The 57,671-nt window shown below is 50.2% G+C and carries 45 protein-coding genes (1 of these 45 running past the window's edge); 19 read left to right on the top strand and 26 right to left on the bottom strand.

Annotation, left to right across the window (positions count from 1 at the left end; all coding sequences use genetic code 11):
• The 3 genes from IQ256_RS09260 to IQ256_RS09250 form a co-directional block, all read right to left on the bottom strand.
• On the bottom strand, window positions 1–382 hold the 5' portion of the coding sequence (locus tag IQ256_RS09260) for a DUF2726 domain-containing protein (RefSeq protein WP_193855253.1). It extends 140 nt beyond the left edge of the window; the window shows 382 of its 522 coding nt (coding positions 1–382); the start codon lies at window positions 380–382; its stop codon lies off the left edge, out of view.
• 91 nt (window positions 383–473) lie between these two features.
• A complete protein-coding gene (locus tag IQ256_RS09255; RefSeq protein ID WP_193855252.1) occupies window positions 474–896 on the bottom strand; it encodes a DUF3465 domain-containing protein in 423 nt (140 codons plus the stop codon).
• Window positions 897–1,095: 199 nt separating this feature from the next.
• Entirely contained in the window at window positions 1,096–2,154 is a 1,059-nt protein-coding gene (locus IQ256_RS09250) for a fatty acid desaturase (protein ID WP_193855251.1), read from the bottom strand.
• Window positions 2,155–2,695: 541 nt separating this feature from the next.
• Here IQ256_RS09250 and IQ256_RS09245 point away from each other — a divergent pair.
• Both IQ256_RS09245 and IQ256_RS09240 read left to right on the top strand, forming a co-directional pair.
• Window positions 2,696–3,547 carry a substrate-binding domain-containing protein gene (locus tag IQ256_RS09245; protein ID WP_193855250.1) on the top strand — a complete coding sequence of 284 codons (852 nt, stop codon included), beginning with the start codon at window positions 2,696–2,698 and terminating at the stop codon, window positions 3,545–3,547.
• A 76-nt stretch (window positions 3,548–3,623) separates the two neighbouring features.
• Window positions 3,624–5,564 carry an ATP-binding protein gene (locus IQ256_RS09240; RefSeq protein WP_228024712.1) on the top strand — a complete coding sequence of 647 codons (1,941 nt, stop codon included), beginning with the start codon at window positions 3,624–3,626 and terminating at the stop codon, window positions 5,562–5,564.
• Between the two features lie 17 nt (window positions 5,565–5,581).
• Here the strand turns inward: IQ256_RS09240 and IQ256_RS09235 are convergent, their stop codons facing one another.
• The 7 genes from IQ256_RS09235 to IQ256_RS09205 all read right to left on the bottom strand — a co-directional run bounded on the left by IQ256_RS09235 (window position 5,582) and on the right by IQ256_RS09205 (window position 12,345).
• On the bottom strand, window positions 5,582–6,385 hold the full coding sequence (locus tag IQ256_RS09235; RefSeq protein WP_193855249.1) for an SDR family oxidoreductase: 804 nt from the start codon (window positions 6,383–6,385) through the stop codon (window positions 5,582–5,584).
• 85 nt (window positions 6,386–6,470) lie between these two features.
• Window positions 6,471–7,955, bottom strand: a complete 1,485-nt coding sequence (locus IQ256_RS09230; protein WP_193855248.1) for a sodium:solute symporter — start codon at window positions 7,953–7,955, stop codon at window positions 6,471–6,473.
• Window positions 7,956–8,105: 150 nt separating this feature from the next.
• Window positions 8,106–9,308, bottom strand: coding sequence for a virulence factor (locus IQ256_RS09225; RefSeq protein ID WP_193855247.1), 1,203 nt, complete (start codon window positions 9,306–9,308; stop codon window positions 8,106–8,108).
• Window positions 9,277–9,753 (bottom strand): hypothetical protein, encoded by a 477-nt coding sequence (locus IQ256_RS09220; RefSeq protein WP_193855246.1) that lies wholly within the window; start codon window positions 9,751–9,753, stop codon window positions 9,277–9,279. The genes IQ256_RS09225 and IQ256_RS09220 overlap by 32 nt, the downstream gene beginning before the upstream one ends.
• 84 nt (window positions 9,754–9,837) lie before the next feature.
• A complete protein-coding gene (locus IQ256_RS09215; RefSeq protein ID WP_193855245.1) occupies window positions 9,838–10,665 on the bottom strand; it encodes a sensor histidine kinase KdpD in 828 nt (275 codons plus the stop codon).
• Window positions 10,666–10,765: 100 nt separating this feature from the next.
• Window positions 10,766–11,434: an L-threonylcarbamoyladenylate synthase gene (locus IQ256_RS09210; protein ID WP_193855244.1), complete on the bottom strand. Its 669-nt coding sequence runs from the start codon at window positions 11,432–11,434 to the stop codon at window positions 10,766–10,768.
• Between the two features lie 110 nt (window positions 11,435–11,544).
• Window positions 11,545–12,345: a chitin deacetylase family protein gene (locus IQ256_RS09205; protein WP_370623392.1), complete on the bottom strand. Its 801-nt coding sequence runs from the start codon at window positions 12,343–12,345 to the stop codon at window positions 11,545–11,547.
• Window positions 12,346–12,516: 171 nt separating this feature from the next.
• Here IQ256_RS09205 and IQ256_RS09200 point away from each other — a divergent pair, with 171 nt between their 5' ends.
• The 11 genes from IQ256_RS09200 to IQ256_RS09150 all read left to right on the top strand — a co-directional run bounded on the left by IQ256_RS09200 (window position 12,517) and on the right by IQ256_RS09150 (window position 31,471).
• The gene (locus tag IQ256_RS09200; RefSeq protein ID WP_193855243.1) at window positions 12,517–13,452 is read left to right on the top strand and encodes a VOC family protein; all 936 of its coding nucleotides are present in this window, start codon (window positions 12,517–12,519) and stop codon (window positions 13,450–13,452) included.
• Window positions 13,453–13,548: 96 nt separating this feature from the next.
• Window positions 13,549–14,028 (top strand): DoxX family protein, encoded by a 480-nt coding sequence (locus tag IQ256_RS09195; RefSeq protein WP_193855242.1) that lies wholly within the window; start codon window positions 13,549–13,551, stop codon window positions 14,026–14,028.
• A gap of 150 nt (window positions 14,029–14,178) precedes the next feature.
• A complete protein-coding gene (gene treZ, locus IQ256_RS09190; protein WP_193855241.1) occupies window positions 14,179–16,110 on the top strand; it encodes a malto-oligosyltrehalose trehalohydrolase in 1,932 nt (643 codons plus the stop codon).
• A gap of 129 nt (window positions 16,111–16,239) precedes the next feature.
• A complete protein-coding gene (gene treY / locus IQ256_RS09185; protein ID WP_193855240.1) occupies window positions 16,240–19,059 on the top strand; it encodes a malto-oligosyltrehalose synthase in 2,820 nt (939 codons plus the stop codon).
• 244 nt (window positions 19,060–19,303) lie between these two features.
• The gene (locus IQ256_RS09180) at window positions 19,304–20,929 is read left to right on the top strand and encodes a trehalase family glycosidase (protein ID WP_193855239.1); all 1,626 of its coding nucleotides are present in this window, start codon (window positions 19,304–19,306) and stop codon (window positions 20,927–20,929) included.
• Between the two features lie 36 nt (window positions 20,930–20,965).
• Window positions 20,966–24,385 (top strand): PAS domain S-box protein, encoded by a 3,420-nt coding sequence (locus tag IQ256_RS09175; RefSeq protein ID WP_193855238.1) that lies wholly within the window; start codon window positions 20,966–20,968, stop codon window positions 24,383–24,385.
• A gap of 278 nt (window positions 24,386–24,663) precedes the next feature.
• Window positions 24,664–25,746 (top strand): AI-2E family transporter, encoded by a 1,083-nt coding sequence (locus tag IQ256_RS09170; protein ID WP_193855237.1) that lies wholly within the window; start codon window positions 24,664–24,666, stop codon window positions 25,744–25,746.
• 117 nt (window positions 25,747–25,863) lie between these two features.
• The gene (locus IQ256_RS09165) at window positions 25,864–26,316 is read left to right on the top strand and encodes a VOC family protein (RefSeq protein WP_228024711.1); all 453 of its coding nucleotides are present in this window, start codon (window positions 25,864–25,866) and stop codon (window positions 26,314–26,316) included.
• Between the two features lie 43 nt (window positions 26,317–26,359).
• A complete protein-coding gene (locus tag IQ256_RS09160) occupies window positions 26,360–28,684 on the top strand; it encodes an ATP-binding protein (protein ID WP_193855236.1) in 2,325 nt (774 codons plus the stop codon).
• Window positions 28,677–29,144 (top strand): response regulator, encoded by a 468-nt coding sequence (locus tag IQ256_RS09155; RefSeq protein ID WP_193855235.1) that lies wholly within the window; start codon window positions 28,677–28,679, stop codon window positions 29,142–29,144. Before IQ256_RS09160 ends, IQ256_RS09155 begins: the two co-directional genes overlap by 8 nt.
• A 476-nt stretch (window positions 29,145–29,620) precedes the next feature.
• Window positions 29,621–31,471 (top strand): ATP-binding protein, encoded by a 1,851-nt coding sequence (locus IQ256_RS09150; protein WP_193855234.1) that lies wholly within the window; start codon window positions 29,621–29,623, stop codon window positions 31,469–31,471.
• On the opposite strand, the gene IQ256_RS09145 is transcribed toward IQ256_RS09150, so the two are convergent.
• Together IQ256_RS09145 and IQ256_RS09140 are read right to left on the bottom strand one after the other, a co-directional pair.
• Window positions 31,455–31,769: a DUF3593 domain-containing protein gene (locus IQ256_RS09145; protein ID WP_193855233.1), complete on the bottom strand. Its 315-nt coding sequence runs from the start codon at window positions 31,767–31,769 to the stop codon at window positions 31,455–31,457. The genes IQ256_RS09150 and IQ256_RS09145 overlap by 17 nt on opposite strands.
• Window positions 31,766–32,140, bottom strand: coding sequence for a DUF2499 domain-containing protein (locus IQ256_RS09140; RefSeq protein WP_193855232.1), 375 nt, complete (start codon window positions 32,138–32,140; stop codon window positions 31,766–31,768). The genes IQ256_RS09145 and IQ256_RS09140 overlap by 4 nt, the downstream gene beginning before the upstream one ends.
• 132 nt (window positions 32,141–32,272) lie before the next feature.
• Between IQ256_RS09140 and csaB the strand changes: the two genes are divergently transcribed.
• On the top strand, window positions 32,273–33,355 hold the full coding sequence (gene csaB, locus IQ256_RS09135; RefSeq protein WP_193855231.1) for a polysaccharide pyruvyl transferase CsaB: 1,083 nt from the start codon (window positions 32,273–32,275) through the stop codon (window positions 33,353–33,355).
• 416 nt (window positions 33,356–33,771) lie between these two features.
• Window positions 33,772–35,388 (top strand): hypothetical protein, encoded by a 1,617-nt coding sequence (locus IQ256_RS09130; RefSeq protein WP_193855230.1) that lies wholly within the window; start codon window positions 33,772–33,774, stop codon window positions 35,386–35,388.
• A 90-nt stretch (window positions 35,389–35,478) separates the two neighbouring features.
• On the opposite strand, the gene hetR is transcribed toward IQ256_RS09130, so the two are convergent.
• The 6 genes from hetR to ftsH all read right to left on the bottom strand — a co-directional run bounded on the left by hetR (window position 35,479) and on the right by ftsH (window position 42,795).
• Complete coding sequence (gene hetR / locus IQ256_RS09125) at window positions 35,479–36,402, bottom strand: heterocyst differentiation control protein (protein ID WP_193855229.1); 924 nt, start codon at window positions 36,400–36,402, stop codon at window positions 35,479–35,481.
• A gap of 401 nt (window positions 36,403–36,803) precedes the next feature.
• Entirely contained in the window at window positions 36,804–37,043 is a 240-nt protein-coding gene (locus IQ256_RS09120) for a hypothetical protein (protein WP_193855228.1), read from the bottom strand.
• A gap of 85 nt (window positions 37,044–37,128) precedes the next feature.
• Window positions 37,129–39,021 (bottom strand): FAD-dependent oxidoreductase, encoded by a 1,893-nt coding sequence (locus IQ256_RS09115; protein WP_193855227.1) that lies wholly within the window; start codon window positions 39,019–39,021, stop codon window positions 37,129–37,131.
• 33 nt (window positions 39,022–39,054) lie between these two features.
• The gene (locus tag IQ256_RS09110) at window positions 39,055–39,780 is read right to left on the bottom strand and encodes a Mo-dependent nitrogenase C-terminal domain-containing protein (protein ID WP_193855226.1); all 726 of its coding nucleotides are present in this window, start codon (window positions 39,778–39,780) and stop codon (window positions 39,055–39,057) included.
• 131 nt (window positions 39,781–39,911) lie between these two features.
• On the bottom strand, window positions 39,912–40,637 hold the full coding sequence (locus IQ256_RS09105) for a YdcF family protein (protein WP_193855225.1): 726 nt from the start codon (window positions 40,635–40,637) through the stop codon (window positions 39,912–39,914).
• 277 nt (window positions 40,638–40,914) lie between these two features.
• Entirely contained in the window at window positions 40,915–42,795 is a 1,881-nt protein-coding gene (gene ftsH / locus IQ256_RS09100; protein WP_193855224.1) for an ATP-dependent zinc metalloprotease FtsH, read from the bottom strand.
• Between the two features lie 317 nt (window positions 42,796–43,112).
• Between ftsH and IQ256_RS09095 the strand changes: the two genes are divergently transcribed.
• The gene (locus tag IQ256_RS09095) at window positions 43,113–43,604 is read left to right on the top strand and encodes a hypothetical protein (RefSeq protein ID WP_193855223.1); all 492 of its coding nucleotides are present in this window, start codon (window positions 43,113–43,115) and stop codon (window positions 43,602–43,604) included.
• An 86-nt stretch (window positions 43,605–43,690) separates the two neighbouring features.
• Here IQ256_RS09095 and acnB read toward each other — a convergent pair whose 3' ends face one another.
• Entirely contained in the window at window positions 43,691–46,288 is a 2,598-nt protein-coding gene (acnB, locus tag IQ256_RS09090) for a bifunctional aconitate hydratase 2/2-methylisocitrate dehydratase (RefSeq protein ID WP_193855222.1), read from the bottom strand.
• Between the two features lie 182 nt (window positions 46,289–46,470).
• Window positions 46,471–46,935, bottom strand: coding sequence for a hypothetical protein (locus tag IQ256_RS09085; RefSeq protein WP_193855221.1), 465 nt, complete (start codon window positions 46,933–46,935; stop codon window positions 46,471–46,473).
• Between the two features lie 508 nt (window positions 46,936–47,443).
• On the opposite strand from IQ256_RS09085, the gene IQ256_RS09080 reads away from it, so the two are divergent.
• Complete coding sequence (locus IQ256_RS09080; protein WP_193855220.1) at window positions 47,444–48,100, top strand: class I SAM-dependent methyltransferase; 657 nt, start codon at window positions 47,444–47,446, stop codon at window positions 48,098–48,100.
• 46 nt (window positions 48,101–48,146) lie between these two features.
• On the opposite strand, the gene IQ256_RS09075 is transcribed toward IQ256_RS09080, so the two are convergent.
• The 3 genes from IQ256_RS09075 to dprA form a co-directional block, all read right to left on the bottom strand.
• Window positions 48,147–49,517 carry a 1-acyl-sn-glycerol-3-phosphate acyltransferase gene (locus IQ256_RS09075; RefSeq protein WP_193855219.1) on the bottom strand — a complete coding sequence of 457 codons (1,371 nt, stop codon included), beginning with the start codon at window positions 49,515–49,517 and terminating at the stop codon, window positions 48,147–48,149.
• Window positions 49,518–49,688: 171 nt separating this feature from the next.
• A complete protein-coding gene (locus tag IQ256_RS09070) occupies window positions 49,689–50,108 on the bottom strand; it encodes a hypothetical protein (RefSeq protein ID WP_193855218.1) in 420 nt (139 codons plus the stop codon).
• A gap of 58 nt (window positions 50,109–50,166) precedes the next feature.
• Window positions 50,167–51,411: a DNA-processing protein DprA gene (gene dprA / locus IQ256_RS09065; protein WP_193855217.1), complete on the bottom strand. Its 1,245-nt coding sequence runs from the start codon at window positions 51,409–51,411 to the stop codon at window positions 50,167–50,169.
• A 240-nt stretch (window positions 51,412–51,651) separates the two neighbouring features.
• Here dprA and bchH point away from each other — a divergent pair, with 240 nt between their 5' ends.
• Entirely contained in the window at window positions 51,652–55,632 is a 3,981-nt protein-coding gene (gene bchH / locus IQ256_RS09060) for a magnesium chelatase subunit H (RefSeq protein ID WP_193855216.1), read from the top strand.
• A 96-nt stretch (window positions 55,633–55,728) separates the two neighbouring features.
• A complete protein-coding gene (locus IQ256_RS09055) occupies window positions 55,729–56,100 on the top strand; it encodes a VOC family protein (protein ID WP_193855215.1) in 372 nt (123 codons plus the stop codon).
• A gap of 321 nt (window positions 56,101–56,421) precedes the next feature.
• Here the strand turns inward: IQ256_RS09055 and IQ256_RS09050 are convergent, their stop codons facing one another.
• From IQ256_RS09050 to IQ256_RS09040, 3 genes are all read right to left on the bottom strand, one after another.
• Entirely contained in the window at window positions 56,422–56,793 is a 372-nt protein-coding gene (locus IQ256_RS09050) for a clan AA aspartic protease (protein ID WP_193855214.1), read from the bottom strand.
• Entirely contained in the window at window positions 56,790–57,065 is a 276-nt protein-coding gene (locus IQ256_RS09045) for a hypothetical protein (RefSeq protein WP_193855213.1), read from the bottom strand. Before IQ256_RS09045 ends, IQ256_RS09050 begins: the two co-directional genes overlap by 4 nt.
• A gap of 86 nt (window positions 57,066–57,151) precedes the next feature.
• A partial coding sequence (locus IQ256_RS09040) for an energy-coupling factor ABC transporter ATP-binding protein (RefSeq protein WP_193855212.1) occupies window positions 57,152–57,671 on the bottom strand: 520 nt, incomplete at its 5' end.

Here is a 57,671-nt window from a genome sequence, read left to right as displayed (position 1 = left end):
TTGATTTTTTGTGACTGGCGTCTTGTAGCTCTATGACTGCGCTGACTGTTAGCGTCGTGCGATCGCACAATACAAAGTCAAAATGCTTGGCCTGAATACGGTTAAATGCGGACTGCCATTGAGATTTAGAAATTCCCGCTGCCGGTGTTATGACATCTGCTACGCGAACTTTACCGAACACAATATTTTCAGTAGGTACTGCCTCACACAAGGTCTGGTAGAAAGCTTGCTCGGTAGGCGTAAACAGGGCACCTTTCATCCGATATGGAATCTCTAGCACTTGAGATTTTGACTTCTTCTGTGCAGTTTTTTGAGAAGAAGTAGCATTTAGAACAGCGGCGGCGACGATAACAACGGCAGCGAACAAGATAATCCAGTTCATTGACAGTGCGCTTCCACAGAGAGTCTTTACAGACTCATTCTGCCCGTACGCTGCTTTAGAATTGGTAGATTCTGTGGCTACTGCTTTGTCACTATTCGTAGCGAACGTTTCTGTAGTCAATCCAGCCGTCTGCATGGCTACTACGAGGATCTTTGTGAGTCCAGTGGATTAGACCGCCGCGATCATTCCATTCGTATTCGCCTTTTACGGAGACGCGATCGCCTTTTCGTAAGTCATCTAGCCGCTGGGACAGATCGATGTTGTGAACAACGAGTACCGTTTGGTTGCGAGCGATGCGAATCACAAATCGCTGATGCCGCGAGCCTTCAATATCGTCAGGCAGTAGAGTTTCGACCGTACCTGCTACATTTTCTACGATGATATCTGACTGTTTGTTCTTGAAAGCATCGAGTACCGACTTACTTCCCATTACTTCTGCCGTACTATTGCGGTAGAGATAGCTGGGTGCTGCTAGCACTGGCACCATGCCACTCAAAAATACTCGTCTATGCATTTCGTGTTCACTCAGTAGAGTTGTCGCCAGCGCTAGGCTGCTTTCATGTGTGTCATTCTACCAAGCTGTAGGATCTATCAATGTGCAAGATAGAGCGCGTGGCTGCTTGTTGTTAGAGGCTGATAGCTGTTGGATAGCAGCGAAGCGACCTGCGTGCTGCACGCAAGCCGCTCTGCTTAGCCTTCTGACTATTGATGAGCTATCGGCGAGCCTGGTAATAGATCTTTTGACCTTCGTTAGGAACATAGATGCACTCGCGCGCGGAACGCCAGAAGCTAGTCCAAACAGAATCTTTTGACTCCCTAAAATACTCACCCATGACTGGCTTAATAGCTGCGGTGGCATCTTTGAGATAGTAGTGCGGCATACTCAAGAAAACATGGTGCGCTACATGGGTGCCAATATTGTGGTGGATATTGTTGATAAACCCGTAGTCGCGGTCGATAGTTGAAACTGCGCCCTTGAGAAAGTTCCAGCTATCGTTGCGGTACCAGGGAATGTCTGGCTCTGTGTGATGTAAATAGGTGACCAAATCCAACCAGACGACAAATACCAGATAGGGCATGACGTAATAGTTGATCAAGAAGAGCGGACCGAAAGTAAAGCCGACCCACGCCAAGAAGCCGACAAACAAAATGATGCAGGCTGTGCTCGTAATCACATCCCACTTTTCGGACGGGCGGAAGAGTGGACTGTTGGGTAAAAAGTGAGAGCCTTGCCGACCGGGAGAGCGAAAGAAAAGATAGAACGGATAGGCAAATAGAAAGAGCGTAAACCGTAAAAAGCGAGCACCGCCTTCCATTTCGTCGTAGGTGGCTTTGGAGATGGGATACCAGCTTTCGTCAGTGTCGATATTGCCAGTGTTGGCGTGATGCGTACGATGGCTGATTCTCCAGCCATGGTAGGGCACCAAGATAGGGGTGTGGCTGAGATGTCCGATCAGGTTGTTGAGCCATTTGTGTTTGGAAAATGAGCCGTGGCCGCAGTCGTGACCGACTACGAATAAAGCCCAAAACATCGTGCCTTGTGCTAACCAAAATAGAGGGAAAAATAGCCAAGAGTTGATGGTGTGGGCGATCGCATACAAGCTAGCAATGACCCCAATATCAAAGAAGAAGTATGAGAGTGAGCGGAATGTTGATGGTTCAAAGCAATAGTCAGGAATGGCTGCTTTGAGATCTCTTAGGGTGAAAGGCAGATCTTCGGGTTGTAGTTCTTCGGATGGAATCGATTCGACTGGGATAGTACTTAGCGGCACGTATTACCTGATTAGTGAATATAACAAGGGCAAAGAGTACCCTCCCACACGCATCGCGCGCAAACGCAGCTCGCTCTTATGACACTGGTCAATGGCAATGTATAGAGCGTTTAAGGGCTGCATTTGAATGGAGAGAGACGACTTTACAAAGCTTTACATTACTACAGTTTTGCCGCAAAAAGTCACTGCAATCTTGCTCTGCTCGCGTTGATCCTGGCGATTTACTAGCTGAACTAGGTATTTGTACTGTTAATGTGCGACGGCGCTATTGGCTGGGGTCGCCATAGTGCAGATCTAGTTTATCCTCACAGTTTGCAACAAAGGCGCTGCGTGGAGAAGAGTTTGTGGAGAAGAGTCTAGCTGGTTGTAGTAGAGAGACGGTGATTGTAATCACGAGCGAGAAACCGATTGAGTACGAACACGGCCTTCTGAAATAGAAAGCTAAAGAATTACTGGGAAGAATAAGCAAAGATGGTTATTTTCTGTTTATAAAGCGATTTATGGTAACCGTCTGTTACTTTAGCTCACTAATATTGAGACCATGCTAAGGAAATCGTTGACGACTGTTTTGATAGGGGGAGCTTTGCTTGGTACAGTGAGCTGTTCTCCCCCTAGCGCTGATTCTGCCTCTCAAGCCGTAACTGAAGTTCTTGACATAGGGGGATCTGCGGAAACTTATGAGGTTTTAGAGGCGCTGACTGAAGGCTACAGTAAGGCTGTGGGCAACGCTGAAGCCAAATTTGCGCCCCCGAGCCAGACCAGCGCCGGGATACAGGGTGTGAAGGCTGATACGCTAGATATTGGTGCGCTAAGCCGAGAACTCACTGAGGCCGAAGTAAGCGCTGGACTGAGGTATGTGCCCTTGATGGAAGTGCCGCTGGTTATCGTCGTACATGATAGCGTGGCGGGCATCTCTGATCTGACTGCCGATGAACTTAAAGCTATCTACTCAGGCCAAATCAGAAATTGGCAAGAGGTTGGCGGCCCAGATGCAGGCATCGTTTTGTTTGACTTTACAGAAGACGAAAATGAGAAGCAGGTTCTACGACAGGCTTATCTGGGCGAAACATTAGAGATTACGTCAGACGCTATTTTCTTCGCCGACGATGATGATTTGGTTGAAGGCGCAGCGACGACTGATTTCTCGATAGCGGCCGTGCCGCTTAGCCAAGAGCTATCCGAATTGCCGCTCACTATACTTAGCCTTGATAGCATTGGCCCATCGGTAGCGAATATTCGCGCTGGCGACTATCTAATGACCGTGCCATTGGGCATTGCTTTATCTCCAAGCCCTTCTTCCATGGCTGAAGACTTCGCTACTTTTGTCGCTAGTGAAGAAGGGCAGCAGATTTTGAGTGAATATGAAAACGATTTTGAAGCCGAAGAGGGCTAGTCTTTATAGCGCTCTTGATTGAGCGTTCGCTGTCAGATGCTGAAGATAAAATGTACGCCTGTTATACATTGTAAAAATGTCAATCATGCATAGCGAATCTAGCTACAGCCGAGCTTCGCTACCTATTAAGATCTCCTTGCCATTTATCTTTGCCTTCTTGATCTTTTGGGTATTAGGCGTTCTGCTAATAGGCAAACATTTTTCCAGACAGTTAGATATCGATCAAAGAGAACGGGCGACAGAACTTGCAAGCTTAGTAGAGCGAGAGCTGAATAGAGAGCTGACTAACCTCAGACGCAGTGCTCGGCTGTTAGCGAATGAAGATCCGATTATTAAAGGAACGTCGCAATCAGACCGGATTTTACTGAAACAGCGAATTTTACCGAGTACGGCTGTTTTAGAGACTAATGTGATCATGGTGTTTAATCGCGATCGCGAGGTTTTAGTAGATACTAGATCGCTACCTTTTCGTGATTTAGATATCCGCACCGAAGCTGTGCTTGATTCGTTGATGGTGGGTGCAAGCCTATCTACAGTAGTGGGTTCGACTGGCGATCGCCCGCCGATTTTACTAGGTACTGCACCGATTAAAGACAATGCTGGTGTGGTTGGCGGCGCACTTTTAGGAACAGTGCTCAGCGATGAGCTATTGCTGCAGATCAACAGCTCTATTGATGAGCAGATAGTAGCGCTGTCTGGTCAACAGGTGCTGGCTTCTACGTTTTCTTCAGAGATAGATAGTTTTCCTTGGGAAGAAGAGAACCATGTCGAAAGTTCGGTAATGATGAGCTTCAAAGGTGAGTCGTATCTAGCGCAGGTTGTCTCTTTGGACGGACTTGATAAAGAACATTTTGAAGTTATTTTGTTAGTGTCTCAAGCCCCTCTTCATAGGGCTAAGGCAAGACTCTGGACGCTGGTCTTGATTCCAGGCACTATTGGAGCAGCTTTACTCTCTATTATCGGATACTACCTAGCAAAGTGGATTGCGTCTCCTATTCAAGAGATTACAGAAGTTGCCTTAAACGTTGTTAAAGATAACAACTATAGTTTGCAGGTGCCGGTTAGAGGCCAAGATGAAATTGGTATGCTTGCTGTCTCGCTTAATCAGCTGATTGAGTGGGTGGGACAATACACTCAGGAACTTGAATTGTCAGCTCATACTTTAGAAGCAAGGGTGGACGCACGAACTAAAGAGCTATCAGAGGCGATCGCGCAGCTAAAAGAGACCCAAGCGCAGCTGATTCAGACAGAGAAAATGTCGAGCCTCGGCCAAATGGTCGCAGGCATTGCTCATGAGATTAATAATCCAATTAATTTTATCCAGGGTAATGTAGCTCCGCTCAGTGGGTACTTCAGTGATTTGGTTGATCTGTTAGAAACTTATCAAGCAGAATATCCGAACCCTAGTGACTCCATTTTAGAGAAGAAAGAAGAGATTGAAATTGACTTTTTGTTAGAAGATTCGGCTAAAATCTTGTCTTCAGTAAAAATAGGAACACAGCGGGTTCGAGATATTGTTGTCTCGCTGCGGAATTTTTCTCGTTTGGACGAAGCGACTATCAAAGATGTGGACCTTTGTGAAGGGCTAGACAGTACGCTGCTAATTTTGAATCACCGAGTGAAAGAAGGGATAGACATCGTGAAGGCGTATGAGCCTTTGCCGCTAGTGAGGTGTTCACCGGCTCAGCTCAATCAGGTTTTTACTAACATTATTGCCAATGCTTTGGATGCGATGCTAGAGACTGATTCTCAGCCAAAGCAGCTAGAGATTACGACCCGTACGCTGTCTGAAAACCGCGTTCAAATCTGCATCCGCGACACTGGTCCTGGCATGCCGCCTGAAGTAAAGGCAAAGATATTCGATCCGTTTTTTACAACCAAGCCAATAGGTAAGGGGACAGGTCTTGGACTAGGCATTTGTTTTAAGATTATTCAGCAGCATCAGGGCACGATTGAAGTCAATTCTGAAATAGGAAAAGGAACAGAATTTGTGATTACGCTACCGATATCGGCTTGACTGATAGCAAGCTGCTGTTAGCTAGCGCCCTGGCTCAGTGCCCACTGCGTCAGAGCAGGAAAGAGGCGGTTGAGACCCGTGGCGATCGCACTCACGCCGACGACAGCTTCATTCTGTTCTTTTTGCACTGCTTTCCAGATAGCCTCGGCAATATCTTCTGGCTGACTAGCGATACCGGACTGTAGCGCCTGATCCATCTGACTTTGACGGCTTTGCACTGCTTGATCGTCACTCCCTCGAAACATTGCCCTTTCTAAAAAGTCGCTGTCGATAATGCCTGGATGCACAATGCCTACGTGGATACCCTTGGAGACTAGTTCTAGGCGCAGCGTTTCGGTCATGCCAGTCAGCGCATATTTGCTAGCGCAGTAAGCTGTCATGTTGGGCATCGGCATTTTGCCGCCAATTGAGCCGACGTTGATGATTGAACCTGTGCCCGCAGACAGCATGGCTGGCAAGGCGGCTTGGATCGTGTGGATATAGCCCCAAAAATTAGTGTCGAAGATACGATGCCAGTCTTCTAGGCTAGTGTTGACCATCGGCCCGGTTAGACAAATGCCTGCATTATTAATTAGCGCGTCTATTTTGCCGAAGGTAGCTAGGGATTTTTCGACTAGGGCCGTCACTTGCTCCGGGTTGCTAACGTCTGTAGGTAGTGCGATCGCCTTTTGACCCATTTGCTCTATCTGCTCGGCGACAGCCTGCAATCTATCTGCCTGCCGAGCGGCTAAGGTCACATCCCAGCCTTCTGTGGCAAACTTTAGCGCTGTGGCTTTCCCCGTGCCCTGAGAAGCGCCTGTAATCAAAACATGCTGAGCCATCGTAGTTTTTAAGAGGATAGTCGGCGAAAGAGTGGTGGAAGCAGTAGCTGAATTTGAGCGAATCGAAGTCACCTTAAGACTAAGCCTACTCTACCGATTTGCTCCAAAACGTAAGTCCTTTTGTAGATCTTTGGGATGGAACCTTCCCCAATAGGGAGATCGCTAGACCTAGCAGTACCGCAACTGGTGCAATTACTGCAGACTGCCAGATTCCGGGGAAGGCAAACAGCCCTGAAGTCGTGCCGATTGCCAGTAAAATCACTGCGCCAATCGTTCCATAGAAGGCACCATTAGCATTCACCCGAGGCAGCAGAACGCCCATTAGAAATAGTCCTAACAGTGGCCCTAAGAACATCGCGGTGTACTTGATCAAAAACGGCAATAGCGCTTCTCCGGTGGAGGCGACATAGAAAGCAGAAGCAATGCCGATGATGCCCCAAACGGCGATTAGACCCTGGGCAACTTTGAGCGATCGCGCCTCGCTCACCTCACTAGTTGAATAGCGCTGATAAAAATCCACCGTCATACAGGTGGCAAGAGAATGCAGCGCCGAATCGATCGACGACATCGCCGCTGCCAGAATTGCGGCTACCAACAGCCCAGACGTACCGGGCAGACCGTTATTCACGATGAAATAAGGCAGAATTCCATCAGCCGGAATATCCTCTGGTAGTCCAGGATTGGCCGTATAAAACCCAAACAACAGCACGCCTAAAATTAACGTTGCCACGACGCCGATAAAGCCAGAAAACCATCCCAGCAAAATGGCTTTGCGTCCGTCTTCAACCGTGGCACAAGAGACATAGCGCTGCACTGACTGTTGATTGGTGCCTGCCACGGCAAAAGCCAGCGTGCCATAGGCAAACAAAGCCGTCGGCAGTGAGCGAATTGAGTCGGGCTCCCAGCGGGCGTTGATGACTGTCAGCTTGCCAGCTTCTCCGGCTGTGGTCCATAGCTCGCCTAGGCCACCAGCTACGCCTTGTGACGCCGCCCAAATGCCAGCACCCAAGCCAACAAAAATCATGGCGAACTGGAGAACATCTGTCCAGACGACTGCGGCGATACCGCCCGTTATTGTATAGACAATCGAAACCGCTCCGACCAGCAGAATAGCGAGTGGTAAGGAAATGCCGATCACCGTTGAGACCGCCAGAGAGGCCGCGTATAGCAGACCGCCCAAACGAGCGATCACAAATAGTAAAAAGCAGAGGGAGCCGAGCGATCGCGTCTTGCCATCAAATCGCCGCTCTAGATATTCATAAGCTGTCGTTAGGTTTAGCCCGACAAAGAAGGGGAGAAACAGAAAGATAACCAGCAGATATCCCAACAGATCGCCAAACTGGAGCTGTAGGTATAGAAGGCCATTGTTGTATCCTTCTCCTGGCCCACCGAGCAGAGAGGCCGCTGAAAACGACGTGGCAATAATTGAAAAGCCGATCGCCCACCAGGGTAGCTGCCGAGCGCCTCTGAAATACTCATCCGTACTGCCCTGCTGTCGGCTAACTGCGATGCTGATGGCTAGCAAGATCAGCCCGTACACTCCCACAATTGCCCAATCAATGGCCTGCATGTTCTGCTCCTTTATCTGTGCCTAGCAGTTTTGATGACTAGGCCAATATGCTGCCGCCATCATGCCACAGCAGCGGTGAAGAACGATGCTGGTGTTCAATCTGGCACGTGATCTAGACCTGCTTGATTCCATCTAGACTAGCTAGTGAGTCTAGTTAGCATTGCTAATTCGCATCCACATCGGTAGCTGGGAGGCTGCGCCCATTTGAATACGCTCAAGCGCTGCGGTCATTTCTACGCGGACGTCAAATTCGCTTTCAGACGCTATAGCCTGAGTCAGTGGCTCTATTGCACTTTTATCGCCCATTTCGTTTAGGTATCTAGCCGCTCGCCAGCGCACCAGGGCTGATGTATCACCCAGCGCATTAACCATGGCTGCACTGGCCTGGGTGTTACCTAGATCGCTCAGCGCGTCTCCAGCGGTACGCCGAACGATAGGGGATGAATCAGTCAGTAACATTTGGCAAAGGGGGCGGACTGATTCGTCACGTTCGCTGGCACCGAGTAGCGCCGCTGCCCAACGCCGAATGGCTGCTCGGTTGTCTGTCAGCGCAGCAACAATTGCGGAAAAAGTCTCTTTGTTGATTTCAATTTGTTGGATCGCCCTTAGTCGTTGTTTCCAGTCAGACTGTTGAAGGTGGGCTAGGAGTTCTGCTGAAGTTTGTTCGGCAGAAAATACTGTTTGCTTGGGTGCGATCGCCTGTTGCTCTAGCCTAGTCAGCTCTGGGTCATCTATGAGGGTTTCTATCTCTTCAGCCACCTGCTGGGCGATCGCATCTACCTTCCCAAACTGTGGCTGATACGGTGCCCAGATTCGCTCAGCGACATAGTTCGCGTCTGTAGCAGCGATGGCTCTTTGCAGTGCCTGATTAAAGCGATCGCTTAAGGCTACCCGAGCTTGCTCTGCGTTGTTGGTCGCCCGCACCTGAACCGGAATGCCTCGAAACCTTTGAATGGCGACTTCGACCTGAGAGAATTTTTGCGTAGAAGATGTCTTGGTCTCAGTCGTCTTGGTTTTAGTCGTGCTGACCTCAACAGTTTTAGCCTGTAAGCTATCGTTCACGCTAGGCTCTGCGTCTGCTGCAATACCTAGCAGATGGCTCGCTGCCGTTAGAACTTTCTGCCAGTCAGCGCTGCTTTTGCGCGTTAGGGTGACAAAGTCGTTCATGGCAAAGACAGACTGAACGCCTTCTATTGCCAGCAGATTTTGAAAGACATCAGCGACTTCGGCTGTAGGATCTCTGTCTGTAGGATCTCCGGCCTTGAGCGTGACTGGCTTGTGGCTGGCCAGCCCGTCTAGATTCAGCTTCATGCAGTTTGGACTAGGGGTGGTCTCTATCGAACGAAGTTTCATCGGATGTCCTGATTTCTAAAGCGATATCAATTGTTTCTTGCAGCCTTTTCCAGTCTTTGGACTTGACGAGCCACTTCTTGAGCTTTGTGGGTTCTGGTCGATCGCCTTCTAGAAAACTGCTCTTCACGTACAAGGTGCCATTTTCTACGCTTAGTTTGTTGAAAGTCTCGAACGGATAGCGCTTGACGACTTTGCCAAGGAGATTGTAGATAGTCAGTCTATTGGGGGCGAGGGTGAAATATGGACGAGTAAAGTAAAGGTAGCCAGCAATCGCGAGGCCGCTCCCTAGAATAATGGCGCTATTGAACGAGCCAGATTGCAGCATAGACCCTATAGAGAGGACGCAGATAGCTAAGCCCACACCGAGAAGCAGAATGCCGATCCAGGGCTGATAGTAGGCTTTGAAGTGGTTGCTCTCAGTGGGTAGAGCAGAGGATGGAGTCATCTTGGGGCGTCATTTTGGACTGCTTTAGCCGACTGGTAGCTGGCGCTTGAGAGGGTTATCTAGTTGATCTTAGCTAGCTGAATCTTAACTAGCTGGTCTTGGAAAGATGCATTTTAGATGGGCGCGATCGCTCGCAGTCGGATGAGAGGTGATTTCAAATCTGCCATTGATCAAAGGCAGCGTGGTCGTCGCAGTTGCTAAGATCAGCGCGGTTGAAAGCTGGATATTTTGGACCTGATCGTTTTGAGATCGGATGCTTTTAAGGTCGGCATCTAGAGATTGACTGTCTGTAGATTGCTCGCTTTCGGGCTGATTCTCTTCGGGGTTACCTTTAGGGCGATCTCCGGGGCTATCTGAAATGAATTCGGCTAGGCTGTCACGCTCGGCTTGCAGCTCGGTAGCGGCGCGATCGCACTCTATAACGATGGCAGTTTCAGCTTCACCCTCGTCTACGAAGAGGCTCAACAGCTTGGTGTGAGCAATGGCGTCTTGAACGAGGCTAACTAGCGTGTTTTTTAACCATTTTCTATCGGTGCAGATTTCGACTGTTTCAACGGGGGCGGTGACGGTATAGCGAATGTTTTGATTGGCTGCTTGCAGGGCTGTCAGCATTTCTACTTCTGGCAGTAGAAAGCTGAGATCGGTTTGGTCTAGCGCTGCGGGTTCTCTACCGATGTCTAGCTTTGAAACGGCTGCAATCTGGTCGAAAAGCGCTAGCGTTCTAAGGGCGGCAGCTTTGGACTGAGCGATGAATTCTCTTTCTTCTTCAGGGTCTTCGCACAGATCTTCTAGGATCAATTGGCTGAGACTGATGATGACGTTGATGGGCGATCGCAGCTCGTGAGAAGTGCGGGCTAAAAATCCACTTTTGAAGCGTTCAAGAGCCCATAGCTGCTGATAGGCTGGATCCATTTCAGAAGCGGGTGTCGAAGGATTGCTGCAAGTCATAGAAGATGCTAGGACGCTGGGGAACTGGTTAGCCGCCTTTCACAGTAGCTCGAATCCTGGTCGCCTACAGCCGAATGTTACCCTGGCGTAAGATTTGCCAGCCGGGTGACATCCACTTGGCGACGGTAGAAGGCATGCCGCTGACTGTTTTGCTTTGAGAGTGCTTTGGATTTGGGGCGGCATCTAGGGCGGCTGAGTCTAAGGCCGCTGGATCTAGAACGGCTGGGTCTAGAACGGCTGGCTTTAAAGTAAGGGCGTTAGGAAACGTTTTGGCGATCGCGCTGACATCGGTGAGGGCTGGCTGGCCAGAGAGATTAGCGCTAGTGGTCGCTAGCGGGCCGATCTGAGTCAGCAGCGCTAGGGCAATAGGATGATCGGGGACGCGGATGCCGATAGTGCCGGCGCTGTCGGCGGTGGGGCGCGGGTTGAGATTTTTGGGGGCAAGGTCGCTAGCGGGTAGCACTAACGTTAGCTGACCTGGCCAATGGCGCAGTGCGATCGACTGCCATTCTGCCATAGCTGTATCCGGGCCAGAGACGTATGGCAATAGATCCGATAGAGAAGCGCCCATCAAAATGAGTGGCTTTTCAGGCGATCGCTGCTTTGCCTCAAAGATTAAGCCTGCCTGACTGGGTACGGCGGCTAGGGCAGGCACCGTATCAGTCGGAAAACTCACTAGGGTAGGCTTGGCTTTTAGCGCCTGTACCATCTGATCTAGAGAAACTTGAGCCATAGATGAAGCAGCTAGATAAAAGCAGCCGAAATGAAACGGACAGGCGAGGCGCTACGCTCTCTATTTTATAAAATGATTAGAACAGAAAACCGGGATTTATGCGTGTGACCTCAGTCAACCGCTGCCTGCTTCTGTTGCTGTCTCTTCTGTGTGGTTAGATCAGACGTGGCTAGATTAGAGAGTGTTGTCACGTTGTAGCCGCGCTTTTGAAGTTCTGGCAGAATGATTTCCAGCGTCTTGGCTGTTCGGATGCCTCTATCTTCTCCGTCGTGAAGTACAACAATGTCGCCTGATTGAACAGTTCGCAAGATGAATTCGCTGGCGAAGCGAGAAGAGTGAATATGCGTATCGTAGGGAAATGTAGAGCCCAGTACTACTTGATAGCCGTGCCGCTGGGCAACTTCTATCATTTTAGTATTATAAAATCCCATGCCGGGTCGAAGCCATTTGAGCTGTGAGTCGGAGGGTAAGTAGGACAAGAGCGCCGCTTCTGAGGTGAGTAGCGCTGTCTCGAAGTCGGCGATATCTAGGCGAATGCTGGGCTCGTCGGCGGTGAGATGATTGCCTAGCTCATGACCGGATTCGACGGACTGTTGCACGATCGACTCGTAGCCGGATAGGTGGTCGCTGATGTTGAAGAAAGTGGCCTTAGCGTCGTAGCGATCGAGTATGGATAGAATATTGGCGGTAGCCGGACTAGGGCCATCGTCTATGGTGAGCGCGATCGCTTTGGGCTGGCTGTCGTCTCGCTGCACGGCGTAGAGAGCACCTGGATATAGGCGATTGGCAAGGGTGAACAGCCAATGAGGTTGACTGAGCAAGATAGTGGTGGATAAGAGTAAGAAGATTAAAAGGCAGTAGCGTCTCAAGATCGCTTGCTTACGAGAGACTTGACCAGTTAGCTTTTTCACTATCACAATCCTTCATTACTGCATTCTTTGTTATGTAACACGGTAGGTCGATGACAGAGGCCAGCTAAGGCTGATCAAAGAAGTGGAGCTGAAAGTGATTGGGCTGCGATCGCCTGACTGTGTAAAAATGCAAAAGGCAAAAGCGCGATCAATCAAGGAAGCAGCGTAGCTATGGCGTCTCCCTCTGGTATAACGGTTCAGGCCGTACAGTCTATCGGTCTAACGGTCTCTGATGCTAGTCAGTCGGCTGATTTTTTTACAGGTGCTTTTGATTACACAGTCGTCGCCGATACCGTTATTAGCGGCGACCAGGCTAGCTATCTGTACGGTGTGCCCAATGCTCAAGTTCGAGTGGTTTCTCTCACGCTAGGACAAGAGACGATTCGGCTGATGCAGTTCTTGAGCGGTACGGGCGAAGCGGTTCCTGCCGGTAGTAAGAGCAATGACCTTTGGTTTCAGCATTTCGCGATTATCGTCAGCGATATGGATAAGGCTTATGAACGGCTAAAGAAGTTTTCCTTTACGCCCATTTCCCCAGAGCCTCAGACGCTGCCGAATGACATTAAAGCGTTTAAGTTTAGAGATGCTGATGGCCATCCGCTAGAGCTATTGCAGTTTCCGCCGGGGCTTGGCCCGGACTACTGGCAGTCAAAAGAAGCGCTGTTTTTGGGGATGGATCATTCTGCGATCGCAATTTCTAGCACTGAAACTAGCCTGGCGCTATACCGAGATGTCTTGGGTCTGACGCATCAGGGCAGCTTTACCAATATTGGCATCAAGCAGGAGACGATGGACAATCTCTTTAGCGCCAAAGTGATTGTGACGTCTTTGACCCCAGCGCAAGGGCGTTTGGGCGTGGAGTTTTTGGACTATTTAACACCGCCAGGGGCAAGACCTTTTCCGATCGATCAGCAGACCAACGATTTGGTGCATATGCATTTTGAGCTGCTAGTCGAAGATATCGATGCGGCAGTAGAAGCGTTAGAAGAAGCGCACGTACAGTTCGTGTCGCCCAAGGTGATCGATCTGCCCGATGTGATGCCGTTCAAGCGCGGGGCGCTATGGCGTGGGCCGGATGGTCATAACGTGCTGCTAGTAGAAAGCTAGCTATTATGGCTCTGTTGATAGTGATCATTCGGGAGCGATCGCGAGCTGCCAAAAAACTACCCAAAAAGCTGCCAAAAAATTAAGGAGAAAATTCAGTTGGATACGATTATTACGGCTCTTTCGGCGCTATACCCAGCGTTTATTGAAGGGACTCAGGGCTATATGCTGTTGGCTTTTCGAGCTGTTGTCGGATTCTTGTTCATTTTGCACGGATTACCCAAGATTCAGAATCTGCAGACGTGGTCAAAGGCTTTAGGTGCGCCGCTACCGCTGTGCTTTTTATCAGCGGGATTTATGATTTTGGGCGGCGCTCTCCTGATTTTGGGGCTGCTGACGCCTTTTGCCAGTTTGTCTATTTTGGTTTCGATGATCTATGCGCTGGTATTAGAAGTCATTGACGGTCTGCCAATTGTGGCTCCTGACCCTTACGAGCTAGGAGAGTTTTATGCTGGGCCAAATGGTGATAAGGGTGAGCCACCTAGTATGGAAAAAGCGCTGATCTTTACGATGATGCTAACGCTGATTATTTTGTTCGGACCTGGTGCCTATTCGATAGATGCGCTGCTATTGTCGTAGTCTCTTGCTGACTGTTGGGCGTCCGGCAGCCACTCGCTGTATCTATGCCTATGGTTTATGTCTGTAGATAGCATCCCATCAAATATTCTTTTGATATTCTTAAGAGTCAATAGCGTTTTGGGGTGGAACTAGCGGTTCTGCTGTGGGTTTATGGACATTGGTGGAAGGTTTGAGGATGGCTGTCAGTTTACGGTGTGGGCTCCTCTGGTAGATCGCGCCGCTGTTGAGATTGTGGGGCATCAGCAAGACTCAACGCCAGACTCAACGCTGGTGCCGACCGGATTGCTAGAGATGGAGCGGGATGAGTACGGATACTGGCGAACTCACGCGCCCGATCTGCCTGTGGGTACGCTCTATAAGTATCAGCTAAATGGCGAAGATTCTTGGCCAGATCCTGCCTCTAGATATCAGCCTCAGGGCGTCCATGGCCCTTCTGAGGTAATTGATCATGCTCAGTATGCGTGGCGCGATCAGGGCTGGAAGGGCGTAGCACTAGCAGACTATGTGATCTACGAGCTGCACGTTGGCACGTTTACCCCCGAGGGCACGTTCGAGAGCGTGATCCCACGCTTGTCTGAGCTAGTAGAGCTAGGCATTACGGCGGTTGAGATTATGCCGGTGGCGCAGTTTCCAGGCGATCGCAACTGGGGCTATGACGGCGTCTTTCCGTTTGCTGTTCAAAATTCTTACGGTGGCCCCACCGCGCTAAAGAAGCTAGTAGACGCCTGCCATCAGCTAGGACTGGCCGTTATTCTAGACGTGGTGTACAACCACTTTGGCCCCGAAGGAAACTACACGGGCAAGTTTGGGCCGTATACGACTGAGCGCTATCGGACGCCTTGGGGCAGCGCTATTAACTTTGATGATGCTTATAGCGATGGGGTACGACGCTACTTTTTAGAGAATGCAATTAGCTGGCTGCGTGACTATCATATCGATTCACTGCGGCTAGATGCGGTTCATGCTATTTACGACTTTGGCGCTAAGCATTTCTTGCAGACGCTATCAGAATCAGTGGCGGACTTTGCTGAAGGCAGAAGCTTTCCCGCCTTTTTGATTGCCGAAAGCGATCTGAACGATCCGCGTTTGATTCGGCCTGTAGAGCAGGGTGGCTATCAGCTTGATGCCCAGTGGAGCGATGACTTCCACCACGCTTTGCACGCTCGGTTAACCGGTGAGACGATGGGTTACTATAGCGACTTTGCTAGTTTAGAATCTCTGGCGATCGCGCTCAAAAACAGGTTTGTCTACGCTGGGCAATACTCTCCTTTTAGACACAGAATCCACGGTAGTCCGGCTGACGATCTGCCCTCCTATCAGTTTGTTGTTTGCAACCAGAATCACGACCAGGTCGGCAACCGGATGATGGGCGATCGCCTCTCGAATTTAGTTTCTTTCCCAGCGTTGAAGCTTGCCGCCGGGATCACGCTACTTTCACCCTATATCCCACTGTTGTTTATGGGCGAAGAATATGGAGAGACAAACCCATTTTTATACTTTGTCGACCATGGCGATCCCAATTTAATCGAGGCTGTGAGAAAGGGTCGTACAGAAGAGTTTGCTGCCTTTCATGAACAAGGCACCCTCCCCGATCCCGTTAGCGAAGAAACCTATGAAAAATCGAAGCTCAGCTGGCTATCTAGCCAGGACAAAACAGCCGTAGAAGATAGGTCACAGCAACGAATCATGCGTAAGTTTTATCAGCGGCTGATCGAAGTCAGACGCCAATGTCGGGTGATGACGCCGACGCGATCTTCAGATATTGTCGTAGCCCACACAGGCGACACGCTGCAATACAAGCAGTCGATGGCTAGCGGCGATTTGCTTTGCCTAATGAACTTTAGCAATCAGGCGACCAAAGTAGAACTTACCTTAGGCTCACAAACCTGGTGGCAGCAGCTAAATTCGGCTGACCCCAAATGGTGTCTACAAGAAGCCACAGAACTAACAAAGGCAGAGCCTCTACCTGCAAGGCTCTGCGCCGAAGACTCTGATCAAACCTTACTGCTCAGTCCGTTTAGCATTACTTTATATCGAGCTGAACCCGTTTCGCCCTGGTCTCTTTCACGCACTTCGCTATAGCTATCAGCAGCTATTAGCTACCGCGAGCATTAGTTACAGAACGGCAGTTAGTTCGAAGCACTCATGCAGTGTGTTCTATTTCTACTATGCTTCTAAACTCTATCTCTTTTGTTGATTTCTTGAGCTGCTATGCGTCTTCCTGTTGCCACCTACCGTATTCAATTCACGCCTAGCTTCGGGTTTTTTCAGGCTAGAGAGATTGTCGATTATCTCGATCGCCTAGGCATTTCTGATATCTATGCTTCGCCTATTTTTATGGCCAGAACCGGCAGTCAGCATGGCTATGACGTGGTTGATCCTAATCGGCTAAATCCTGAACTTGGTGGAATGGCAGAGTTTGATACTTTGGTAGATACTTTGCACGAGCGAGGGATGGGTTGGCTGCAAGATATCGTACCTAACCATATGGCCTATGACCGTCAAAACCACTATCTGATGGATGTGTTGGAATATGGTCCTGATTCGGAATACATCGACTACTTCGATATTGAGTGGGAGCATTCATACGAAGATATTCAGGGCAAGGTGCTAGCGCCTATGCTGGGAGATTTTTACGATCGATGTTTAGAAAGGGGAGAGATTCAGCTTAGCTATGGTGAAGACGGCCTGCGAGTGAATTACTACGGGCTGAGCTTTCCAATTCGGGTCGATTCTTATGAGCCTTTTTTGAGCAATGAGCTGTCGTGGCTGCGGCGACAGATGGGCCCTCAAGAGCCCGACTATATCAAGCTAATTGGAATTTTGAATACGGTAAAAGAGACTCTGCCAGCGATGACAGGCCCCGCAAGAAAGGAGCAGTGTGCCTTTGTTAAGCATGTGCTGTGGGAGCTGTATAACTCAAGCAAAGAGATCAAGACTTTTGTTGATCAAAATCTCGAAGTATTTAACGGTCAAGCTGGTAAGCCAAAGAGTTTTGACTTATTAGATCGGCTTTTGCTGGCACAGTACTATCGACTTTCTTTCTGGAAGGTGGGCGCAGAAGAGCTGAACTATCGGCGATTCTTTACGGTGAATGAGCTAATTTGTCTAAAGATCGACAATCCGAAGGTATTTGATCAGACTCATGCCTTAACTAGGGAGCTGGTAAAGGCTGGAAAATTCAACGGCTTAAGAATTGATCATATCGATGGACTCTATGATCCCCTGACCTATCTAGAAAGACTTGAAGAGAAGATGGGCGGGGTTTATACCGTTATCGAGAAGATTCTAGAGCCGGGTGAGAAGCTGCCCACTCATTGGCCAGTGCAGGGAACGTCTGGATATGAATTTTTAACGTATGCGAATCGACTGTTTTGCTGTCAGAAGAATCGTAGCGATTTTACTCGATTTTATCAGCAGTTTACGGGTATACGTACTGGCTATCACAGCCTAGTTCTAGAAAAGAAAAGACTGATCGCTGAGACAAATTTGGTTGGAGATATTGACAATCTAGCTCGCTTTTTGAAGAAGGTGGCAAGCCAATATCGGTATGGGCGCGATTTGACCGCGAATGGTCTGAAGGCGGCGATTCTAGAAGTCTTGGTATGTTTTCCTATTTACTGCACATACATCAATCAGCGAGGCAGTACTGAGCGAGATCTTCAGTATATTCAAAAGGCGATCGCGCAGGCTAGAAAGCGAATTCCTCAGCTGAGTAACGAGCTAGAGCTGATTGAAAGATTTTTACTTTTGCAGTATGAGGACTCTTTGCCGTCTGAGGAGCGGGCACAGTGGCTGCATTTTGTCATGCGTTTGCAGCAGTTCACCGGGCCGCTGATGGCAAAGGGATTAGAAGATACGCTGTTCTATGTATACAACCGCTTTATCGGTCTAAATGAAGTGGGCGGCTCACCGGAGAATTTTGGCATTTCGCTAGCAGATTTCCATCAATACAATCAGTATCAGCAAGAGCACTGGCCGCAAGCGCTGAATGCGACGTCTACGCACGATACTAAGCGAAGTGAGGATGTGCGATCGCGTCTTAGCGTCTTGTCTGAGCTGCCTGAAGCGTGGGAAGAACAGGTAAAGATATGGAGTCAGCTCAACGCCGACAAAAAGCAGACTAGCAGCGACCAAACTGTTCCAGACAGCAATGACGAATATTTTTTATACCAGACTCTAGTGGGCGCGTATCCATTTGACGATGCAGAGCTGCCTGAATTTAGAGAAAGGGTGAAAGACTACGTCGTGAAGGCCGTGCGAGAAGCCAAGGTCCATACCAACTGGCTAAGACCGGATGAAGACTATGAAGCAGGCTATGTCAACTTTGTGGAGACTATCCTAACGCCCAGTAAAGAGAATACCTTTTTGACCAAGCTGCAAGCCTTCCAGGCAAAAGTCGCAGCTTACGGTATCTACAACTCTCTTTCTCAGCTTTTGATCAAGCTAACGGCACCGGGTATTCCTGACTTTTATCAAGGCAGCGAGCTATGGGACTTGAGCCTAGTCGATCCAGATAATCGCCGTCCAGTTGACTATTCAAAGCGCCTAAAGGCGCTAGAAAGCATTCAATCTAGATGGGAGAAACAGCCGGGGGCGCTGGTGAAGGATTTGCTCAAAAATAGAAAAGACGGGCGGCTCAAGCTGTTTTTTACTTTCAGAGGATTGGCAGCGCGAAACTATTTTCGCAATGTCTTTAGAAGCGGCGCGTATGTCCCTTTAAAGGTGGCCGGGAAGCACGCCGAAAGTGTGATTACCTATGCACGGCATCAGGGCGAGCATACGGTGGTGGTAGTGGTGCCACGCTTTTTGACCAGTTTAATATCGACCGATGATCTACCGCCCTGCGGGATTGAGCTGTGGGGCGATACGAAAGTTGAGATACCAAATGGGTCAGCCTCTGACTGGACGGATTGGTTAGGCAATCACACTGTAAAGATAGAGGACTCTATGCCGGTGGGTAGCCTGCTAGAGCATCTTCCCTTTGCGCTGCTAGCGAGCGAGAATCACAGCTTTACAGCCGCCGAGTAGCTCGCTTATCCCTGCCTTTGAATGGCGTTCATTACAAACAGTTAAGTTGGCGATTTTTCTGATATTGATACTACAGTGTCTATAGCTAGCTCGAACGTTTATTCCTACCTTCTAAATTAGCCCTATTTTTATAGGCTACTTCTGACTTTTGAGTAGGCAGCAAGCCAAAGTGAACTGGCCTGCTAGCTCGAGCTAGCTAGCCGACTCGAAGCTGACACTGACTGCAAAAGTTCTATCATTCTATATGCCCGTGAAACCAGACACCGCTATTAACTCCTCTGCTCAGTTGTCTAGTGCTTCTACGCCGCCTGTAAATTCCCTTCCCGACTCCGAGAGTGCTTCAAGCTGTGCTCTAGCCAGCTATCCTACTGCTGAGCAGATTGCCGCTGTTAGAGAGTACATTAGGCGAACCTGGCGAACTCTGCGGCGTGGGCATGATCACATTCTTACGGCGGCGAGAGACTCTAAGGTTGAGCATGAATCAGGGCAGTCTTGGCCCGTGTATATCTCTGCCAAAGAAGATCCTGAAGCGGTGGCTGAAACGCTTAAGCAAACTATGTCGGCTGAATTTAGCCGAATTCGCATAGAGACGCTGCCCGAGAATGGTGAGATTGAAGACCATGGTTTGTTGTATCTGCCGGGCGACTATATTGTTCCGGGCGGGCGATTCAATGAGCTTTATGGCTGGGATAGCTATTTTATCTTGCTGGGCCTTTTGCAGGACGATCAGCTAGAGATGGCCAAGAGTTTGACCGATCAGCTGCTGTATCAGGTAGTCCATTACGGCACTGTGCTCAATGCCAACCGGACTTACTTTCTAGGGCGATCGCAGCCGCCTCTGTTGGCGAATATGGTGCTCAAAATCTACGAGAGAACTCAGGACGCCCGCTGGCTAAGCTCTACGCTGCCAATATTAATTGAGTACTACGACTATTGGATGAGCGAACCTCATTTCAACCAAGAAAGTGGACTGTCCAGATTCTATGCCTCTGGTGAAGGGCCCGCCCCAGAAGTGGTGGTTTCTGAAATTGATGAAGATGGTAAGACACATTTCGATCGGATTCGAGAATTTTATAAGCACGAATCGATTGAAGATTACGATGTGTCGCTGTTTTATGATGAGCAAGCCGATCAGCTGACGGATTTGTTTTATAAGGGCGATCGCTCGATGCGAGAGTCTGGCTTTGATCCAACTAATCGATTTGGCCCTTTTAGCGTAGATATTGTTCACTATCTGCCAGTGTGTTTAAATGTGTTGCTCTATATGATGGAAAAAGACATTGCCAAGATATACCAGGCGCTTTCTGAGGTGGAGGACGCAGACTACACCGTTGAGATCGAAGGCTGGCAGCACAAAGCGCAATTGCGACAGGAAAATATCAATCAGTATCTGTGGAATGAACCGAGCGGCCTGTACTTGGACTACTATCTGACCACGGGCGAAAGTCACTACTACGAATTTGCTACGACCTTCTATCCGCTATGGGCGGGGGTCGCCTCCGAGGCGCAGGCAGCGGCTGTGGTAGAGCATCTAGCTAAGTTTGAGGCTCCTGGCGGTGTGCGGACTAGCACTCATGCGTCTGGGAACCAGTGGGACGATCCCTTTGGCTGGGCACCTTTGCAGCTGATTGCGGTCAAAGGGCTAAGGCGCTACGGCTATCACGAAGAAGCCAAACGACTGGCCGAGCGCTTTATTACTCTAGTGGCCGCTGACTTTGAGCGCAGCGGCAGCTTGCTAGAAAAGTACGATCTAGAGACTTGCTCAGGCGAAGTCTCTGATGAAATCCAGTATGGCTATAGCAGTAACGAGATTGGCTTTGGCTGGACAAATGGCGTTGTTCTAGAGCTGCTGGCAATGCTAGAGCAATGACCTTAAGATGATCTTAGCTCAGTAATTTCACGGAACATGGAGACTGCACGGGGATTAGCACCTAAGACGATGTTCGCCGATGGCAGCGAGCTGGGTGAATTAATGCGATCGCACGATTGGGCTGCTACGCCTCTAGGTCCGATTGAGACCTGGTCGGTGCCGCTGCGAACGATGGTCGGCGTGCTGCTAGGTGCTAGCGATCCCATGCTGATATTTTGGGGGCCTGAGCTGACGATGCTATACAACGATAGCTATCGGTATACGCTAGGTCAGACGCATCATCCGCAGGCGCTGGGTGCTGCTGGGATGAAGTTTTGGTACTTTCTAGAGCCGATGGTCTCGCAGGTGATGAGCGAAGGCCGTGCCACTAAGATCGATCGGCTACAGCAGTTTATTCCGCATGGGTCTTGGCAGGAAGAATGCTACTACTCTTTTGGGTGTAATCCTATTTATGACGAGTCGGCTCAGGTGGCTGGTGTGCTGTGCCTATGCAGTGAAATTACAGATCAGGTGATTAGCGATCGCAGATTACAAACGCTGCGATCGCTCCACGCTATACCCACGCCAATTAAGACAGCGAAGGCTGCCTGCTATCAGTCGCTTAGTATTCTTTCGCGCAATCCTTATGACATTCCTTTTGCGCTGCTGTATCTAGTTGAGAACGATACCTTGCGACTAGTCAACACAACGGGCGTTGATGTGGATACAGCAGTGAGTCCGCTGGTAGTGGATTTGATAGAGAGCGGTACTAGTGAGTTTCAAAGCGGCGAACCCCGCAGTCGTCAGTCACTCAGTCGCGGATCGTCAGTTAGTGAACAGAGTAGTCGTGAACAGAGTAATTCGGAAACCAGTTGGTCGCTAGAGCAGGCATTTTCTCGGATTTGCCAAAAGAATCAGAAAGTTGTCATTGATAATCTATCTGAACGTTTTGAGGCCCTACGGCCAAAAGCGCCGACAGATACTTGGGATAATCCAATTTCTAGGATTCTATTAAAGCCGCTATTTCTACCTGATACTTCGCGACCGATGGGCCTGTTGGTAGTGGGTATCAGCCCCACAAAGGCGTTTGACCAAGACTATCAGGGCTTTCTTGATCTGGTCGTCGATCATGTCAGTCAAACTATCTCGCAAGCGGCAATGCACGCAGACAAGCGGTCTCAGATAGCCAATCTGATTCGACAGAAGCGAGCGGCTAAAGAAGCTCGCCGACAGCTAAAGCTGGCGCTAGCGACCGGTAAGATTGGCACTTGGGAAATCGATTTAAAGACGCAAACGCTAACCGCTTCCGATCAGCACAAATATAATTATGGTTTGTCAGCAGAGGCTGAGCTGACGGATGAGAGGGTGCGATCGCGCATCCATCCTAGCGATCGCGATCGGGTGATCGCGGCCTACCGGACAACGGTAGAGCAAGGCGTTTGTTTTGATCAGGCGTATCGGCTGATCTGGGACGATGGCAGCATTCATTGGCTAATTTCTAGAGCCGAGCGAGTCTGTGAAGAGACAGGTGAGCCGATTCGTTTGATTGGCGTTTCGATTGACATCACCGAGCGTAAGCAGGCGGAACAGGCAGTAGAGGAAGGTGAGCAGCGCTTTAGAGATATTGTTGAATCGAATCTATTTGGTGTCGTTCTAGGTACGTTCTCAGGTAAGCTGAGCTACGCTAACGACTATGTTTTAGACCTGGTTGGGTACAGTGCTCAAGAGCTGGCTGCTAGCCAAGTGAGATGGGATCAAATAACGCCGCCCGAGTTTGCCTCGGCGGATCAAGCAGCTATTGAGCAACTGATAGAAACAGGGCGTTGCGAACCCTATGAAAAGGTCTACATTCGTAAAGATGGCGCTCAAGTGCCTATTCTCGTCGCTGCGACTCTGATACAGCAGGCACCTGATCAAAATCAGGAAGTAATGGCGTTTGTCTTGGATCTAACTAGATTGAAGCAAGTAACCGAAGAGCGCGATCGCTTCTTTAGCCTTTCTCCTGATATGCACGCTGTCGGCAACTTAGATGGCTACTTCACTCGGGTTAATCCCGCCTGGGAAAAGATCCTAGGCTATACGCCAGCGGAGTTAACCACGCGGCCTTACCTCTCGTTTGTTCATCCCGATGACCAGGAGATGACTGATGCCGCCGCTACTAAGCTAACTAGCGGCGAAGATCTAATTGAGTTTGAAAATCGCTATCGCTGCCGGGATGGCAGCTATCGATGGCTGTTGTGGAATGTAACCAATCTGTTATCAGAGGGTCGATTTTACTCAGTTGCTAGGGACATCACCACTCGCAAACAGATCGCGATTGAAAGGGAGGCCGCCCGCGAAGCCGCCGAACGCGCTAATCGGCTTAAAGATGAGTTCTTGGCGGTGGTCTCTCATGAGCTGCGATCGCCGCTGAACCCAATACTTGGCTGGTCTCAGCTACTCAAGCGCGGAACGCTCGATGAAAAAAGAACAAAGCTAGCACTCGCCTCGATTGAACGCAACACGCAGCTTCAGGTTCAACTAATTGACGATTTGCTTGATATCTCTCGAATATTACGAGACAAGCTGATCTTAAACAAGGCTCCGACTGACCTTGAAAGTGTTATTCTAGCGGCGCTAGAAACCGTAAGACAGACCGCAGCAGAAAAGTCCATTCAAATAGAAACAACAATTTCGCCTTGCCGCGTAGTGGGTGATGCTGTGCGGCTACAGCAAGTGGTGTGGAATTTGCTCTCAAATGCGGTCAAATTTACGCCTAGTCAGGGTCGCATTTCAATTGTAGTTATGGCCGAAGCCTCGACCGCAGTGATAGAAGTAAGCGATACAGGAAAGGGCGTCGCCGCCGACTTTTTGCCTTTTGTGTTTGAGCACTTTCGCCAAGAGAACTATTCTACTACTCGCAAGTTTGGTGGTTTGGGGCTGGGGCTGGCGATTGTGAGACAAATTGTAGGGCTGCATGGTGGCACGGTCGCGGTTCGCAGTCCAGGTGAGAATCAGGGCACGACATTTAGCGTTCGTCTACCGCGTGTTGTGGCTTCTGCGTCGGTAACTGCTGTAGAGCCAACCGTCGCCGATAGCGATTTGAGCGGTCTGTTTGTTTTGGTAGTAGACGACGAAGATGATTCTAGAGAAATCACTGCTTTTACACTAGAAGAAGCGGGTGCTACTGTTGTCGCAGTCTCTTCTGGGCGTGAAGCGTTAGCTGTAGTCGCTCAAAGTCTGCCGAATCAGACTCTGCCAGATTTGATCATTAGCGATATCGGCATGCCTGAGATGGATGGATATATGCTGATGCAACAGATTAGAGCATTGACTGGGCCGGGTGAAAGGGTAAAGGCGATCGCCCTAACCGCCTACGCGACCGAAAATGACGAAACCCAAACTCTAGCAGCAGGCTTCCAGCATCATCTAACCAAGCCAGTTGCGCCTGCTAGGCTCATTGAAGCTATCATTGATGTGCTTGATTCTAGATCATAATCTCTCGATCAATACTTCTAGATTGTAGGAACAAAGAAGCTGATAGGGAAGTCTATGGCTTGAAAGTGCATCGGTCTGAAGTGCATCAGTCTAAAGCGCATCAGTCTAAAGTGCATCGTGTTAGAGCGAGCCTCAAAGTGTATCAGCCTCAAAGCGCAACATCTCTATTTCACCTCGTTTCTAAGATCTTGTAAGAGATCTTTCGCTAGAGACTTGTTGCTATAGCGTTCGATGAAGTATCAAAGTATCTGTATAGCTATACTGACAAGGAACAACAGTTGACTAAACTGCTCGATAAACTACCTCAGTGGCTGGTATGGGAACTAGCTATTCCCCTGACTGTTTTTAATCTATGGCTACTGCTCAAAGGCATTCAGTACTTTCAATCACTTTTAAGCCTTTTTATAGTGGCTACTCTGCTGGCGTTTTTGTTAGATTACCTGGTCGGTTTGATCGAGAAGATAGGGGTCGCTAGAGGCTATGGCGTTCTGATTATTGTTCTACTTGCACTATCAGGCATAGCGCTGATTATGGTGACTGTTGTGCCGACACTGCTCGATCAGCTCACAGAGTTAACGACTCAGCTACCTAGCTGGCTAGCTTCTGGCAGCCAGAAGCTGGAAGTACTCGATACCGAAATTGATAAGTTAGAGTCGGCTGATACCATTGACGTTAGCGATGTGACCACCCAGCTTACTGATTTACTTCCTGTAGAGTTAAAGTTACTGCCTGGTCAGCTAGTCAGCTTTCTACTAGGCTTTGCCGATAAGCTATTTGACATCGTCCTAACAACGGTACTAACGCTGTACCTGTTGCTGTACGGCAGACCCTTCTGGAAGGGTCTTTTTAAATGGTTGCCGAATGATTTAGGTGAGCAGCTTAGCACGGCGTTAAGTGTACAGTTTAAGAACTATTTTTTTGGTCAGGCGGTGATTGCAGCGTTAATGGGCGTCACGCTAGCGCTGATCTTTTACCTGCTACAGGTTCCTTTCTGGCTGGTTTCTGGGCTAGGCATCGGTGCTTGTGTGTTCGTGCCGTTTGGCGACTGGCTAGGAATAGCAATTGTCAGCTTGCTAGTTGGCTTGGGCGATCCGCTCTCGGGGGTTGAGGTGCTAGCGGCCTGTATTATCACCGATCAGGTTGTAGATAATGTGTTTACACCCCGGATCTTGGGTGATGCGGTGGGTCTCAATCCTGTTTGGGTGCTGCTATCGCTGCTGGCAGGCGCGCAAATAGGCGGACTGTTGGGCGCGGTGATTGCAGTGCCCTTAGCTGCTACGCTTAAGCAAATTGTGGATAGTTTTGGGATAGGCGCTCTAGAGATTGACAGCCTAAAGAACGTGGACTTGTCAACTGAATGAGAAAAGGTCTCTCTATTTCCGGTATCGTTCGACGCATAAGCTAAGTTTCTTTGTGGCGTTCGGCGATGTCTTGTAAGCTTGCGGACTCTTTGTAAAGACACCAGATAAAGGCACTAAATGAGTCCTACAGTCGAATCTAGCGATCGAAACGAAGTTGCCAAACCGGGGATGTCAGCACCTAATACCTGTCAATCTGCTTTTGTTATCTCTTCCGCCTTTACGACCCTGGCGAGCGTAAATCTAAATGCGCTAGTTAAGTTCTATAGTGATTTTTTGACAACCTCGCCTCATATAAGTACGTCTACCTATGCGGAATTTCAACTGCCGGGTCTGCGCCTGGCAATCTTTAGCCCCGCAGCCGGGAATGCTTCAGAATTTGCAGCTACCGGCAGTGGTGCGATGAGTTTGTGTTTAGAAGTGAATGATCTAGAAGCGGCGATTGCCCGGCTTAGATCTATCGGTCACGCTTCCTTGGGCACTGTCATCCAGGCTTCTCATGGAAGAGAAATCTACGCTTACGATCCAGACGGCAACCGTTTGATTTTGCATCAATCTCGTGTAAGTCGCTAAGCTAAATAGGCTCCATAGATAAAGAATTCGTAGATAAACTACCGTGGCTTCAGCGTTTATTACTAAGACCAAAGCGGCGATCGCACAGCTCACCGATCCGCATCTGCCAGCCGCAGACGTTGATATTACCAACTGCGATCGCGAGCCTATTCATATCCCTGCAGCCATTCAGCCACACGGCGTTATGCTCGCGCTCAGCAACAGTAGAGCTGGCGACTGGAAGATTGTCAGCGTCAGTCAGAATTCAGCTCAATATCTTGGCGTTTCTCCTGAATCGCTGCTAGATAGGCCGCTAGACCAACTGCTAAATGGGCCACAGATTCAAACCATTCAAAGTTACTTGGACGAGAATTGTGAGGCGGTTAATCCCCTGCGATTAGAAATTGAAGTAGACAACACTACTCGACCGTTTGCTGCTGTTGTCCATCGCAGCGCTGCGGTCGTTATTCTAGAGCTAGAACTTACTGACGATAAAGAGCGCATTACCTTCTTTGACTTTCATAGTTTGGTCAAGCGGTCTATTGGCGCGATTCAACAAACAACAAACTTGACAGAGCTGTGTCAGGCGGCAGCGCAGGAAGTTCAACGTATTACTGGCTATGACCGGGTGATGGTCTATAAGTTTGATGAAGATGACTCTGGCAGCGTCATCGCTGAAGTTAAGCGCTCTGATATGGTGCCGTATCTGGGCCTGCGTTACCCGGCAACTGACATTCCTAAACAAGCGAAGTATCTCTATACTTTAAACCTATTGCGGCTAATTCCAGAGGTGCGCTATCAGCCTGTGCCGATGGTAAATGCGCCATCTTTTGACGCAGCAGCGACGCCGATCGATATGAGCCTAGCCAGTTTGCGGAGCGTTTCGCCAATCCACGTAGAATACCTTGGCAATATGGGTGTACGGGCGACGATGACCATGTCGCTGGTGCGAAACAATCGGCTGTGGGGGCTTTTGGTGTGCCATCACAAGACACCGCGAACGTTGCCATACGAGCGACGTACGGTTTGTGAGTTTATCGCTCAAGTGATGGCGCTAGAGCTAAACGCTAAGTTCGAAAGTGAAGATGCGGACTATAAGCTTCATCTGAAGGCAATTCAGGTGAGTTTTGCCAAGGCGCTCTTGCAAAGTGAAACTCTAGAAGAAGGGTTGACCTGTGATGTTGAAAAGCTGTTAGCGCTAACCGGTTCAACAGGTGTTGCTTTTTGTAGCGGAAACCAGATCAAGCTGATGGGCGATACCCCAGAGCGCTCTGAAGTGGAAAGGTTGATGGATTGGCTAAGCGATCGCTTCGAGCACGGCTCTCTCTATCACACGGCAGCGCTAGGTGAGGCATATCCGCTAGCTCAGGCTTTTAAAGGGGGTACCAGTGGACTCATGGCGCTGTCTATCTCAAAGGTACAGCGGCTATATATACTGTGGTTTCGCCCCGAGGTAGTGCAGACAGTGATCTGGGCAGGAAAGCCCGATAAGCCGACAGAAATCGATCAACTAGGTGAAGTGTATTTATCACCTAGGCAGTCTTTTGACCGCTGGCAGCAAACGGTGAAAGGGCAGTCGCTTCCTTGGAAAGCCTGCGAGATTGAGGCTGCGCTAGAACTACGCACTGCAGTGATCGGGCTAGTCTTGCAAAAGGCAGATGAGCTGTCTCAGCTCAACTCGGAGCTAGCAAGGAGCAACGTTGAACTAGATGCTTTTGCTTATATTGCCTCTCACGATCTCAAAGAGCCGCTGCGGGGTATCTACAACTATTCAAGCTTTTTGATTGAAGATTACAGCAGTAAGCTAGACGAAGACGGTGTTGACAAGCTGCACACGCTGATGCGATTGACGCGGCGGATGGAGGATTTGATCAGTTCGCTACTGCACTATTCTCGGCTGGGCCGCAGTGAACTCAATTCTACGACTGTCGATCTCGGTGAGGTGGTTAGTGAGGTCGTTGAGGTCATCGATATGAGCAGCCAAAAGGATGTCCAGGTTGATGTAGCGCGATCTTTGCCAATGGTTGAGTGCGATCGCATCCAGGTTACAGAGCTTTTCATGAACCTAATTACCAACGGCATCAAGTACAACGACAAAGCGGAAAAACACATCGAAGTTGGCTATTCAGCAGATACTGCTGCCAACCCCGGCCAGACGGTATTCTATGTCAAAGACAACGGCATCGGCATTCGGGAAAAGCATCTAGAAGTCATCTTTCGCATCTTCAAACGACTGCATGCGCCAAAACGATTCGGCGGCGGTACTGGCGCTGGGCTGACCATCGCCAAAAAAATTGCAGAACGACATAGTGGTCAGCTATGGGTGAGTTCAGTCTACGGCGAAGGGAGTACCTTTTATTTCACCCTAGAGGCGGCTAAGCATGATTAAACCTGATGATCCGTACCTGTTGGTGGTTGAGGATAGCGACGAAGATTTTGAAGCGCTCAGACGTATTTTGCTCAAGCACTGCGAACTTCAAGTCTCTCTCAAGCGCTGCTATGACGGTGATGAAGCTCTAGATCTTTTGCATCAGACAGGTGACTATGCCGAGACCAAGCTCAACAAGCCTCCTAATCTAATCCTATTAGATTTAAATCTACCTGGGTCAGACGGTCGGGACGTTTTGCGTCAGGTCAAACAAGACGAGCGGCTAAAAGTAATTCCGATCGTCGTCCTGACTACCTCATCTAATCCAAGGGATATAGATGCTTGCTATCGATATGGTGCAAACAGCTATCTGGTTAAGCCTATGGACGTCCAGCAGCTCAAGTCCTCTGTTTGTCTACTGCTGAACTATTGGTTTGAAGTCACTCAGCTGCCTGAGCCTGCCCGGTCAGTGACAGCATAGGGCAATAGGTGACGGCTGTTCTGTCCTCTCTCTTTAGGTAGGTCTTTTCAGCTCGATCTCTTCAGCTTAGCTTCTTCAACTCGTCTCTTCGGTTTGGCCTCTTCAACTCGCTCTTACAAGCGTTCTATCATTGAATTTTATCTATCGTATCTGTACGAACCGTCGCGGTCGACCCTGTGTATAATAAGAATCTTAAGAAAAATAGAAAATCCTAAAAGTATGCACTTGTACAATCTATGGCTTCTTAACACGCTTAATAACATTTGATAACTGGAGCATCGATCTCTAGGACAACTGGCAGCCTGCGCCAATTTGCTAGGGCACAAGCTACTAATTCTTGCTAGTAGATAAAAGGTGAAGAAGTAAGACCTCTGCTGCTCAAATTAGGCACTTCGCGCTTAAGAAAGCTCACAGGTTTCCCTTGCTCCGACTTGCCTGCCAAATATTGGTCTACGTCCCTTGCCAATCGTATTGATATGAAAGTACCAGACGGTCAGTTTTCTCTTTCGCCGCATGGCTCCCTCTCTTCGCAACAGGTAGATAAGCTTGCGACTGAAGGCTGGGCTACTGCTGTAAACCAGGAGAGTGCAAACCAGGAGAGCGCGAACCAGGAGAGTGCGGATCAAGAGACTAGGCACAGCGAGGCTATATTACCTAGTCAGGGGGTATACACCGTTTTGATCATCGACGATTCTGAAACGGATCGGGCGATCTATCAGCGCTATATTCAGTCGTCGAATGTTGCTAGCTGCACGGTAATAGAGGCGGACTGCGGTGAGCTCGGTCTGAGGCTCTGTCGACAGCATCCGCCCGACCTGATTCTATTGGACTACATGCTGCCTGATTTTGACGGGCTAGAGTTTTTAGAGGTCTTAATCGGCTCTATGACGCTACTGCCGCCTGTAATCATGCTGACAGGTGAGGGGAATGAGAAGGTCGCGGTCGAAGCGATGAAGGTTGGCGTTCGAGACTATTTAGTCAAGGGCGATCTGACACCACAGTCCTTTTCGCAGGCGGTACAGCGGGTGCTAAGTCAGCAAGCCCTACAGCAGTTGGTTAGCCGGCAGCAGCGGCAGCAGCGACTGATGACAGCAACGGCGCTGCGGATTAGTCAGTCGTCGGGGTTAGAGGATATTCTGCAGGCGACTGTCACGGGTATTCGTGAGCTGTTGGACTGCGATCGCGCCATCGTATATAAAATCAAACCGAATTTAGAGGGCGCTATCGTAGCGGAATCTGTTTTGCCTGGTTGGACTGTCGGCCTTGGCACTGAAATTAGCGACACCTGCTTTCAAACAGGCGATGGGCTCTCCAAATATCTCGACGGCTACAAAACAGTCATCAGCGATATCCATCACTCCAAGCTAACGCCGTGCCATGTGCGGATGCTAGATAAGTTTCAGGTGAAGGCGAATCTAGTCACACCGATTGTTTTAGTTAACGCTGAGACGCAAGAGAAAGTAGTTTGGGGGTTGCTCTTAGCTCATCACTGCCGGGCCACTCGGGAGTGGTTAGAAGATGAGTTGGCCCTTCTCGATGCCCTGGCTGTGCAGATCGCGATCGCTATCCAGCAAAGCGAATTTGTTTCTGCAATCAAATCAAGAGCGTCTGAGCTAGCGATCGCAAACCGCAAATTGATCAGCACTATGCGACAGCTCAAAGAGCGTAACCAAGAGCTAGATGACTTTGCCTATATCGCCTCTCACGATCTGCGAGCGCCGCTAAGAGCAATTGCCAATCTGGCTAGCTGGCTAGAAGAAGATATCTCAGACAAAATTCCTGATGAAAACAAGCAGCAGCTCCAGCTGATCTATCAAAGGACACAGCGACTAGACAGCTTCATTGTCGGTCTGCTGGACTATTCAAGAGCGGGCTGCCAGCGGTTAGAAAGAGAACCTGTCGACACTCACGCGCTAGTTTTGGAAGTAATAGAGGCGATCGCGCCGCCGCAGATATTCACTATAGTGCTACCTGAGAATATGCCGGTGCTCAATACATACAAACTGCTGCTGCATCAGGTATTTAGCAATCTAATTGGTAACGCTATTAAGTATCATGACAGACCAGAGGGCACTATTAAAATTGACGCTCAGGATATGGGTGAAAAGTTCTCATTTTCGGTCACCGACGATGGTCCTGGCATCGATCCAGCTCACCATCAAAAGATATTCGGTCTGTTTCAAACGCTCAATAGCCGAGACACAATAGATAGCACTGGTATTGGTCTTAGCATTGTCAAAAAGATTGTTGAAAAGCAGCAAGGTAGCCTTTCTGTAGACTCAGCTATCGGACAAGGCAGCACCTTTTCCTTTACTTGGGCTCAGTAGTTTCAGGAGAACGAGTTCGTCTTAGCTCAATCACCGCCTGTCGAAATCCCAGCACCACCAAAATATTAGACAGGGTCAAGAACATCTCAGCGCTGCCGTGCAGCCAATCGACGTTAGCGAGTTCCGATCCGTAGGCTTGCTTGGCGTAGATGCCGGCAGGAATCGTGACAGCCACAAAAACCAGCAGCACATAGAATCCGATTAGAGCCAGTCGGGGTGTTTGCTTGCTTTTAGTCAAAAACCAGAGAAAGCCTAGATAGGGAAAGAGCGATACGGCAAACAGAGTTTCCTTGTTCATGTCTGCGTCTCCGTCGCTATTTGTTCCTTAGCGGTCCGATTCTCATCTGTCTGGGTATCGACTGCCCCGTTTTCAGAAGCGTGCGATCGCTGCCAAATCCACCAGGCGGAGGCGCACACAGTGCAGTTGCCGACAACGGTCATCGCTGCTTGGGTAGTCACTAGCCAATTCAGCGCACTGACATTATCGAAGAAGTGCCAGGTGCAGGCACACATGGCGCTGACTAAGGCCGGCAGCATGGCAAAGGACATAGACCGCCAGGCCGTATAGCCACTGACTTCAGCGTATTGCCAGATGAACCAGATAGCGGCAATCCATTCGATGACGCTGGAGACGTGGACGATCCAGGTAGGGATTGAGAGGGCATGCATAGCTAAGGTAGAAGGATGAACGGCGGATCGGTAATTTCTTATATTCTAGGGAGTTACGGCTTCTAGAAATTTGATTCTAGAAATTTGATTCTAGTAAAGTTATGGAGCCGCTGATCAGACGGTAGGAAGACTATGCGAGCGGTGTTGTGTGGCTATTACGGAATGGGGAATGGCGGCGATGAGGCGCTGTTGGCTTCGCTGCTGCAGATGCTGCCAGAGCAGGTGACGCCAGTTGTGCTTTCAGGTAGCCCGGCTGAAACTCAATCTCGTTACGGCGTAGAGGTGGTTCCGCGTAAGTCTTTAGGGGCCGTGTTCAAAGCGCTGTGGCGGGCCGATGCGTTTATCTGGGGCGGTGGTAGCCTGATGCAAGATGCTAGTAGCGTGCTAAACCCGGTCTACTATGCGGGGCTGATGCTGCTAGCTCAGCTGATGGGAAAGCGGACGATTGCTTGGGCACAAGGGATTGGCCCTTTGAATCAGTGGACAAGTCGATGGCTGACGCGGCTAGCGCTAGCGCGATGTGATGCGGTGAGTGTGCGCGATCGCGATTCTGCGGCTTTACTCAGTGGCTGGAAGCGGAGCTGTTTGCTCGCACCCGATCCGGTTTGGGCTTTGGACCATGAACCGGTTAAGGGGCTTTGGAATCTGCCAGCACCGCGTGTGCTCGTCGCGCTGCGACCACATTCGCATCTCACTGCGTCTCGGCTCGATGCGATCGCCCAGGCATTAGATCGATTCCAAAAGGCGACAGGTGTTTGTCTTTTGCTCGTTCCTTTTCAGCCGAGCCGAGATCTGGCGATCGCTGAGCATATCGCTAGCTATCTCAGCGGTCCTTACCATATCTATAGACTAGAGCAGCCCAGACAGATTAAGGGACTCTTTCGCGGCGTAGAGATGACTGTTGGTATGCGTTTTCATGCGCTGGTGATGTCTGCGGCTGAGGGCTGCCGCAGCTTTGCTATTAGCTATGACCCTAAAGTAGATGCGATCGCCCAGTCGATTGACTTGCCAGGATGGGATCTTTCTCCTCATCCTGCGGTGCTGCCACTGATACCAGAAGACCCTAGCCGCTTGGCAAAGACGCTACTAGACTGCTATGCCAATGGTGAGATGCTAAGCCCCGATCAAATTCAATCTCGCGTAGATCGAGCCCTCATGCACAAAGATCTGCTCTCGGAATCTTTGTCGGAATTAGCTACCAAGCGCCGTATTTAATAGAACATAGACATAGATGTAAAATCCGTTCTAGATCGCCATAAGTGCGTAATAATATGGACCTCTAAAGAGGCAAGACGATCAACGCTCTAGCTGTTTTAACTGATTCTTCATTCGTTTTTCTATTTCGCCTGTTGTCATCTCCCTTTCTGTGCTACTACTTTATGAAACTATAGCGATCCGCTCTTAGCTCAAGGCATATCTAGAAGATCTAGTTCTTGTCGCCCATAGCGCTAAGTGCATAGCCATCCACTAATGCATCAGCAGATGGCTATATCTTTAATTTTTCCTAGAATCGTTATCAAACCGGCATATTTCGGGGCTTTCGTCTGATCTCTCCATTTCTGGGAAATGTACATTCACACCCTGTCCGCTACCACCCTGTCCGCTACCTACGGTCTGTCACCTACGAAGCTATGAGCGAAAACCAGAGCGAAAATCAGACATCACTGTCCTTACCCTCTTCTAAAACAAATCAGCCCGGTTCGCCTAGCGACGCAGACAGTCCGGTTGTAGACGGTCTGGTTGCCGCAGATGTCCCTCGACAAATGACCATGAGTTCTATCGTGTCTGACTCATCTAGAGAAGGGGCTATAGCAGACGGCGAGATGACGGATGATGCCTGGGATACAGTTGACTTGCCTGGTACGGTGGCTAGTGCGAATTCTGGCGCTATAAGTTCCGGTACGAATTCTGCTGCTATGGGCGCAGGGCGTGAACAAGAGCTGCTGACGTTGATTCACGACTTAAACGAATGCAATGACGTGCTGCTGTCGAAAGTTTCTAGATTAGAGACGGCGCTAAAGGGCTCACAGCAAGCTGTTCAATCTGAGGTAGAGCGAGCAAGGGCGACTCAAGAAAAGCTGGCAGAGCAAATGTCAGCTCAGCAGGCGATCGCTCAACAAACTGCTCAAACCGCGCAGCAGCAGGTAGCCAAGCTAGTTGGCCAGATAGATACCGCAGAGCAAGCGCTCCAGCGCCAGCAACTTATCCAAGAAACGCTCCAAGCTGAACTCGATGAGGCGCAAGGGAGAATTACCCAATTAGAGCGTGAATGCGCTTTGATTACGCAGCAGCATGCAGACGAAGCTCAAGCTCGAATTAAAGCGGACACAATCAACCGAGATCTGCGATCGCGCCTCCAACGCCAGCAGCGCTACACACTTCAGTTCAAAGCTGCCCTAGAAAAGTCTTTAAGCGTCAATACCAGATCTGCTGCGACTGCTGCGGTTGTCTCAGAGCCCGTTTCCTTTAATGACGAGCAAGGGAGTACTCAGCCAGGTAGCAGCGCTGCGGTCACCATGCCCAGAGCAGAGCGGATAGTTCCCTGGGCCGCGATTGGCAGCGCCCCCTTTGCTGGTATCGATCCGCATCTAGAAAATTTGATTCGAGGCCAGGCCGAAGCTGAGAATTTTACAGACGCTGATTCTCTAGAAACTAGCCATTCGGAGTTTAGCCGCTTAGATACCAATCTAGAGGCTGGAGCAGAGACTGTGGAAGGGATTGGGGTAGAGACTGGAGTGGAGCGATCGCACTCGGCAACGGTAGATAGCAGTAGCGAAGTTCCAGTCGTTGACCCAGAAGCAGAGAAGAGACTATGGCAGGACATAGAGCGGGTGATGGGAGTCGCTGCTGAGGTTACCGGTGTCGAAGGAATGAGAGATCTTGAAGCTGACACTGTAGTTTCTGCTGCGACAGCTTCTAAAACAGGAAATACAGATACAGGAACTACAGACACAAGAACCGTAGACGATAATAGTGCGCGCGCAGAAACCGTCGATGTCGAACCTCGCCTAAACTGGCAGACTGAAAGCGCTCCGCCAGTTGACCCCACCGTATCGTCCCCCGCTACGGCGAGCGGACGACAGAACGCAGACGACTTTCCCTCTATCGATAGTGAGACCGTAAATAGTGAGACCACGGCTGTCTCACCTATTGTTAATCCTCTTCGCCCACAGAGAAAGATTGGCTCTCTAGCAGCCGTGAAGCTACCCACCTTCGAGAAGGCAAAGGCTGGTAGCTTCAAGCGCTGATTAGCGGTGGTTCAATTTCTATTGAGTTTCTATTGAGTTTATTGGGTTCAACCCCAGTTGACTGGCGCTTATTAGGCGAAATTGCCTCGCTTACTGGGGCAGGTCGCTATTGCCCATCGCCATCTGCACGACGGTGGGTTGCCCTGATTCATCATGATATTTGTTTGCCCACCGGCTAATAACTTGATCTAGCTCATCAAAAGCAGCTTCACGATCTGCTAGGGGAATGTTGAGCTCTTCTAGGATCCGGCGGGTGCCCGACCGAGAATCAGCCCACTCTCTCATCAGACGGAAGTAGCGAGCAGTGTCTTCCATCATGGCGTAGGTTCGCTCTTCTTCACCGACGGGCGAATAAGATGCCCTCGTCAATGCGTAGAAAGACATCCCACCAGTTGGAGAGTCAATCCTGGCAACTGTTCCGGCGTAGATAAGTCGACGTCTGATATGTTCGGCCAAGGCGTCACTCAGCGCCATCCTGCGGGCTTCAGGTAGATGCTCTTGCGACCTAGTATGTAGAAATTCAACCAGTTCCATGAACTGGAAGCCGTTGAGTAGCTTAGCATTGGGAATGGTATCGGGTAGATCTGCCGCTTCTAGCTTGGCCTCGATCTGCCGCTTCTCGTCCGGGCTGAAGCTGTTGCTCGGAACGCGGTATTCACCTGGCTTCCAAGGATATTGCTGTAGCCACACGTGCGGTAGCTGAATAAGATAGCCTGGCTCTTGGGAGCCTAGCATCTTCAAGATTTTGCCTTCGGTAAGCGCGGCTGTCATCTCCTCAACAATCACTTTGACCCGCTTGGGCTCGATGTGATGTAGATGACCCGTCATCCGCAGGTTGTTTCCCTGCTCCACGTAGGTTGTGTAGATGGCACATTTGGCCGCAGTCGCAGCAGCGTCTAAGAACGCGCCGTGACGATGTCCACCTGTACACATAGCACTGAAGGCCAGGTACATCATGATTTCATCGATTGCGCTGGGGTCTAGCTGCTTTACAAGATCGGTATTACTGGTCATTGAGAACTTAATCAAGCGTAAGTGCTTAACCTATTTAGAATGCACAGAAGTATAGACAAAAGAGACAGAATCTCTCGCACAAGGTCTTTTTAGATTTTGCAGGTTTTGCAGGTTTTTGCCTGATGTGTTCAACGACTGTCAAGATGGCCGATTACCTTGAGCAATCTATTTACATGAGTTTACATCTTACACCTATATATAATTTCCCATTCGATAGTTGCATTCTCAAAATGCAAACAGTTCTTTACTGTATCTTTAGGATGATTCCCTTTTACTGACTTGGGGCTCGTCATCTGCGTTGTAAGTGCATCTGTAGAATTACGGAAATCTGGACTGTTTCTGTAGCGTTGGTAACACATTTTGTTGCACTTCAGGTAACTCGGGGCTACAGGCGATTCGATCTACAGGTAACTCGGGTTGATTCGACCACTGCCTCGATGAGAAATTTCAGATTTCTCTTTTTTGAGACTTACTAGATATAGCGTTGGTTGACTGCTGTTACGCTCGAACCCTTCTAGGATGCCTGAGACTTTGGTGGTAGAAAAAGTTGACGAACCGACAAATGAATAGTGTAGTAAAGTCCCAGCTAGACAAGCAGCAGTAACAAATCCATTAGGTGAGTAGTGAGAAGCGTTCAGCATGATGCTAAGTGATTCCTAAATCGTTATTCACTGTTACGCTGAATTTATGCAAAGTCAGGACTTTAAATGTGAAGAATTGACTTATTCATTGTGAAACTAGCTGTTCGCACAGCATCCACTCCCCAGCAGGATTCCATGTGCCCAGGATCTGTACAGATCGATTGGTTAAAGTGTTTTGAAAAATCTCTGTAATCTCCGATCTAACTGTTATCAATATCAGCCTGTTGGGAAGGTCAATAGCTGTGTTTTGATGAAGTTCGTAGCGATCTTCCCCATTCTTTCTGAATTTACCGATAACTATTCTCATTTGATTGGACACAGATTGATTCTGTAATTTTGCTGAGATAGCAGACTCATCAAAAGGGTGATTTCCGCTGCTTAGATAGGTATTAGGGTTATCAAGATAATACTTTTGTAGGGATTTCCACTGCGGGTTAGTTGGCGATAGATTGAAGAGTGGAATGATAGCAGCAGGCATGGTAGGTTCACTGATCAAAGCTGTTTGTAGCGATCGCACCGCCAGCGCCCTCGGACTGCAGTTCTTTTCCACACACAGCGCCGCCGCCATCCCGGCGGCCTGTCCAATACCCAAGACTACGGGCTGCAATCGAGTTGCTCCGTTCGCGATGTGTGAAACCGAGATATTCTTTTCGCAGACCAGCAAACCATCTGTTGCCGCTGGTACTAGCGCGCCGTAGGGGATAGTAAAAGGTGTGCCGGTCCAGCGTCCGCCCCAGCGAATGGCTTTAGGTGCTAAGGGCATCTCGAAGCCGGGATAGTGATGATCGTTTGGATAGTTGCCCATAGCAATAGAGCAAACTTCGCCTCGCTCGTCTAGGGGTAAGGCGGCTGTTTGAGCATCGGGCAAGGGCAAAATATCTCGTTCGCTAATGGTTGCTAGTCCCTTTAGGCGGCGGCTTTCTCGGTAGTAGGGCATCAGGGCAAAACCGCCGCCAGGAGAGGCTTTGGTAGATGGAAAAATATTAGTTGCAAGGCCGTAGCGATCGCCTAGCTGACTTTGAATGTAGTGAGCAAATGCCTGGGTATGTCGCTGGGCCTCTTTACCGTACTGTTCTCTGGCGGCAGCCGATTCGACTAGCCGATGTAGCCCGACGCCGTAGTCATTGCCTCGGTGCGGCCAGTTGATCATAAATAGATTGTCTGGTAGCCGCCCATAGTTTAGGAATGTCTGTCCTGCGGATGTCTGCTGATCGCCATAGTTGGACCAAGCACCTGCAAACAGATTTGATAGGTCACTATTTGGCGGGTCGTCTTCTACCTGAACGGTGGATGGTCGCTCGATTTTGTGCTCAATCTGGCGTTCGATTTTGGGAGCGCCAGCATCCTGGTAATCCTGCATAATCGCGACCCAGGTTGGCGACTGCACTGGATAGCGCTGCGTGATTTCGTAGAGTGGATCACTCGGATCGCTGAGAGAAACAGGCGCACTAGGTTCGTCCCAAATACTGCGGGTTTCCCATCCCCATCGGTAGGGCACCTCCCCAAGCGCTAGGATATCGCCTAGTTCGGTGCCGTCGATTGTGATGGTTGCATGGACAGTGAGCTGATCGAACTGGATACCAGTAATGCGATCGCCCGAGCGTAAGACTTCTCTTGGACGTTGCCCAGAAATCCAGCTCAAATTGGGCAAGGTATCCACCCAGTCGGCAAAGATCTGCGCGCCGATGGCTGGATTGTAGGTAAAGAAGCTGACCCAGCCGTTGCCTAATCCGCCAGGATGCCGACAGCGCAGCTCTTGTAAGAATGCTCCCCAAATCCCAGTCTGAAAGGCTTCTAGCTCATTGCCATCGGGAGCGCAAACCCCGGCTGACGTTAGCATGCCACCTAGCCACGGTAGCTCTGAAACCAGCACAACCCGCAGCCCACTTTGCTGACCACGTCTCGCCGCCTGAATCGCTGCGGCTGTGCCGCCTGTGCCACCACCGACGACCAGAACATCTGCGCTAATCGTGTCCATTTTTTACGCACTGAAAGCCTACAGGTTGCAAGCTTACAGATAAGGGGTCACATCTTCACCGGCTTCATCGGCTAGGTACGTCAGCGCCCTGAACCTTAAGCCTACTAGCTGCTCGTAAAGAGGGTTGATTTTGCACATAGGCGGAATGCGAACGACTTTGTCGCCAAAGAGTTTGACATCTCGCTCAAAGGGGCACTGCGACGGTACGAGCTTACAGACAAACTTGGCTAGGTGGGGGTCTTCTACGCTGAACTCATCTAGCCACTCACGAACGGGCTTGAGAGGTTTGGCGCTACTGACCTTTTTCTTCAGCGCGCTAGCAGCTTTACTACTGAGGCTGCCTTTGGATTTGTCGGAAGCTGACTCGTCAATGGTCGGATCGCTAAGCTTGTGCAGCGTAGACTGCAAAGAGGTGAGAATGCCCTCGTCTAGGTCGAGGGCACGGGCAAACGCCACAATCTGGTCATTCTCAGCTTCGGAGTAGACCCCGTCAGCCAGAGAGACCATGACGGCCATTCTCAAAAAGTTTTGAGCAGCGGCGCTGTCTAGATGAAGCGCCTCGGCCAGCTCTTGGGGCTCGATGGGGTCTAGGGTATCGAAATTAACGTTAGGTACAAATTCAGAGGTTACCATCGTGTGAATAGCACTCTTTTCTTCTTCGTCAAAATGACCATCTGCCCAGGCAATGGTGAGTAGTCCGCGCAGCCATACCTGGATTTGAGACTGCGTGTAGGGGGAGTTCTGAATAGCTGAGGTCATGGTGTTCTCTATTGCGTTCTTTTCTGTGGCGTTCTCTAAAGAGTGGTATGCAGCAACCTATGGTTCAAATTATTCAGATTCAAGGTATCTAATCTGGTTAATTAATTCCAGTTATCTTTCAGTAGATTTTGTCATCTTTCGGCGGATTCTCGCCATTGCGATCCGGTTTTGCCTGTGGCTACCCAAAGTAGCGATCGCGCCCCGTCTCGAACATCTCGGACGATAGTTTCTGGACGCTGAGGCGGTCGCTCGGTAGGAATCTCGATCGACTTAAAAGCGATGCTGCGACTGCCTAAGACAATCTGCGCGACGATGCTAGCTCTACGCATATGGTAGTCAGAGGTAATTAGATACACTTCATGAATATTTTGGGCTTCTAGCTCGTCTACGAGGGTCGTGAAATTGGTGACGGTATCGACGGCTTGGTAGTCTAGGTGCCATTGCTCAGACGGAATCTCGGCTTCGTCAAAAACCCACTGGGCATATTCTGGATTGCTGCCAGATGAGATCCATATCTCTACGGCGGGGTGAGCTTTAGCAAATTGAGCGGCAAAGCGTTCTCGCTCGGGGGCTCCGCCTAGGACTAGGGCAACAGAAGGGGTGAGGAACTGCTGCTGGTAGCGAGAGTAGGCGCAAAAGAGGGCGATCGCACTTACACCTAGCACGCTTGTCCACATCAAAGCTAGCAGTGAACCCGAAAGCCTACCTGTTCTTCCACTGCCAGGTTCCCCCTTAGTTCGACTGCTCGTTCGGCTGCGTAACTGGCTGCTCGACTGGCCACTCGACTGGCCACTCAACCGTGCTTTTCGTTTACCCTTCTCTCGCAGCGCTCGTGTGATTGCTTTTTTGGTGTACATAAGCTAGAAACGCAAGTGGAGCAACTTTATATAGAGAAGATGCGGAAGAACTCGTTTAAAGACGCCCAGAGACATGGAGTATTGGATGCAGTCGGTCTCGACTGATAGCAGGCATATGAGGTTGCGTTGATCCACATAATATTACGCGAGTCAAACTCTAATCATGAAAAAGCGACAGGAATTGATTAGAATTGCCTGTCGCCCTTGTCATAAAAGCAGCGTAGCAGTCAACAGAACACGGCTTCTGCTTGGATTTTTTCCCGTTTTCGGTACGGTACTAAACCTCTACCATGTGCTGCGAGAAGGTATTAGAGGTATCTTCACCTGCTTTCACGCCTGATAGCATTTCACGCAGGCTCTCGCCTTCGATGACCTCTTCTTCTAGCAACTGCTGAGAGATGGTCTCTAACAACTCTCGGTTGTCTTTCAAGATCCGCAAGGCTCGCTGATGAGCAGCTTCGACGATACTTTTGACTTCTTCATCAATGGCCTTAGCGGTCTCGTCACTGACTAAGCGGCGAGCGTTGGGTGCTGTGCCATTGTCTAGAAAGTTGTTTTGCTTGCTGCGATCGTAGGCAAGTGGACCTAGCACTTGGCTCATACCGTAGCTGGTGACCATCTGCTCGGCGACATCGGTGGCTCGTTGCAGGTCATTAGCCGCACCCGTTGTAATTGAGCCAAAGACGACTTCTTCCGCAGAGCGACCGCCTAGCATAGTGGCGATTTGGCCCTTAAGCTCGGCTTCATCTCGCAAGAAACGATCTTCAGTCGGTAGCTGCAGCGTGTAGCCCAGTGCAGCCATCCCTCTAGGTACAATAGAGATCTTTTCTACCTGATCCGATCCAGGCATGGCCGCCCCTACTAGGGCATGACCTACTTCGTGATAGGCGACGATCTCTTTTTCTTTGTCGTTTAGCACGCGGCTACGCTTTTCGAGCCCAGCAACGACACGTTCGATGGCTTCAGCAAAGTCTGCTTGCACGACGGCTTCTCGGTGGTTACGAGCGGCCAGTAGGGCTGCTTCGTTGACAAGGTTAGCTAGATCGGCACCGGCAAATCCTGGCGTACGAGTGGCGATCGCATTCAAATCCACCTCATCCGATAGCTTTACTTCTTGAGCGTGGATATCTAGAATTGCCTGCCGCCCTTTCAAATCAGGCCGATCGACTAGCACCTGCCGATCAAATCGACCGGGCCTGAGCAAGGCTGGATCGAGCGTTTCTGGGCGGTTGGTGGCCCCCAACACAATAATGGTCGAGTCAGCGCCGCCAAAGCCATCCATTTCGGCCAGTAGCTGGTTGAGCGTCTGCTCACGCTCGTCATTACCGCCGTAGAAGCCACCAGAGGCACGAGACTTACCGATGGCGTCAAGCTCGTCGATAAATACGATGCAAGGGGCTTGCTTTTTGGCCTGCTCGAACAAGTCACGAACCCGAGAAGAGCCGACGCCGACGAACATCTCGATAAATTCGGAGCCAGAAATGCTAAAGAAAGGCACGCCTGCTTCACCCGCAACGGCTTTGGCCAGCAGCGTTTTCCCTGTTCCTGGCGGACCAACCAACAGGACGCCTTTTGGAATGCGCGCCCCTAGGTCAGTGAAGCGCTTGGAGTTTTTCAAAAAGTCTACGATTTCGACTAGCTCAGTTTTGGCTTCATCGACACCTGCTACATCAGTAAAGGTGGTTTTGGTATCTTCATCTTCGACATAGATTTTGGCTTTGCTTTTGCCAATTGAGAACATGCCGCCTTGACCCCCTTGACTACGCCTAAGAAAGATGCTCCAAATACCTACGAAGATCAAAGGAGGAATGACCCAGCTCAACAGGTTGCTGAACCACTGATTGCTGTTGGGCGGAGTAGCCGAAAACTCTACGCCATTTTCCTGTAATAGCGTCGGCAGATTTAGATCAAAGACAGGGTTGGTGGTATATATCGGCCCTTCCTCTTCTAGCTGATAGCTAATTACCTTGTCACCGACTGAGGCGCTAGCGACCTGATGATTAGTGACTTGACCGATGAAAGTACTGTAGGGCACTTTTTCAGCTGCTTGACCAAACGATGGCGGTAAAAAAGTGCTGATGAGTAGCACGCCGCTGAGGATCAAAAATATCCAGTTGGTCGCTTTTTTCTGAGGTGGTCGCTTATCCTTTACGGGCATAGCATTGCTCTCTTATCTCTTTTGGATACGTCTTTTTTGATACAAATATCGTAACAAGGGCGACGAATTGGGGTGATCTATCCGATGGGGTGATTGCCGTAATCGGCATAAGTGCCTGTTACCCAACTGTGTCAGCAACTTAACTGGCAAACGCTAATCAACACAATATTGACCTGTTTGTTCAGTTCAGCTTGAAATCTTCCTGTTTAGGCAGGACAGACAAGAAGGTGACATGTAATGCTCGTAAATAAGCTGGTTAGCTATCGATAATACCTAGATAGCTAGCGCTACCAATCAGCCTGGTTGAGGAGATTTTTATGAGACGTATTCACAGCGCTTTTAGCAATATTTTTGGCACGAGTTTAGCTGTAGGTGCGATCGCCAGCATATTGCTCGTCTCCTCAGCGCCGTTTCAAGCTGGCCACTCACCGCTTCAGCCTGCTGCGCCAGCAGAAGCCACTGCGAGTAAGTCTTTACCGATTGCACATTTAATCGGCATCGCTCAGTTTGTTAAAAATCCGACCGATTATAGACTCGCGTATGGAGACCAGCTGGCTCAAGTGATCGGCGCGTCTTTGGAAGGCGATCGCATGACAATCTCCTATAAGTATCTAGATGCAAACCTGGATGCAAACGCTGTCAAAATAGGAGAGTTAGTTGGCAAGCTTGATAGCGAAGGCATCTTTAAAGGCGTCTTTCAAGTCCAACACAAATCAGATGGCGTCAAAGCAAACGCTGCCTTTGCCTTTCATGCTGATGGCACAGCCAAGGCAATCGATAGCGAGACAGCAGCTCGTATCCTGCTGTAGCCTTCTATAGCCTGTTCCCTTTAGAGAGAACAGGCTGCCCTGAAGCGCCATCAGGTAAACATATATACCGGCATACCAAGATGGGCTTACCCAGCTAACAGAGCCTCTTTCTCAATTTTCTCTTCGTCTTCTTTGGCAAGTATTCGACCCTCGTCTTCAAATCCTTTGATCTCATTGAAGTTGAGATAGCGATACACCTCGCCTTCAAACGGTTTAATCTTGCTAGCTACCACTTCTAGATACTGATCGAGATCGGGAATCTTGCCTATCAACGCGCAGGCGGCGGCAAGTTCAGCGGAGCCTAAATAAACCTGAGCCCCTTTGCCCATTCTGTTGTTGAAATTGCGGGTAGAAGTAGAGAAGACCGTAACGCCATCTTCAACGCGGGCCTGGTTGCCCATACATAAAGAGCAGCCGGGCATTTCGGTGCGAGCGCCTGAGGCGGCAAAGGTGCCGTAGTAGCCTTCTTTACGAAGCTGCTGCTCGTCCATACGGGTAGGCGGACAAATCCACAGACGACCTTTGACGACACCTTCGTTCTCTAGCACTTTGGCGGCGGCGCGGTAGTGGCCGATATTAGTCATACAAGAGCCGATGAAGACCTCGTCGATTTTGTCGCCAACCACGTCAGAGAGCGTTTTCACGTTGTCAGGATCGTTGGGCGCAGCGACAATAGGCTCTTTTAACTCGTTAAGGTCGATTTCGATTACTTCTGCATAGTCAGCGTCTTCGTCCGCGCTCATCAGGGTTGGATTTTCTAACCACTTTTCCATTTCAGCAATGCGACGGGCGAGCGTTCTTTCGTCGTGGTAGCCGCGCGCAATCATGTTCTTCATCAAAGAGACGTTCGAGCGCAGATATTCGGCGGTGGTTTCTTCACTGAGTTTGATAGTGCAGCCAGCACATGAGCGTTCAGCGGAGGCGTCGGTGAGTTCAAAAGCCTGTTCTAGTTTGAGATTAGGCAGTCCTTCCATCTCTAGAATGCGACCTGAAAACACATTTTTCTTATTCTCTTTTTCTACGGTTAAGAGACCTTTTTGAATGGCAACTAGGGGAATCGCGTTGACCACATCTCTAAGTGTAATACCAGGCTGTAGCTCTCCTTTGAACCGAACTAGAACAGATTCAGGCATGTCCAAAGGCATCGCCCCAATCGCGGCAGCGAATGCCACGAGCCCTGAACCCGCAGGAAAGGAAATTCCAAGCGGGAAGCGAGTATGTGAATCTCCGCCTGTCCCTACAGTGTCGGGTAATAGCATCCTATTGAGCCAGGAGTGGATAATGCCATCGCCTGGCTCTAGCGCCACGCCGCCACGCGAGGCGAAGAAGTCGGGCAGCGTCGCGTGAGTTTGAACGTCTACAGGCTTAGGATAGGCGGCGGTGTGACAGAAGGTTTGGAGGACGAGGCCAGCGCTGAAGCCCAGGCAGGCAAGCTCTTTCATCTCGTCGCGGGTCATGGGGCCGGTGGTGTCTTGCGAGCCGACGGTGGTCATCAGCGGTTCACAAGAGGTGCCGGGCCGGACGCCGGGGAGACCACAGGCTTTGCCGACCATTTTCTGGGCGAGGGTGAAGCCTTTGCCAGTATCAACTGGTGCGGAGGGCCGTACGAATACGTCTGAAGGTTCTAAACCTAACGCGATTCGGGTTTTGTCTGTCAGGGAACGACCGATAATTAAAGGAATACGACCGCCAGCACGAACTTCGTCAAGGATAGTTTCTGGGGTAAGGCTGAAGGTGGAAACAACATCGCCTGTCTCATTGGTGATTTTGCCTTGGTAGGGATGAATGGTGAGCACATCGCCTGTGTTCATTTTGGACACATCGCATTCGATCGGCAGAGCACCGGAGTCTTCGGCGGTGTTGAAGAAGATGGGCGCGATCTTGTTACCAAGGATGAAGCCGCCTGTGCGCTTGTTGGGTACAAAGGGAATATCTGCGCCGATGTGCCAGATGACGGAGTTCATGGCCGATTTGCGCGAAGATCCGGTGCCGACGACATCGCCGACGTAGGCGATCGCATGCCCTTTTTCTTTCAGTTCAGCTAGCGTCCCTAGCGGATCGTCCATCTTGGACTCTAGCATCACCTGAGCATGTAGCGGAATATCAGGTCTGGTGGTCGCGTGTGGCGCTGGTGAAAGATCGTCAGTGTTGGTTTCGCCCGGCACCTTGAAGACGGTGACGGTAATAGTCTCTGCAACTTTGGGCTTGTTGGTGAACCATTCGGCAGCCGCCCAAGACTCTACTACCTGCTTGGCGAAGCGGTTGGCTCTAGACAGTTCGAGAACGTCGTTGAAGGCGTCATACACCAGCAGCGTTTTCTTCAGAGCGTCTGCAGCGAGCTGAGCCATCTCGTCTCGATCGTCTTTTAGCAGCGCAATTAGGGAAGCCACATTATAGCCACCGAGCATGGTCCCTAGGATCTCGACAGCTTTTTTCGGTGAGATCAGCGGACTGGTGGTTTCGCCTTGGGCAATAGCCGTCAGAAAAGACGCTTTGACATAGGAGGCGGGATCGACGCCAGGCGCGATGCGATCACACAAAAGCATCATCAAAAAGTCTTCTTCACCGGCAGGCGGCGCTTTAAGCAGTTCGCAAAGTGCCGAGGTCTGGTCTGCATCTAACGGTAAGGGCGGTACGTTTAGAGCAGCGCGTTCTTCAACATGTTTGCGATAAGACTCGAGCATTAGGTCACTCACCTTCTTTGGTATACGAAATAAAGCAGTTAAGGGTAGCAGCAAACACTATACTCCCACCCTTAACTAAGGTTAATGTTACGACATTCGTTCCTGTAGATGAAGGTGTGGATGACGCTAATGAAGGAATGTCATCGATTGCCGATGATATTATCCTTTCTCAGTCGCGCCTGCTAATCTCTCATCCTTCGGCGATAGCGAGCTTGGCGCTGGCGTTTGCTGCTTTGCTGTCTGCATTTTGCCATGGTGCCTCTCCACAAGATGGAAAAAGGAATCGCGATTACGCCTGCTATAACCAGCAGAAATACGCCTGAGAGCCAGTCATTAGGCAGCGTTCCAGCCGATCTCATATAGGCGATAACGACGATTGCATATACTGCCTGCATTCCAAAAATGAACAGCCATCCAAGGATGAGCATCGGCCAAGGTAAGCTACCGGCAGACAGACTGCGGTAGGCTCTGCCTTCGAGCGCTATCTGCTCCATCGGCGTGTAGCCCTTAGGTGCTTTATCGACGCTGACAGGAAGCTGCGCCGGAACTTCTGTCACGGTTGGAAGGGAACTGTCAGGACGGTCTGGAAAAAAACGAGCAAATTCGTTGTCGTTCACAGTAGATATCTGACCTACTTTAAGTGTCATTGATGCAATATGACATCACTGTAAACTAACGAATTACGGAAACCATATCCCCCCACCAGGTACTTTTTCCGTATGCTCTTTCTACATATTTTCCACGTTCGTAGCTTGTCGATAGTATCTGCTACTCACAAAGTAGAGCTGCTAAAAGAAAGCGATCACAAAGTGCAACAAAGTGCAATGCCGCTAGCTAGTTCATAAACTAGTCCATAAAACACTCATAGGCTGAAAACACGGCTCTATATACTTGCCAAGCTGCTAAAGAACGACGACGACGTAGAAAGTAAAACCGAGTCATTATGAGATCCTACTGCACACAACTTCTGCATATTCTCACGTAATGTCTCATCTATTTATGCATGCCTTATCTATTTTATGCATGGCGACTTATGTATAGCACCTTATGCATAGCAGCTTACGTTCAGTGGTCGTGCGGCGATGAGGTGAGCTTGATCTGCGCTTCCACACATAATTCCCTACACTAGGAGACAATTCATCTCCATGCCTTCTCATGCTGTTAGAAACTGCTCAAAGAAATAAGCTCGACGCCTCAAATGATTCTCTATTCTACGCGCAGCCGAGATTCGTAACCCATGTGGACGAAGGATTCATTGCTCAGTTGACTAAGCTATATCGCGATCGCATTCCCCCAGACAGCCGCGTTTTTGACATGATGAGTAGCTGGGTCTCGCATCTGCCAAGCGATGTTAACTATGCCCACGTAGAAGGCCATGGTCTTAATGCTGAAGAGCTGGCTCGGAACCGGCAGCTTGACCATTACTTTGTGCAAAACCTGAATGAGGATCAAACCCTACCTTTGGAAGATTGTTCTTTTGATGCAGTGATCAATACTGTTTCCGTTCAATATATTCAGTATCCTGAACAGATCTTCGCAGAAATCTACAGAGTATTGAAGCCTGGTGGAATTGCGATTTTCAGTTTCTCTAATCGAATGTTCTATCAAAAGGCGATCGCGCTTTGGCGAGATGGCAGCGAAGCGAGTAGGGTTGAGCTAGTAAAGCGCTACTTCGATACTGTTCCTGGCTTTGGCAATATCGAAACTGTGATCAACAAATCAGAAGCGCCCGCAGTCTTGCAGATGATGGGACTAGGGGGCGGCGATCCCTTCTATGCGGTAATCGCTGAGAAGATGCAGCCTCTGCTGTAGTCGCGTTGTGTAGTCAGGCCAAGATCATAGTCAGGTCAAAATATGATCAGGTTAAAATCAATGACTCCATTTGTTCTTGGAGATCTTTGGTCAGCGATGCGATCGCCTGTCGTCTCTTAGCCTTGTAGTCAGCAAATAGAGGGCCAATTGCAATCGGTTCGCCGACGGTTGCGATCGCTCGCTGTGGCCCTAGCTGCAGTCCAGTCACGGGCTGCCGATGCTGATCATTCTTGATCTTCTCCACCATGTCTCGCAGCAGCAAAGCCGTCTCTGCAAACCGATCGGCACTGGGGTTCTCTTTGACATAGTGACCCGTAACAGCTACAAAGCTTTCGACTAGGCGCATATGCCACAGGCGAAAGTCGGCCTCCTCTGCCACGCGATCGGCAAGTCCTCGATCCACAGGTGAAAGTTTTTCTGTGTCATCTCGAAAGATACGATCCCAGCCAGCCTGCTCTAGCTTGCGACAGCGATCGATCGTCGATCCTTTGGGTCTGAGCCTAAAGTATTGCTCGGCTACTTTGAGCGCTTCATCAATGAGCGATCGCAGCCGCACTGCCAGCAAATCATTCGCATCCATCGGCTCATCTGTGCGTCCAGCCAACTCATCCGCCGCCTTAAACGTCACCCCATAGAATTTCTGATAATAGCCCTCCATTAGCGTTAGCAAATGAGACGCTAATTGATAGAGCCGTCCATACAAATCTAATCCGCTCTCCGTATCCAGGCCGCTTTCCGCCTCTAGCCGAGTCATCATCGACTCTAGCTCCTGCCAAGGCGCTTCGATATAGCGATACTGAATGCCCAGCGGCAAAATCACCACATTCGCATCCCGTTCTTGTGCGATCAAATCCTCTTGACACCAAAAGGCTAGCTGAGCAATGCCTGGCTCTAGCGGACTGACAATCTCGTTATGTCCGTTATTTCCACCCTCCGGGGCTGCGGCCAAAGGAAACTGACCATTGGCAAACAGATCTCGCGCAGTCTTCAGCGCCTGCAAATCCAGCTTCCCTCGCTGAATCGGCACCCCACCTAGCCGGGAAAACAGCCAGCTCAGATAGCCACCGGCCCATAGTGGAATGCCGCGATCGTAGATAAAGTGTGAGTGCGTCGTGCCTAAAGACAGTCCCATCTGCCTAGCCGTCTGGGGCAAATCTCGCCAAAGCAGATGACTCAGCACATAGGGATCGGTCGGATTCGGATGGCGAAAAGCCAGCAAGAACCGAGTTTTTCCTAGCTCAAACTCGTGATAGAGCTTCGCCAAAGCCTCTACGTTGCGCGACTCTACTTCCACCAAATTTGTTTGCCAGTTAGTCCATAGAGGCATCAATGGCCCCATCGCCCGTCGCATTAGCGGACTGTAGTTGGGCGGAATAAAATCGAGAGCAGGCTGAGCGCGACGGATTACAGAAGCCATTAAGACGAGTCAAAAAGAACAGAACAAAGAAAAAGTAAAGTGAAGATAGTCAAGACTTTATATCAGCTTGCCCTGTTTAGTCGCCCACCTTCAGACGTTTTGCGAGCCGGGTGGCTAGATTGTCCTATCCATCGACACAGCACCGACTCAGCACCGACTCAGCACCGTCGCCTAGTTCATTGCTTCTGGGTAGGCGCGGACAATCTCATCAAATTCACGATCGATCTCTTCCACGGGCCGCTGGCTGTGGCGCAAGGAAATATCTAGCAATCGCAGTCGTTCGATACACAGTCGACTGCGCGTCATCTTGTCATTACTCTGGTGCTTGAATCCCTCAGCTAGGGTCGTCACAAAGCCAAAAAATGCTGCAATTCCACAAGATAGCTGCCATCCCTGCGTGCCAGCACCTATAACTGGGCCTCGGGCCGCCGCCAAAGTTGTAATCAACGTAGTCGAAGCCGCGCTCACAATCGAGGTCATGAACAAGACGGAGTTTAGCCGCGTAATTGCTCGGGTCATATTGACCGAATGGTCGAGGCTCTTGGCAATATTTTGAACAATGCGCTCAGGGATATCGGCTCTTGGCTCCATAACTGAAAGCTCCTTACTACCGTCTCTACTAACAGGGGTCTACTCTAGTTTTCTCTGGCTACGCACGTTGATATTGCATACCTGGTAGCTGAATCACCAACCCCGACAACTCTAATTGAAATAGCGCACTGAGCACAGCGCCCGTCTCAATTTGGGTTTGCTGAACGATATGGTCAAATACGATCGGCTCGATCGGCACCGCGTCTAACACGCTCGCAAGCATTGGCGTTAGTGCGGAGATAGCTTCTGAGATAGCTTTCTCTGAATCGATTGAATCCACTCCCGGCCCCCTCGACGGTTCTAAGTCTTCTAGACTTTTTCGAGCGGTGTCTTCTAGGCCGACTTTTTCGAGAAGGGTAGATTCAGAAGTGTCTGACTGACTAAACTCTGTGCGATTGGGAACTGCTGGTAAATCCACCATTGGAAGGCTTTCTAACGCCTCTATCAAGAATTGCTCGCCCAAGATAATTTGTCCGCCTTCGGCGATGAGGCGCAAACAGCCTTCTCCTTGCTCATTGTCTAGCGCACTGGGCAGCGCATACACCTCCCGGCAATAGTCGTTCGCTAATCTAGCCGTAATCAGTGCCCCCGATCGCGCTGGCGCTTCTGTGACTAGGATGGCTCGGCTCAGTCCAGCAATAATTCGATTCCGCTGCGGGAAATGCGTTTTATCTGGCCCAGTGCCATCTGGATATTCACTCACGACTAAACCGTTTGCGACCACCTGCTGATACAGACTTTGGTTGCGAGCCGGGTACACCACATCTACGCCCGTGCCGACTACCGCTACTGTCAATCCCTGATGGGACAAACAGCCTGTATGCGCTTCGGTATCGATGCCCGCCGCTAGCCCCGAAATAATCACCGCTCCTTTTTGTGATAGCCGCTGACTGAGCCGCTGTGTCCACCGCTTGCCATAGGCAGAAGGTCGGCGCGTTCCCACCATGCCTACGGTCAGCATATTCGGATCTCTCAGCCGCAGATTGCCGCGATAGTAAAGTACGGGCGGCGGATCGTTGATCGCAAACAGCAGCGCCGGATAGTCCGCATCCGCCGGCGTCCAAAAAGCCTGATTCTTTTTTTCGTGCTCAGCTAGTAACCGTTCAGGATTTAGTTGCGATCGCATGCCTACAATCCGCTCAGCGCTCAACAGCCCAATGCCATCAACTGTCAGTAGTTCGTCTGCTGCTGCTTGCCAGGCCAGCTCTAGCGCGCCAAAATGCTCCCACAGCCGCTTAATCGTCACCGGACCTACGTGCTTAATCTGCGACCACGCCAGCCAATACGCTCTTTCTGTCGCCACACGCTTTCTCCAGTCACATTACGCCTTAGAGTGCCCGTCGCATATTCAGTGACACGCTCCCCAAGCTTGAGTGCCGATCAGCCAAAGCTTCCTATCCCCCACGAGGGCATAGCACTTTATTCAGGCATTTGATAATTTTCTAGGAGTCAACACCCTTGCCAAAGCTGTGTTTCTGAGACTTCTGGCAGCTCAGCAGTTTTCTAGAGAGCTGGGTGTAAAACTTCAACTGCAGTGAAAATTATGTCGAATCGTCTCCCTCGCCTGACGCTAATTTCCTCTGCTTCACCGCTGGCTGAACTGCCTAACGCCCTCAGAAAAATTCGAGACCAGAATGGCAATTGCCTAGAGGTTTGGCCATTTTTCACGCATCAACTGCAAGAGCCAACTCTGCTGCCTGAAACGTTTTTGAGTCAGATTCGTCAATCCGATGCCGTTCTGTTCGATCTGCGAGGCAATCCAGATCGAGCCGTGTCTCTGGTGCAGCAGGCTTTGGTAGAAACGAGCGGAGAAGACATTGCCTTTATTCCCGTTTTTGGCGGCGGGCCGAGCATCCTAGCGCTAACTCGTATGGGAGATTTTTCCATGGCGGGTATGGTGGCAGGCCGTTCTACGGGCCACTCTACAAAGAAGGCTACTGAGAAAAGTAACGATACTAAGAAAGAGACTGAGCCGGATCGTCCTTCTGTCTCTGGTGCCAACAATTCTGCTGCTAGCAATTCTGCTACTAAGCGGCGAGAAACTGATGGCTCTAGTGGGACAGACTATCGCCAGCTCAAGCAGGCAGGACAGGGGATTGAGCGGATGGCGAGTAATCTGCCGCCTCATTTGCAGCGTCATGCCAAAAATTGGGCCACCTGCATGCAGTACTGGACTAACTCTGGCGCAGATAACCTAGCTAATCTATTTCGTTTTGTTGCTCGTGAATACGGCGGACTTGCGATTGAAGTCGATGAACCAGCGATCTATCCCAATTTTGGATTTTTAGACTGGCATACCCGAGAGCGCTACGCTAGCTATTCTGACTATGTAGAGGCTCATCCGCTTAACCCAGCGCGTCCCACAGTCGCCTTGCTGGTATACGGTGAAACTAGTTTGGCAGCAAATCTCAGCGGTGGTCAGGAGCTATTTGAGGAGCTGGCAAAGGCCGCAAATGTGCTGCCCTTTTTTGCCGATGGCATCGGCACGGCTGACGCAATTGAGCAACATTTCATTCAAAACGATCAGCCGATTTGCGATGCTATCGTTTCTATGCTGTGGTTTCGGTTAGATGGTGGGCCGCTCGGCGGGGATGGCGAAAAGACAGTACAGCTTCTAAAGCGCTTAGATGTGCCTTATTACGTGGCCATCACTTCAAACAACCGCGAAGTGGCGCTGTGGGAACAGAGCTTGGAGGGTCTGCCGCCTGTAGAAACGCTGGCAACAGTTGCTTTCCCCGAACTAGATGGCGCGATTGATCCGGTTCTAGTGTATGGCCTGGCCGGATCGGACGCGGCGGCTGGGCAAATTACCACACCGGTAAAAGGACGAGGGCGGCGACTAGCGGGGCGAATTCTTAAGCGCATTGCCCTCAAGCACAAGACGAATGCTGAGAAGCGAGTAGCCGTTGTTATTTTCAACTACCCACCTAGCGAAGGCACCCTGGGCTCAGCATCGTTTTTGGATGTGTTTGCTTCTGTCGAACGTACGCTGCTGGCTTTACAGGAAGAGGGCTATGCGGTGACGCCGCCAGCCCCTGAAACGCTTAAAAAGATGTTTTTAGAGCGGGGGCTACTGCACAACGGAGAGTTTACGTCTACCCAGGTAAGTGCCAAGCATGCTATCCGGGTACCGTTGCAGCATTATTTAAGCTGGTATGCCCAACTACCCGAATCACTGCGTCAATCCACTGAGGCCATATTTGGCGAGCCGCCTGGTGATTTGATGGTGAATGGCGAAGATATTTTGATTGCTGGGATTGAGTTTGGCAACGTAGTGGTGGCTGTACAGCCCTCGCGCGGGATTCATGAAGATCCCAGCAAAATTCACCACGACGACACGTTGCCTGCCCATCATCAGTACTATGCCTTCTACCGCTGGCTAGAAGCCTCGAACGGGTGGCAGGCCGATGCGGTGGTGCATGTGGGCACGCATGGCACGTTTGAGTTTCTGCCGGGTAAACAGGTGGCATTGGGCGCAGATTCCGCGCCCGATGCCATGCTAGGCAATCTGCCTAATTTGTACCTCTATCATGTGATGAATGTCTCTGAGGGCACGATTGCTAAACGGCGCAGCTATGCTCAGCTCATTAGCTATGCTTCTCCGACGTTCGCGCCAGCCGGATTGTACGAACATCTGAGTCAGCTAGAAGATGCGATCACGGAGTATGACGAACAGCGGGCGGTGAGTGTGCCGCGCTGCTGGAGCATTCTCAAGCAGGTTTTGGCGCTGTGTGACCAGCATGATGTGCCATTGGATCTGTCGGATGAGTTGAAACAGCCGCTTCATCAGGGAGACATGCCGGGCGAGGCCGCTGCTTTAGAGACTGCCGCTGCTTTGGAACCTTATGAGGCGGCGCTAGAACAGTTGCATATCGATCTATTCGATTTAAAACGGGTCGCGATTCCCCTGGGGCTGCATACCTTCGGTCAGCGCCTGTCGGGAGAGGGGCTGGTTGATTATCTAAATTTGGTCGCTCGCTACGATCGCCCCGAGTCTCCTTCTTTGCCGCGCCTTTTGGCTCAGCGGCAGGGATGGAGTTATGACCAACTGCTAGATGAAGCAGACGCCCAGGTTGAAGCGCTGGCCGATGAAAGCCGTGCCCTCATTACTCAACTGGTTAATGGCTCCACGCGAGAGAGATTGGCGATCACAGCCACAGATTTGTCCCCAGCCCTAACCTACCTAAATTCGGTGCTCTCTCAGATAGAGGCCACTCAAGAGATGAATAGTTTGCTCCACGCGCTTGATGGAGGCTATGTGGAGCCAGGTCTGGGCGGTGATCCGGTGCGATCGCCTTTTACCTATCCCACCGGACGCAACACCTATCAGTTCGACCCGACCAAGCTACCGACCGATAGCGCCTATGAGCGGGGCGCACAAATTGCCGAAGAAACACTAGATCGCTACGTGGCAGAAAAAGGCACTTATCCCGATGCCGTAGGCGTTATTCTCTGGGGCTTTGAAACCTGCAAAACCTATGGCGAAACTATTGGTCAGGTGCTGCGCTATATCGGGGTGCGCGTAGAGCGAGGGCAGGGCTACTTTATGAAGCCAGTGGTGATTCCGCTCGCAGAACTGGGCCGCCCGCGAGTGGATGTCACCGTGAATATCTGCGGGTTCTTTCGCGATCTGTTTCCTAACCTGGTGCGGCTAATTGACCTCGCCTTTCAGACCGTGGCCAAACTGGATGAACCTTTAGAAATGAATGCGGTACGCCGTCATGCCGAGGCGCTTTTGCCTCAGCTAGCGCCAGAGTTAGAGTCTCCGATGGCGAGCAGCATTGAAAACCAACAGCTGGCGGCGGCTCGCATCTTTGGTCCCCCACCTGGAGAGTACGGCAACGGCCTGAGTACCTTGATCGAAACGGCTGCCTGGGAAGACGAGTCGGATCTTGGTCGGCTGTTTATTCAGCGCACTCAATACGTCTATGGCGATCGCATCGCTGGTTACGAGTCACAGCAGGCGTTTGAATCCGCCCTAGGCAGAACCCAGGTTGTCACTCAGGTGCGCGACTCTCACGAGTTTGAAGTCACCGATATAGACCACTATTACGAGTTTTTCGGCGGTATGGCCCAAGCGGCCACCTTGATCAGCGGCGATCGCCCTGACGTGCTGATTGCCGACACCACCCAAGAGCGCATCCAGGTCAAAACCATTCAAGCGGCAGTTCGCCAAGGCGTGACCAGTCGGCTGCTCAATCCCAAATGGATCGACGCCATGCTAGAGCACGACCACAAAGGAGCCCAAGGCATCGCCGATCGGCTGGAGTATTTGGTGGGTTTAGAAGCAACTACCCGCAGCGTCGGTGCCGCCACCTGGCGCAAGGTCGCGCAGCGATTTGTGTTTGACCCGGCTATGCGCGATCGCCTGCGGCAAAACAATCCCTACGCCACTGCCGAAATTGTGCAAAAGCTAGGCGAAGCCGAACATCGCGGCTACTGGCAGCCCACCGCCACCGAACGACAGCAGCTAGAGGAGGGTTATCACGACATAGAACAACAGATTGAATTTGCCCAGATGTAGCCAAAACCCCTGGGGCATAGCCTACTACGCCCGCAACAAAATGCTTAGCAAAGACGATACATTATTCAAACACACCTTTTATCCAAGGAACACAAAATGGCAGCAGAATTCAAGCACGTTATGCTGATGGTCAAAAATGTGAAGGCCACGGTGAAGTTCTATAGCGAAGGTCTTGGCCTAGAGGTCAAAATGGTCAGCCCTGGCTGGGCCGAACTAGATGCAAATGGCACTACCATTGCCATGCATGCAGCTTCTGAAAGTGATACGGGCAGCTCTCCTATTTTGAGCTTTCATGTCGATGATGTTCATGCGGTTGTTTCTTCACTAGAAGCGTTGGGGGCCTCGATGGAAGGAGAGATTCGCGAACCTTCCTTTGGTAAGGTGGCGGCGATGCGATCACCAGATGGACATCTTCTCAGTCTGTTGCAACCTGCAAAAGAGCCAGCCGCAGCAGGAAGCGGACACTAAAAAGGTGCTAATTGAGAGAGCTGAATGGATATATTTATGTTGTGAGAATAAGCCGTATATAAGTCTCGAATAACCAGTACCGAGACTATGAATCGGTACTGGGACCGAGATCAGTCACTATCCTTTAATCGGGTTTCTTATTAGCTGCCTAGATGCCGAATGACTTTTCTTATGTTATCTAGCCTTCCACCTTTTGTTTCCTGATTAGAAAACGAGATTATTTTCGAGCATTGTGAGCTATTCTTCAGAAACGAAGTACGAAGAATTCATACTATCTGCTTTACTGTGTCGTCAGACTGTACCGTAGCAGAAAAGTTTCAGCTATTCGATAGCTTTGATGGTGACATTACCACCTTCTACTGCTCGAATGTGCAGCTCGTAGCCGTACAACAAACTCATCCCGACTAACGGGTCTGTTTCCGCTTCATTCACGGGTATATTCCGATACTGGCCGTCCCAGATGATAGTAGCAGCATAAACTTCAAAAGTAACTTCGCTGCCATCACCTAAGGTGCCACGATCAAGACCTGTCCAAGATAAGTTTAGAGTCTCGATGATTTCGCGTGGCAAGCTCAAAAAACCTGTATATCCCGTATCAATCACAGCATCAATCAGTTGATTCTGACGACTTGTGTTACCGACAACTAACGCAATCGTTGCCTCACAGCCTGAATTTACGACTCCCTGCATCATACGAGTTTTTTCAGACTCCGTGCGCCAAAACGGTGAACTGCTCGATGTCCAATACGGACGATCCAAGGTTGAGCATCTGGAAAACGCTCGAATAAGCGCTCAGTAGCCGTCAAGATTCCGTCGGCTACTTCAAATGCTCCCGTTTCGATGTCGATCGCCACAATTTTGCCGTGGTTGCCTTCCTCTACTTGAGGACGCACTTGAGATTCATAAATCTCGTCACCGCGCCGTGCAAACTCGTCTTTACTGTAGCGGGGTTGGCGCACTGTCATGAGGTTTAGCCTTTATTTCACTACTGTTCTTTCCTTTCATATCGAGTGATAGAAAGAGCACTATCCATCTACTATATTAGCAATGACTACTCCCTGCATCCCACCTCCACGATCCGTGCATTCAACAGTTCTGCCACAGCCGGGTCATGGCTGGTCAAAAGCAGTGTGCCGCCTGCCTGAGTGAAAGTCCGCAACAGATTCAGCATGAGCTGTAGGGACTGAGCATCTTGGCCGACGGTGATTTCGTCTAATAGGCAAAGTTTGGGTTGTCTGGCGAGAACGGTTCCGAGGGCGAGGCGTCGCTTTTGGCCTTGGGAGAGAGACTGAGGATGCTGGTCAGCCAAATCTTGGAGGTTTAGCTGGGTCAAGATTTGGTTGGCGCTGGGAGTTGTAACACCTGGCTGCTGAACTTCTTGCTGTACGGATTCGGCAAAGAGTTGATGGTTGGGGTTTTGTAACACAAAGCCGACGGTGCGAGCTATTTCTACAGTTCGCTGCCTAATGGTGCTGTGTCCGAGGAGTTCGATGTTGCCAGTGGTCGGCTTTACCAGGCCGCTGATCAGTCGCAGTAGCGTTGTTTTGCCGCTGCCGTTGTCGCCCTTGAGC

The organism is cf. Phormidesmis sp. LEGE 11477 (assembly GCF_015207105.1).
Lineage (GTDB): Bacteria > Cyanobacteriota > Cyanobacteriia > Phormidesmidales > Phormidesmidaceae > Phormidesmis.
Note: the sequence above shows the minus strand (reverse complement) of the source record. Positions and strands in the feature narration are given on the sequence as shown.

Coding starts and splice junctions, on each gene's coding strand:
- IQ256_RS09255 (WP_193855252.1), bottom strand. CDS start 896: ATGCATAGACGAGTATTTTTGAGTGGCATGGTGCCAGTGCTAGCAGCA.
- IQ256_RS09245 (WP_193855250.1), top strand. CDS start 2,696: ATGCTAAGGAAATCGTTGACGACTGTTTTGATAGGGGGAGCTTTGCTT.
- IQ256_RS09240 (WP_228024712.1), top strand. CDS start 3,624: ATGTCAATCATGCATAGCGAATCTAGCTACAGCCGAGCTTCGCTACCT.
- IQ256_RS09235 (WP_193855249.1), bottom strand. CDS start 6,385: ATGGCTCAGCATGTTTTGATTACAGGCGCTTCTCAGGGCACGGGGAAA.
- IQ256_RS09230 (WP_193855248.1), bottom strand. CDS start 7,955: ATGCAGGCCATTGATTGGGCAATTGTGGGAGTGTACGGGCTGATCTTG.
- IQ256_RS09225 (WP_193855247.1), bottom strand. CDS start 9,308: ATGAAACTTCGTTCGATAGAGACCACCCCTAGTCCAAACTGCATGAAG.
- IQ256_RS09220 (WP_193855246.1), bottom strand. CDS start 9,753: ATGACTCCATCCTCTGCTCTACCCACTGAGAGCAACCACTTCAAAGCC.
- IQ256_RS09215 (WP_193855245.1), bottom strand. CDS start 10,665: ATGGATCCAGCCTATCAGCAGCTATGGGCTCTTGAACGCTTCAAAAGT.
- IQ256_RS09210 (WP_193855244.1), bottom strand. CDS start 11,434: ATGGCTCAAGTTTCTCTAGATCAGATGGTACAGGCGCTAAAAGCCAAG.
- IQ256_RS09200 (WP_193855243.1), top strand. CDS start 12,517: ATGGCGTCTCCCTCTGGTATAACGGTTCAGGCCGTACAGTCTATCGGT.
- treZ (WP_193855241.1), top strand. CDS start 14,179: ATGGACATTGGTGGAAGGTTTGAGGATGGCTGTCAGTTTACGGTGTGG.
- treY (WP_193855240.1), top strand. CDS start 16,240: ATGCGTCTTCCTGTTGCCACCTACCGTATTCAATTCACGCCTAGCTTC.
- IQ256_RS09180 (WP_193855239.1), top strand. CDS start 19,304: ATGCCCGTGAAACCAGACACCGCTATTAACTCCTCTGCTCAGTTGTCT.
- IQ256_RS09175 (WP_193855238.1), top strand. CDS start 20,966: ATGGAGACTGCACGGGGATTAGCACCTAAGACGATGTTCGCCGATGGC.
- IQ256_RS09165 (WP_228024711.1), top strand. CDS start 25,864: ATGAGTCCTACAGTCGAATCTAGCGATCGAAACGAAGTTGCCAAACCG.
- IQ256_RS09155 (WP_193855235.1), top strand. CDS start 28,677: ATGATTAAACCTGATGATCCGTACCTGTTGGTGGTTGAGGATAGCGAC.
- IQ256_RS09150 (WP_193855234.1), top strand. CDS start 29,621: ATGAAAGTACCAGACGGTCAGTTTTCTCTTTCGCCGCATGGCTCCCTC.
- IQ256_RS09145 (WP_193855233.1), bottom strand. CDS start 31,769: ATGAACAAGGAAACTCTGTTTGCCGTATCGCTCTTTCCCTATCTAGGC.
- IQ256_RS09140 (WP_193855232.1), bottom strand. CDS start 32,140: ATGCATGCCCTCTCAATCCCTACCTGGATCGTCCACGTCTCCAGCGTC.
- csaB (WP_193855231.1), top strand. CDS start 32,273: ATGCGAGCGGTGTTGTGTGGCTATTACGGAATGGGGAATGGCGGCGAT.
- IQ256_RS09130 (WP_193855230.1), top strand. CDS start 33,772: ATGAGCGAAAACCAGAGCGAAAATCAGACATCACTGTCCTTACCCTCT.
- hetR (WP_193855229.1), bottom strand. CDS start 36,402: ATGACCAGTAATACCGATCTTGTAAAGCAGCTAGACCCCAGCGCAATC.
- IQ256_RS09120 (WP_193855228.1), bottom strand. CDS start 37,043: ATGCTGAACGCTTCTCACTACTCACCTAATGGATTTGTTACTGCTGCT.
- IQ256_RS09115 (WP_193855227.1), bottom strand. CDS start 39,021: ATGGACACGATTAGCGCAGATGTTCTGGTCGTCGGTGGTGGCACAGGC.
- IQ256_RS09110 (WP_193855226.1), bottom strand. CDS start 39,780: ATGACCTCAGCTATTCAGAACTCCCCCTACACGCAGTCTCAAATCCAG.
- IQ256_RS09105 (WP_193855225.1), bottom strand. CDS start 40,637: ATGTACACCAAAAAAGCAATCACACGAGCGCTGCGAGAGAAGGGTAAA.
- ftsH (WP_193855224.1), bottom strand. CDS start 42,795: ATGCCCGTAAAGGATAAGCGACCACCTCAGAAAAAAGCGACCAACTGG.
- IQ256_RS09095 (WP_193855223.1), top strand. CDS start 43,113: ATGAGACGTATTCACAGCGCTTTTAGCAATATTTTTGGCACGAGTTTA.
- acnB (WP_193855222.1), bottom strand. CDS start 46,288: ATGCTCGAGTCTTATCGCAAACATGTTGAAGAACGCGCTGCTCTAAAC.
- IQ256_RS09085 (WP_193855221.1), bottom strand. CDS start 46,935: ATGACACTTAAAGTAGGTCAGATATCTACTGTGAACGACAACGAATTT.
- IQ256_RS09080 (WP_193855220.1), top strand. CDS start 47,444: ATGCTGTTAGAAACTGCTCAAAGAAATAAGCTCGACGCCTCAAATGAT.
- IQ256_RS09075 (WP_193855219.1), bottom strand. CDS start 49,517: ATGGCTTCTGTAATCCGTCGCGCTCAGCCTGCTCTCGATTTTATTCCG.
- IQ256_RS09070 (WP_193855218.1), bottom strand. CDS start 50,108: ATGGAGCCAAGAGCCGATATCCCTGAGCGCATTGTTCAAAATATTGCC.
- bchH (WP_193855216.1), top strand. CDS start 51,652: ATGTCGAATCGTCTCCCTCGCCTGACGCTAATTTCCTCTGCTTCACCG.
- IQ256_RS09055 (WP_193855215.1), top strand. CDS start 55,729: ATGGCAGCAGAATTCAAGCACGTTATGCTGATGGTCAAAAATGTGAAG.
- IQ256_RS09050 (WP_193855214.1), bottom strand. CDS start 56,793: ATGATGCAGGGAGTCGTAAATTCAGGCTGTGAGGCAACGATTGCGTTA.
- IQ256_RS09045 (WP_193855213.1), bottom strand. CDS start 57,065: ATGACAGTGCGCCAACCCCGCTACAGTAAAGACGAGTTTGCACGGCGC.